This window comes from Agrobacterium sp. CCNWLW32 (genome assembly GCF_037083425.1).
GTDB lineage: Bacteria > Pseudomonadota > Alphaproteobacteria > Rhizobiales > Rhizobiaceae > Agrobacterium > Agrobacterium radiobacter.
Window position 1 is genome coordinate 113804 of the sequence record NZ_JBAOJM010000007.1, and the last position, 56903, is coordinate 170706.

Here is a 56903-nt window from a genome sequence, read left to right on the forward strand (position 1 = left end):
GGCGGAAGAGCAGCTTCGGCAATTGAACGAAAGCCTTGAAGCCCGTGTCGAGGCGGAAATGGCGGAGCGCCGCCAGACCGAAAAGGCCCTGCAGCAGGCGCAGAAGATGGAATCCATCGGCCAGCTGACCGGCGGCGTCGCGCATGATTTCAACAATCTTCTGCAGGTGATTGCTGGCAATCTGCAATTGCTCTCCAAGGATGTGATCGGCAACGAGCGCGCCGAAAGGCGGCTGGAAAATGCGCTGGCCGGCGTCCATCGCGGCGCAAAGCTGGCTAACCAGCTGCTGGCCTTCGGCCGTCGCCAGGCGCTGGAACCGCGCGTCATCAATATTTCCCGTTTCGTGACCGGCATGGACGATCTGCTTCGCCGTTCGCTCGGTGAGGCGATCGAGGTGGAGGTCATCACCTCGGGCGGTCTCTGGAACACCTATGCCGATCCCAACCAGGTGGAGAACGCGCTTCTCAATCTCGCCATAAATGCGCGCGACGCCATGGAAGGGCACGGCAAGCTGACCATTGAAGTGGGCAATGCGGTGCTCGACCGCGATTATGCCCGCAAGCATTCGGAGGTTTCGGCGGGGCAATATGTCATGCTCGCCGTCACCGATACCGGGTCGGGCATGTCGCCGGAGATCCTCGAAAAAGTCTTCGAGCCGTTCTTTTCGACCAAACCGGAGGGCAAAGGCACCGGTCTCGGCCTTTCGATGGTCTATGGTTTTGCAAAACAGTCCAGCGGCCACGTCAACATCTATAGCGAGGTGGGGCAGGGCACGACGGTGAAGATGTATCTGCCGCGCTCCGCCGCCGATGAGGACCGGGAAGTAGTGATGCCGACCGGCCCCGTGGAGGGCGGAACGGAAACCATTCTTGTGGTGGAAGATGACGAGGAAGTGCGCAACACCGTCGTCGAGACGCTGAGCGATCTCGGTTACCGGGTGCTCACCGCCCGTGATGCGCAGGCCGGTTTGACGGTGGTGGAAAGCGGCATTCCGATCGATGTCATCTTCACCGACGTGGTAATGCCCGGGCCTTTGAAAAGCCGGGAAATGGCGCGCCGCGCGCAGGAAAGGCTGCCCAACCTCGCCGTTCTCTTCACCTCGGGTTACACCGAAAACTCCATCGTGCATGGCGGCAAGCTGGATGCCGGGGTGGAGCTTCTCTCCAAGCCCTATACGCGCGAAGCGCTGGCACGGCGCATCCGCCATGTGATTGCCAACCGCAAGCAGGTTTCTTTGGCGAGAGCGCGGCCGGCAGTTGCGCCGGGTTATTCCAAGCCTTCCGAACCGGTGAGGACGGTCGAAAACGAAAACCGGTCCATACGCGTCCTTCTGGTCGAAGATGACGAGCTGATCCGGATGAATTCGACGGAGATGCTGGCGGAGAGCGGCTTTGCCGTCGTCGAGGCCGGAAATGCGGCTCAGGCGCTGAAGGTGATCGAGGCAGACCGCATAGATGTTCTCGTCACCGATCTCGGTCTGCCCGACATGAAGGGCGGCGAGCTGGCGGTGGAGGCTCTGCGCCGCAAGCCGGGGCTTGCCATCGTGTTTGCGACGGGCGACAGCCATTTGCCGGAAGGGGCGCCCGAAAGCGCGGTGCTGCTCACCAAGCCCTATGACGAACAGCAGATCGTTTCGGCGGTCGAACAGGCCCATACGGCAAAGAGCGCGGTGGCGGAATAGTCCGCCCGCCGCTTTGTTGCCGGCTCAGTAACCTCTGATCATGTCAACCGTTTCCGGCAGCCTGCCGGTCTCGCGCCATGCGCGGACATTGCCCGCGACGATCCGGGCCGAACTTTCGCGGCTTGTCGGGGCGGAAATATGCGGCAGGACCGTGACTTGCGGGTGCTGCCAGAATGGCGAAGCCGTGGGCAGCGGCTCCTGTTCGAAGACATCGAGAACGGCATGCGAAAGGCGGCCGTCATCGAGCGTCGCGATCAGGTCGTCGGCGACGATGACCGCGCCACGGGCGAAGTTGATCAGCGCCGCCCCCTGTTTCATTGCGGCGAGACGGCCGGCATCGAGAAGGCCACGCGTCGCGTCGGTGAGCGGGACGAGGCAGACGAGAATGTCGCTTTTTTCCAGCAGAGCTTGCAGCCCGGCATCGCCGGTCAGCGTTTCCACGCCTTCTATCACCTTGGCCGAGCGGCTCCAGCCGACGACGTTGAAGCCCGCATGGGTGAGGCGTTCGGCTGCAGCGGTGCCAAGCGCTCCAAGGCCAAGGAGACCGATGGTCATCTCGCCGGGATGGCGGTAGTCCAGCTCCTGCCAAAGGGCCTTTTGCTGGTTTTCACGATAGGCCGGCATGTCGCGCTGCAGATAGTAGGTCCATGCCAGAACGGCTTCGGCCATCACGCGGGAAAGCTCCGGGTCCTTCAGCCGGACGATGGGGGGAGCCTTGTCGCCCAGCTCCAGCACCAGCCGCTCGACGCCCGCCCACAGGCTGTGAATCCATGTGAGGCCCGGAAGCGCGGCGATATCGGCGGGATCGGGATTAGCGACGATGGCAAAGTCCACTGCCCGTCGCTGTTCGTCCGTCAATTCGGAGAAGGAGAGGATGTCCTCCTGCGGCATGGCGGCGCGTAGCGCCTGTTTCCAGACGGCTTCCGTTTCCGCATTCATCCGTGAAACAAAGGCGATGGGTGATGGCATGGGACTGATCCTGCTTGCGATTTTAGCTTTACGCCATCAATGCGCAATTTCGGGGGGCAATACCATGGGTTTATCGTTCGAATCTTCCACAGAATAAAACGGCCCGGTTTTCACCGGGCCGTTTCACGATTACGCCTCTTCCTTCACCGGCGGCTTCGCATCGCCGTAATAGGCCGAGAATTTCTCGTGATAGTGCTCCGAACCACCGGGGCCGGCATAACGCTGCAGTTCCGTCATGTCGGTCTTGTTCAGCACGATGCCGAGCGTCTTGTTGGCGATCTGCGGCTCGTTGGCCATCAGGTTCTGCACCATCTGGATCGGCGTCTTGCCCCATTCGGTGACGAAGACGAAACCGTCCACCTGCGGTGCAAAGGCCTTGGCATCGATGACGGGGACGACAGGCGCCAGGTCGACGATGATGTAATCGCAGGCCTCGCGCGCCGAGTCGATGAATTTGCGCATGCCGGAGGAGGACAACAACTCGCTCGAATGGGCGAACTGGTTGCTGGTCGAAACCGGCAGGATGCCCATTTTCGTGCGCGTATCGACCTTTACCGCCTGCGTCCACGGAATTTCATCGAGCACAACTTCCACCAGGCCGGCGGATTGCCGCGTCGTCAGCATGCGGCTGAGGCCGGGATTGCGGATATCCGCATCGACGACGAGGGTGCGCTTGCCGGTGGAGGCGATCAGACCGGCGAGATTGAGCGCCACGACCGACTTGCCCTCGTTCGGCAGGCAGGAAATGACGCCGATGACCCGGCATTGACGTTCCTGAATGACGACATCCGCGGTCAGCTTCACGTTGCGCAACGTTTCCGCGAAACTGGAGCGCGGGCTATCGACGGCAAGGCGCAGCATTTTCTGGAACGAGACCTGCCCGCTTTCGTCAAGCGTGGCATGTTCGCCGCCGGGGGTGGCGGCGCTGGTGCCGGCCTTGGCGTTTTCCACGCCTCTTTCCCCGATGAAGGGGAGGTAGCCGAGAAAGCGCATGCGCAGATTGTCGCGCACGTCATTGCCGGTGTGGAAGAAGCGGTCCCGGAACTCGAGAAGCGCCGCGATACCCCCGCCCAGCATCAGGCCGAGAACGACCGAAAGCGCCATGGTCATGGTCTTTTTCGGACTGGAAGGCGATGTCGGCAGGCCCGCTTCGGAGATGATGCGTGCCTTGGCGATCGGCAGTGACTGCTTTTGCGAGGCTTCCTCGAAGCGGCCGAGATAGGACTGATAGAGGGTGCGCAGCGCCGTGGACCGCTGTTCGAGTTCACGCAGCTGCACCATGGTGATGTTGGCTTGAGAATTGCGACCAGCTACCTTGTCGATACTGTCACGCAACGACTGCACGCGCGAATTGGCAACGTCGACCTCGTTCTTGAAGCTGCCGGTCAGCTGCTGCAATTCCTGGAAGATTTGCTGCGAAATCTCTTTTTTCTCGGCGTCGAGCGCGGCCGCCTGCGGATGGTCGGCGCCGAATTGCTGGACGATGCCGCGCTGCCTGTCGGAAATGGTGATGTAGCGCTTGCGCAAATCCTGAATGACCGAGTTGTCGGTATCACGGGCCGACACGACGGCATTGTCGACAGCTGTCTCCGGCCCGCGGTCGATAATCGACTTGTACTGGCTGTAGCGGGCAGAGGCAGTAGCTGCATCCGCCTGTGCGGAAATCAGTTGGCCATTAAGATCGGCAAGCTGGCTTTCCGACATAAGCTCACCGCGTGAGGATACGATATTGTTGTCAGACCTGTATTTCTGAACTGCAAGCTCGGCGGCCTGGGCGCGCTGGTTGAGGTCGGTCATGCGTTCCTGCAACCATACAGAAGCGCGCTCGCTGGCGTCGAAATTGGCGTTCAGCTGTTCGGTGAGGTAAGCCTGCGCATAGGTCTTGGCGATCTGCGCTGCCAGCTGACGGTCGGTCGAGCGGGTGGAAATGGCGATGACGGAGCTGCGGCCGACACGTTCCACCGTCAAGGACTGCTGCAGCACGGCGGCGGCCTTTTCGCGGCGTCCGGCGCGGATTGCGGCTTCGGAGACGGGCGGATCGCCCGGCAGGACGAGATCAAGGATACCACGCACGGAGGTTTTGACGAGTTCGACCGGCGACATCGGCGGATTGACGATGATGTCATTCTCGTCGAACTTGGCCTTGTCGACCACTGTCAGCGCCATTTCCTTGGATTTCAAAATTTCCACGGCGCTGGCGATGCGGTTGTCGACGATCTGGGCGGCGGGCACCGGCGATTCCTCTTCCGCATAACGGGAAAGGCTTTCATCCAGCAGCACCTGCGTCATCGCGGTGTAAACGGGGGTCGCAAGCACCAGATAAAGGCCGGCCAGAACCACGGCGGCAATGACGGAGGCGGCAATGACATTAGCACGACGCACCACGGCGGCCCACAGGCGGTCGAGGTCGATGAACGTGTCGGAATCCTTGCCGGACTCCGGAAAACCGATATTGGATTTAAAGGTCTTGTGGTGCATGGACCTACCTTGTGAATTAAAAATGGTACGCGGGAAGCCGAATAAACTCGCCTTCCCGCCCCCCGTTATTGGTGCGCCGGCCGCCTCCCCCGGCGGCGCGATTAAAGTCAGGCCGCCTGGACGCGGCTTTCGTGGTTCGCCACCAGTTCCTTCACCGAAGCGAGAACCTGGGCTTCCATGTCGGCGCGCAGCAGCGAGAAGGCGACGTTTGCGGCAATGAAGCCCTGCTTGCTGCCGCAGTCGAAGGTGCGACCGCTATATTTCTGCGCATGGAAAGACTGCTTTTCCGCAAGCCGCCTCATGCCGTCGGTCAACTGGATTTCATTGCCCGCGCCGCGCTCCTGCTTGGCGAGAATATCGAAGATTTCCGGCTGCAGGATGTAACGGCCATTCAGGTAATAATTCGAAGGCGCCTTGGATGGTTCCGGCTTTTCGACCATTTCGGTGACCGCAAAGCCGTGATTGACCTTCTGGCCGACGCCGACGACGCCATAGGACGAGACTTCTTCCGGCAGGCATTCCTCGACGCCGAGAATATTGCCGCCGACTTCGTCATAAAGCTCCATCAGCCCGGCAATGCAGCCGCGTGCGCCATAGGACACCATGTCAGGCAGAAGCAGCGCGAAAGGCTCCTTGCCCACCAGTTCGCGTGCACACCAGACGGCGTGGCCGAGACCGAGCGGCACCTGCTGGCGCGTATAGCTGACGGTGCCGGCAACCGGCAGCATCTTTTCCAGCTGCAGTACCTGCACGGTCTTGCCGGAACGGGTGAGGGTATTGATGAGTTCAGGCGCGCTGTCGAAATAGTCTTCGATGGCGGTCTTGTTGCGGCTCGTGACGAAAATGATGTGTTCGATACCGGCCTGCATGGCCTCGTCGACGGCATATTGCACGACCGGTCGATCGACGATCGTCAGCATTTCCTTTGGCATCGCCTTGGTGGCGGGCAAAAACCGCGTGCCGTTGCCGGCTACCGGAATGACGGCTTTTCTGACAGTTTTGTTCAGGTCCATCGCGTTCTCCTTCATCAAGGTTTGATCTGTCCCCAGTCCCCGCGCAGATTTCGTCTACGCGTAAATTTCACGAAATCTGTCTTTTCACCCCTGTATTCGCTCCGGGCGCAAACATGGCGTCCCGCAGCCTCCTCAGCCGCACTGCAATCGGCATTCTTAAGTGCCCCAGCACGGCAGGATCTCGGATTGTGGTCTTCAAGGCGCCCAGTACCGAGCGGCTCTTGATGTTTTCCACCAATGTCAAAAAATTATGCGCCAGCCGCAGGCTGCGGGCTCTCGCCTGCTGCGCATCCATGGCGGCGGGCAGCAGAGTGTAATGGCTCAGGAATTCCTGATCCGCCCGCATCATCGCTTCGACGTGATGAAGTTCAAGCACGCGCGAAATCGAGCCTTCGCGGATATTGTAAATGTAACCCGGCTTCGGTTCGATGACGCAGAGGCCGCCGGCGGCGAGCGCCGAGGCGAGCAGGATATAATCCTCGCCGATGCGGATATCCTCGCGGAAGCGCAGTGCCTCGCTATTGAGGAAATCGCGCCGGAACATCGGTTTCATGTAGCCGAAATTGAAGGTGGAGCGGAACAGGATGTTGGAGGAAATAAAGTCCTCAAGCGTGAGGGCGGATCGTTCCTCCAGAAACTCTTCCGGAAACATCGTCTCCATCGGCCTGCCGTCGGTATAGACCACATCGAGATTATCGACAGCGATGTCAGCATTCGCGGCCTCCGCCCGGCACATCATGCAGGCAGAACGCTCCGGGCGGATGACGTCGTCGGAATCGAGCACGGCGATCCAGCGTCCCGTCGCGGCCTCGATGCCGGCATTGCGTGCACCACCCGGACCGCGGTTTTCTTCGAGCGCAAGCAGGCGGATGCGGGGATCGATGGCGGCAATCGCCTCAACGAAGGGGATGGTATCGTCGGCGGAACGGTCGTCGACGACGATAACCTCCAGCGTCACACCCTGCTGGTCGAGCGCGCTTTGAACGGCGGCTTCGATCGTATCGGCGGCATTATAGGCGGCGATGACGAAGCTGATATCGGGCGGGGAGGTGAGATTTTCCATCAGGTCGCCTCCACCGCGCCATACTGGCGGATTTCGCGCACGCCGAAAGCGCCGCTCATCGAGCCCATATGCAGCGCGCCGCGCAGCGCATAACGGTTGCGGCGCACGGCGTTGAAGCCGTTCAAGGCGGCGAATACGCCACAATACAGCATTTTCGAACCTGCCTTCAGCACCTGAACCACACGGCGTGCACCGGGTTTCTTTTCAGCCAGCACGCGGCCGTGGGTCTGGCCGGAGCGGAAGCGGCGTTTGGCAAGCCACATGAAGCTTGCCCGATTTTCCGGAACCGGCTCCGACAAGACGGCGTCTTCCGCAAAGACGATACGGCCGCCTGCGGCGTGAAGATGCGAGAAGAAATGGGTGTCCTCGCCGCCGCTCTGGCCGAGCGCCAGCGCGAAGCGCCGGCCCTTGACCGAGGGCGCATCCATCTTGAGCAGCGTGTTGCAGGTATAGCCGGTGATGATCTCGCCATTCACCCACACCGGAACTGTCGAGTGGAAATCGCCGCGTTTCATCCAGCCCGGCGCATTGTCCCGGTAAACCGCCGTCACGGGGCCGAGGACGGTTTCCGCACCGGTCTCGTCGGCTTTTTCCAGAAGGGCGGCCAGCCAGTGCGGCGGGGCGGTCTCGTCATCATCGATAAAGGCGAGATAATCCGCGCTGCATTCCGACAGGCAGGCATTGCGGGCAATCGAAATATTCGATTTCGGGCAATGAACATAGGTGATCTCGAAGGGTGCGGTTTCACGCAGGCGATCGACGCTTGCCTTGGCGCTCGGCTCCTCGTCATTATCGGCCACAATCAGGCGAACTTTCACGCCTTCCGGCACGTCCAGCTCGAAGAGTGACAGAAGTGTGGCGACGAGTGCCGGGCGTCTGTAGGTGCAGATGCCGATATCGACGGTCTTGAGATTTTGCGTGCCGGTGACGGTGTTGTCGGTCATGAGACAGCCTTTCTTCCCCGGAATTTCAGGAGTTCCAGCCAGAAGCCGGTGGACCAGGCCAGATGCATCACCATCGCCGAAAAGGCGGCGAGCGGGCCGTATGGGTTTTGCTGACCTATTGCCATCCACAAGCCATAACCCACACATGCGGCGATCCAGAGGCCGAGCGGAATAAGTGCGGCCCAATGCACGAGCGACAGTAGCGCGAGGATGAAAACCGGCAGGACGGCGAGCGGAATCATCTGGCGGATTTTCGGGATCGAGCGATGTTTCAAGAGGTTCTTTGCCCGGCCACGGCCATAGGCGAGATATTGCCTGAACAGCGGCATGACGCTTGCGCGCGGATAATAGGTCATGCGGGTCTTGTCGGTCATCCAGAGGCGGAAACCGGATTTGCGTAGCCGGAAATCCAGTTCGGCATCCTCGTTATGGCTGAAGCTCTCGTCATAACCACCCACCGCATCGAAAGCGGCGATCCGCATCAGCGCGTGGTGGCCATGGTCTATCCAGTGGCCTTTGGCGCCTTCGCGGTGCTTGGAGCCGCCATTGCCGAGCTTGGAATTCTGGGCGATGGCCGTCGCCTTTTGGAACAGGCCGTGGCCGACCGTATCCATGGCGACGACGACGGAATCCGCGCCGGTGCGCTCGGCGTCCTCGATCAGCCTCTGGCAATAATCATCGGGATAATCGCCATGGGCGTCGATGCGGATGAGGTAATCAAAATCCTCGCCGAAGGTGGCGACGGCAAGATTGATGCCGGCGCTCTGGATGCGCTTCGGATTGGCGAGAAGCGTGACGCGATCGTCCTTTGCGGCAAAGGCGGAAACGATATCGCGGGTTCCATCCGTGCTGCCGCCATCTGCGACCACGATGCGGAAGAGACGCCCTTGCATCGCATCGGTAAATTTGACAAGCAGCCCCTCGATCGTCTTCGCCTCATTGAGGCAGGGTATGACGATCAGCGTTCTGATGCCGGAATGACCAAGACCTTCCATGATTTGCCCCCTACGCACTACACGGGTGAAAACTGCGCTTCGCGGGCGTGGCCGGAGGCGGATTTGGCGAGAGAGGACAAGTGCTGGACCAGCTGACGGCAATCGTCGCGGTCGGTCAGCCATTGTTTCCTGTCTGTTGTCGAGAGGGTGTTGAAGGCGTCCGCATAGATTTGCGGGGTCATCTCCGCAAACAGGGCGGCAAGATCGTCAGCGTCGGCATTCTGCAGGACAAAGCCGATACCGCGCTTTTCGATGAAACGCGCAGTTTCCGTGCCGGCAAGTGCAATCGGCAGGGTGCCATAAAGGCAACCCTCATAAAGCCGGTTGGGCAGAAGCCAGCTCGAATTCTGGCCTTCCTCGAAAAAGTCGATAGCCCAGGTGAACTGCACCTCGTTATAGATGGCGGCGAGGTCTTCGGGGTTCTTGTAAGGTCCGTGGAAATGCACATGCGGGGCGGCGGCTACGAAACCGTCGAAATCTGAAAACTCCGAATAGGCCGGCCGGCCGCGCAGGATGATTTCGACCCTGCCTTGCATGCGTCCGGCAAATTCGGCGAGGATCTCAAGTGATTTGCGGCAGCGAAGCGCGCCGAACCAGCCGATTTTCCACGGCTCGCCGGGGGCGGGCGGGCGCGGTTGCGGGGCGGCGGCAACGGCGGTGTCGAGCGCCAGCACCTTGTTTTCCTGCAGCAGGACGGGAAGGTCGAGGCCCGACACGGGCTTGAAATAATGCTCCACGAAGGCCGGAGAACTGGTGATCAGCAGTTTCGCGTCGCGGGCGAAATAACGCTGGGCGGCGTTCAGCATCTGCCCGGGCTTGCCCTTGTTGAGAAGCAGGCGGTGAATGTCGAGACATTCATAAACCAGTGCCGGCTGCCCGGCATAGATCGACATGGCCCGCTTTGCCAAAGCCAGCATTTCCAGGTTTCTGGCAAGAATGACATCGGGCGCGGGGATGTCGTTCAGGGTCTTGCCCAGCGAGAGGCTGGCTTTCGCCACCGCCGCCATGCGCTGCAGAAACTGCCCGTCGGCGGTTTCCCCGAGCACAACGGGCACGACGCCTTCAATCTCCGCCAGCCGGTTCTGCCCGCGCCGGAAACCGGCCAGCGTGACCCGTGCCCCGCCCGCAAGCAAGGTCAGTACCCGCCGACGAATGGCGGGGTCCGACAGATCATGCGCGAGATAAAGAACATGGGTCATGCAGGGTTCCGGTTGGTTTCATGCGTCAGAGACGCCGCAGCTTAGGTTTTGGTGCAAAAAAATCGGAGCGGTTCAAAAATGCGGTCAATTAAGGGCGCAGGCGATGGACTCTGGAAACTGGCATTTGTCACCGAGCGCCGTGAAGGCAAACCGGTCAACGATCATTTGTGATGGTCCCGCATAGGAGAACCGGCCCATCCAGTCCTTCAGCGTGTCGGTGCCCCACAGGCTGAAGAAAATCTTCTGGGCGTTCTGGGGGATTTTCGTCTCGTCCGTCACTTCATGGACGAGCTTGCCGTTGACGTAATAACGCAGGCGCTGCGGCTCCCAGACGAAAGCGTAGTCGTTGAAGCCGGCATCGGCGCCGCCTTCCACAGGCACCAGCTTCTCATTACCGCCCTTGGCGGAAATATACTGGTTCAGCTGCACCTTGCCCGTGTTCTTGCCGAGAACCTCGAAGTCGATTTCATCGTGCGGCTTCTTGTCGGTCGGGCCGATATAGGTGAAGAAGGCGGAGTTCAGGCCGGAGCCGGTGGCGGCCTTCATCCGTGCTTCATAGGTGCCGTAGCGATAACGCCCCTTGGTCTGGATTTCACCGCAGGCGAAGTTGCGATCACCGGCCTTGGCTTCCTCGAAACCGAGTGTGAGCTGGCCGTTTTCCACCGTTGCCAGCTTCTTCGACCAGGTGCAGTTCTGATGCGCGCCGTTGTTCCAGCCGTCGGAAACGTACCAGAAAGATCGGTCCATGGAATCGAAGTTCTCGATGAAGGACGTGCCGTTGCCTTCCTGCGCGTGGATCGGCGTTGCAAAAGCTGCGGCCGAAAGGGCCGTGGCAAGAAGAATGCGTGTCTGAACGCGGGTGACAAATGTTGTCATTGGTTCACCTCTGTCGTTGCGAATAAAGCGTTTCGGATGTGGGCGGGCCGATCATGGAGGCCCGTTTGGTCGCAAAATCGGTCATCGTCTTGCGTTTGCCGTTGCGGCTTCCGGTGAGCACGGAATAGACGGCCGGTAGATATTTCCGCGTCTGTGCGTTGCTGATGATCAGAATGACAAAGGCGGAAAGTGTCGCGGTGATATAGAAGGCGGGATAGAAGTCCGGCCCGCCCTTGTTCCAGACCATCCACATGATGACGAGCAGGGGATAGTGGGCGCAGAATATCCAGAAGCTCAGGCTGCCGGTTTCGGCAAGCCGCTGGCCAAGCCGGCTGCGGATCAACAGCGCGGAGGATGCCCAGAAGCCGAGCGCGCCGAAGACGGCAAGCAGATTGCGCGACATGTTGAGCCAGAAGGTGAATTCCGGCCCGGTGAGATAAAGTCCCGTCGCCAACATGGCCGAGGCGACAAAGGTCAGCGCCATGATCGGCACGGCGTAGGGGTCGAGCGCCTTGACGTCGATACGGTGGAGGGCAAGCGCGATGCCGAGCGAGAAGCTGAAGAGAATGGATTTCTTCTGGACGATGAAGATCGTCAGGTCAGGCATGGCGGTGATGAAGAGCAGGATGGCGAGGGTCGGCAGGGCGAAGCGGCGCATCAGAAAGGCGAGCACCGGCGACAGCAGAATGCAGACGAACAGGTCGCGCAGGAAATAAAGCGGCACATTTACCGGCAGCTCTTCGAGCGCGGTTCCATGGCTGATGATTTCACGCGGGCTGGCATTCCACAGATCGGGGAAATACCCGATGCCGACATCAAAGAGCTGGATCAGCAATACGGCCGCAAACAGCGCGCCATTCCACAGAAGGAAAGGCAGCAGCACGGTTTTTGACTTGGAGCGGATCGTCGCCGGATAATCGAACCCGCTCATGCCGCGGCGAAACAGCAGATAGCCGGAAATGGCGCTGAGACAGGGAACGCCGATGCGAAACAGCGCATCGCCCAGAAAAACCCGCAGCCAGTCGAAGAAGCCGTAAAGGCCAAGAAACGGGCTGGTCTCGGCATCGTGCGGCACATGGACGAACACGATTCCTGATATCAGCAATATGCGCATCAAGTTGATACGGGAGGATAGGTTCTGATCGACAGTCACATCAGTCACCCCTATTGGGCGGCGTCCACCCACGCCGCGTTGCAACCAGAGCGAACGTAAGCCCGCACTGGAAAGTCTGGTTTCGACTTTGGGATAAAATGTGGCGACGCGGGAAAAACACAAGATTAGATTTTGCGGGTGAATGTCTGGCGTCAGCGCCATTTCTTCGCTGAATGGAAGTCAAATAATTGAAATAACTGAAATTTTTACAAACTCACACATCGTTAAAAATCGCTGAAGCGTGTGAATTTGTCATTTGCCGTGATGTTGCGCTGCAAAAAGACGGCTGACTTGACCTCGCCGCGGTGAATGAAAACCTCGCGGCGAGGGCGCTTAACGGCGGAAATGAGGCGCATTTTTCCGCTATATTTCTAACCTTGGGTTGCAGTGTCCCGCATACGCCGCGATTTGACCATGCCTAAGATTTTCCCAAGCAGCGCGCGTTCGGTGAGCAGGATCAGCACCCCGTAGATGACGCCGCCCACGGCTGCGCCGATGAGAACCTGAAGGGTGGCACTGGGAATGCGCTCAGCCAGAACGTGAAGCAGATAACGCACCGCAACGGCCATCACGAGTGCCGCGATCATCGGCCTGCTGCTGACATAAAGGCCGCGGAAGAACGGTGTGTCGCTCGCCTTGAACACCGCCCAGGAATATGCGACCAGCGTTACCGCATTGACGATGCAGAGCCAGACCATGGCGTCGATCAGCGTGCCGTAAAGTGCTGCGAGCCACACTGCCACCGTGGTGACGATGGCGCGGATCGTCGCCGACCAGAACAATACGCGGCCGTAACCTGCACCCTTCAGGTAGGGGATGAAGGTGCTGCATGGTGTCAGAATGGCCTTCGATAGCGCCAGCAGGCCGAGAACCGGCCAGGCATAGGCCCAGTTCTGCCCGAAGATGACAAGCATGGCGGGCTCGGCCACGGCCCAGAGGCCGAACATCATCGGCGCCAAGAGCACGGTCAGAACCTGCGTGCTGAACATCAGTGCATCACGACGGCGCTGCGGATCGTCCATCATGCGGCTGAAGGCGGGAAACAGAACGCCCATGACGGCGGACAGAACCACCTGATTGGGAATGCTGGCGAAACGATTGGAGGCGGAATAGGCGCCGGCATCCGCCAGACCCAGGTGTCGGGCAATGACCACCATCGGTGACTGGAAGGTGACGAAATTGGCGATTTCCGATCCCATCAGCCCCGAACTGAAGCCGAGAAGCGGCACGAGACGGCGCGGTTTCATGACGAAACGCGGGCAATAGCGCGAAACGGCATACAGCCCGACAAGCCGGATGAGGGCGGCGGCGAAAAGCTGGATGATGAGCGCCCAGACGCCGAAGCCGAGAAGGGCGAGCACCACGGCGACAACCGCGGCGATGCTTTCCGACGCCATGCTCCAAAGCGCGTCCTTGCTGAAATTCATGCGCCGGGCGAGCAGCGAATAGGCAACATCGCCAGCAAGCTGCAGCGGAATGAGGAAGGCCATGATGCGCAGCAGATAGGCGCTTTCCACTGCACCTAGCAGCCCGCCGAAAAACTCCGCCCAGATGTAGAGGACGGCAGCCATGGTGCAGGAGATCGCCAGATTGGCCCAGAAGACGGTATGGATCGTTTCCATATCCTCTTCCTTTTCGACGATGAGGGCAGAGGTGAGCCCCGCGCCGGCGATCATGGTCAGAAACTGTACAACCGTTAGTCCTACCGCCACCACCCCGAATTCCTCTGGGGAAAGCAACCGTGCAAGAATGGGGACCGTGACAAATTTAAGCCCGAATGTCCCTGTTTTTGATAAAACGCTCCAGCCGACATTCGTGGTGATGGTCTTTACATTTGGCGCTGGGGGCATACAAGCATCCTGTTTCTGGAGGCCGGCGGGAGGAAGCCGGTTGGGAGTTGCCGATACCATCGGGGCCGCTTTTAGGATCGGGCCCGACACTTCTTGATCAACGCAAGGGGCGAAACAATGGCAAGATTTACTGTCGTCATTCCCTACTACCAAAAGCAGCACGGTATCTTGGGACGTGCACTCGCATCGGTTTTTGCGCAGACTTACCAGGACTTCGATCTTGTCATCGTCGATGACGAATCGCCATACCCGATCGATCAGGAACTTGCGGAAATTTCGCAGGAACAGAAAGACCGGATTATCGTCATTAAACAGTCCAACGGCGGACCGGGCGGCGCCCGCAATACCGGTCTGGACAATATCCCTGATGGCACCGACTATGTCGCCTTTCTGGATTCCGACGATATCTGGACACCTGATCATCTGCGCAATGCTGCCTTCGCGCTTCAGACCTATGGCGGCGAGTGCTACTGGGCCTCAATGCAGGCAAGTGACGAATTTTATTATCATTTCGCCATTTCCGAGCTGGAAAAAAATGAGGGTGCGGCAAGGCTTTCCGAGAAGCCGCTGGTGATCGAACTGCCGGATCTGGCAAGTGTCATGCTGCGCAACTGGAGCTTCCTGCATCTCTCCTGCATGGTGATCGGCCGTCCTCTTTTCGAGAAGATCCGCTTCGACCCGGCGCTGCGTCTGGCGGCGGAAGACGTGCTGTTTTTCTGTGATTCCATCCTCGCATCGAAGCGGACGCTTCTGTGTGATGATGCCGGCGCGATGCGTGGCATGGGCGTCAATATCTTCCACAGCATCGACAATACCTCTCCGGAATTCCTGCGCCAGCAGTTCAATACCTGGGTGGCGCTCGATACGCTGGAGGGCCGTTTTTCACGCCGGCCGGACGATGTCGCCTCCATCGCTTCCTATAAAAACACGGCGCGCAAACAGGCGCTGTGGAGTCAGGCGGGCAATCTGAAACGGCGCAAGGCGCCCGAATTCGGACTGCTTCTGAAATGGGCGATGCGCGATCCCGCACTGCTGCGTGCTGCTTTCGAACTCGGTGCCGGAAAAATCGTCCGCTCGAGATGAGCGAATTCTCGCCCACAAGAATTTATATGTTTTTCACCCAGGAGTGACCTCATGAAACCTTACCACTGGGAATCTCATCACGGCAATTTCGGTGACGATCTCAACCTGTGGCTGTGGGACTTTCTGCTTCCGGGCCTGCGCGATGTGCATGACGATGTCATGCTGGTCGGCGTCGGCACCGTGCTGAACGATGTTCTTTTGCCCGCAAAGCAGCGCAAGCTGGTGATCGGCAGCGGCTATGGTTATGGCGCAGTGCCGGATACCAGCACCGAGTTCTGGGATATTCGCTGTGTGCGCGGCGACAAAACCGCCGCCAAGCTCGGGCTCGCCCCTGAAAAGGGCATTGTCGACCCGGCTGTCATGGTCACCGAGATGCCTGACTTCAAAGGCCTGCCGAAGCTCTACAAGAAGACCTTCGTTCCCCATTGGGAATCGGCGGAATTCGGCATGTGGGAAACGGTCTGCGAACCGGCCGGGCTGACCTATCTCGACCCGCGCGGCGAGGCGAAGGCTGTCATCCGCGCCATCGCGCAGTCGGAATTCATCGTCGCCGAATCCATGCATGGCGCAATCCTTGCCGATGCCTTCCGCGTGCCGTGGGTCGCGGTCAGCACCTCGCCGTCGATCAACAGCTTCAAATGGAGCGACTGGGCCGGCAGCGTGGGTGTCGAATATCAGCCGCGCTACGTGCCGGTTTCAACCCGCGCCGAGGCGGCGAAAAAGGGCTCGCGCTTCTGGGGCATGAGTTTCCCGCCGCCGCCAGGCCCGGTCATTGCCGAAACCGGTTCCGTCTCGGCGCATGGGGGCCCGGCGCATGAGGGCGATGTGCTGGTGCGGCCGCAGGAGAATCAGTCCCGATCGCTGCGCAAACTGGCCAAGCAGGTGCTGGCCGCGCCTTCCACGCTGGCGCTCTGGCAGGCAAGCCGTGCGGAGCCACGCCTCAGCCCGGACGGCCGGCTGGAGGAGCGCAAGGAGCGTTTCGCCGCCGTTCTGGAAACGGTGAAGCGGGACTATCTCTGAGGGTCTAAGATAGTCGGCGGCGGTGCTTCCGCTCGCGCCACGGATAAAGTGCAGCGGCACCTATGCGTTTGGCAAAGCGGAGCATCCGCAGGCCGTCACCCCGGGCTTGATCCGGGGTCCAGCGCGATCAAGTCATTGATCGCGAAAGACTCTTTCACGCGCAGGCGTGCCGTGGCTGGATGCCGGATCAAGTCCGACATGACGGAGGAGGGAACGGCGGACTTGTCGTCGTTCTTGCGCCAGTGGGTTCTACCCTCACGAAACCGGCGTGCCATCCAGCAGATAACGAACATCCCGCACCGGCGGCGGTTTGCGGAAGCGCGCGGTCTTGTCGGTCCAGATGCCGCGCGTGATGGCGGGCAGGGCGGGCAGCCGCGTCAGGGCGTGGCTCAGCGCACCGCCCATGCCCTTCTGATTTTTCGCATCGAGAAAATGACGGAGCTCGAATTTGGCGCGGATATGTTTTTCATGTTCGCGCAGGATCGCCGTTTCCTCTGCCGAGAGCCGGCAACCGGCGAGAATGGCCTTGTCCGCCTCATATAGGCGGCGAAGATCTTCGGTGCGGTGACGGCCGCTCAGCGAGTTGCCGCGCACGATCGCGCCGTAACCGCAATGGCGGATGACCTTGTAACGTGCACCGGCGGCAAGCGCCCGCACGTAAAGTTCGTAGTCTTCGCCAAGCCGCAGGCCGTCGTCATAACGCAATGCATGTTTGTCGAGAAATGCGCGGCGTATCACCGGTTTCAGAAAGCCGGTCTCCCCGCGCTCCACACCGGGCCTGGAAATATTGCCTTCCACAAATTCCGTGAGCGACAGAAACCGGGCCTGCGGTTCGAAACGGACCGGCTGTATGGAGGATGCGCCGGGGACCGATTGCTGGATGAAGGCAATATTGTCGGCCACGAGATCCCAGTCGTCATCGGCCAGCATGGCTGCGAAACGACCCCGGAAAAAGAAGTCGTCCGCATCGAGAATGCTGATCAACGGCGCGGATGAAATCGAGATGGCGTGGTTGCGCGCGGCCGAAGGGCCGCGATTGACATCGAATCGTACGACCCGCAGACGGCCCGTGCCATCATCCGCCGCATGCGCCACATCGCTCGTCGTATCGGTGGAACCGTCGTCGATAACCACGACTTCCCCGACCTCCGGCTCCACAAGGGCGGAGCGGATGGCTATATCGATCGTTTCGGATGCATTTTTCGCAGCGATGATGACGCAAATGGGCTGTGAACCACTCACCATGTGTTGTCCTTCTGCTTTGACCAACCGTCAGGATTTGGCCAGCAGAAAGTGTCAGGCGTGTGGATGCAAGCGATTTTTTTGCGGCGCAATAAAAGAAGCTGCGTAAAAACTCACATATCGGTCAGTTTGGCGCCATGCGGCGGCGGGCTTTTTACGGCGTCCGCCGGTATTGCCTCGGTGCCACGGTCCCCCGCGAAGGTTTCCCGCATGCGCCGTTTTTCCCGGGCGACCAGAACAAGAATCCCAATAAAATAACCGACTTGCAGAATGACCGCACAGATGAGGGTCTGGATGAATGCCGTATAGAAGGAGCCGTGGATGAAATATGTCGCAACCGCAAAGGCAAGCAATGCACCGATCATGCTGAAAAAAACACGAGGTGCATACATGGTGCTCTCCTCCCGAGAACGATTTCTCCATTTTTGACTGCGCTGCGGCATTTTTTTTCTTTGCAAGAAATATACGATGAGACCGGTGCTGTTTCAACACACATATACTTCTTCTAACGGTTGCGGCATGAAATTTCGGTAATCTTGATTGGTAAATTCCTCGGTAATTGCTGACTTCCCCCGATCGGGGCTGCCTTACCATGCGATTCCATGCTTTTGAGAGGCATAAAAGCCTTCTCTTGCGGCCATTGCTCGCTGTCTTACATCCTCTGCAGACTTCGTTAACCATCTCGCCTTTAAAAAGTCGGTATTGATTCCTCAGCAAGAGCAAGGTGCCCGCGTGACAACGAGTTCAGAAGTAATCGCCTTTCCGGCAAAGAACCGTATTGCCGACGTTAAACGATGTGCAACCATGCTCGACCGGCTACATGGTGTGGAGGCGAATGATTTCTGGCGCAGGGAGTGCCGTGAACTGGCCGCCTATCTGACGGAACTCGGTTATGAGGACGCTGCCATGCGGCGTGAAGTCATGGAGTTTCAAAATGCGGTGCAGGCGGAATTGTGGGCGGGTGACGCCACGCCGGAAGCACGCCGCGACAGCCATTGAGGCCTCATCGGTTTCCATAAAAAAGCCGGCGGGTGACAGACCCGCCGGCTTTTTTGTTCGTGCCCGTTTGATCAGGAGGCGCCGGCGCCGCGTGTGCGGGCAACGCCGTCAAGTGCCGGCTTATATTTCGGGTCGAGCCGGGCCGCATGCCCATAGGACTTGGCGGCCTTGGCCATCTCGCCGCGCCGCTCATAGACGAGCGCCTGGTTGGCCCAGGATTCTGCCACATTACCGTCAAGCGAAATGGCGTGGTTGAAATCCGCGAAGGCGTTTTCGTCGTCATTGAGTGCGACGTAAGAAAGACCGCGGCCATTATAGGGCTCCGGCGATGTCGACGACAGCGAGATCGCCTTGGAGAAGTCTTCGATGGCCTGGGCATGCTGGTTGCGCAGCTGGTAGATCAGGCCGCGATTGTGCCAGGCGCGTCCGTCGGTGGTTTCAAGCTCGATGGCGCGGGAGAAATCGTTGAAAGCCTCGTTCACGCGTCCGGACTGGCGGTAAAGATTGCCACGGCCGATCAGCGCCACGTCATAGCTCGGATTGATCTGCAGGGCGGCGTTGTAGTCCTGCAAGGCCTGCTGCTGCTGTCCGCTATTGCGGTAAACCAGCGCGCGGTTGGCATAGGCCTGGTAAAAGCGCGGGTTGAGCTGCAGCGCCTTGTTGAAATCTTCGATGGCGCGGCGCGAATCACCGGCGCGGCCGTAAGCCGAACCACGGACGTTATAGCCTTCGGGATCCTGCGGATTGGCGTTGATGACCGAGGTAAGCGAGGCGATATTTTCCTGCGAACCCTGGGCGCGGTCGATCCTGAACACATCTTCCGTCTGGTTGGAAGTCGCGCAGCCGGAAAGACCGGCAAGGACGGTACAGACGACCAGAGAAGCGCGGAACCCTCTGTTGTTTTTCAATGGCACCCGGCGCGTGGAGGCATCGGAGTTTTTCACAACACAGGCGTCGACAGCGATCATTCGGTGTGGGTTCCCTCGCAGGCCGGTCTCACGATCGTTCTCAAGAACATTCTCCGGCCACAAACACAAAGAGCGGCGGCGAATTGATCGCCCCCGCCCAACAAGCATTCAAAAACGTCCAAAAGACGGCCTATTAACGGCCTGCGCGGGGGCCTGCAACCAGACCTTCGCGCTGTGCACGCTTGCGTGCCAGCTTGCGAACGCGGCGAACGGCTTCAGCCTTTTCGCGGGCGCGCTTCTGGGAGGGCTTTTCGTAATAATCGCGCATTTTCATTTCACGGAAAATGCCTTCGCGCTGCATCTTTTTCTTCAGGGCGCGGAGCGCCTGATCAACGTTATTGTCGCGGACTAGTACCTGCACGTTAAACCCGTTCCTTTAGTTTGGTTATCTTGCTGTGTGAATAAAGGCATTCACACGCAAACAAAAAATGGTTCGTCCGGCTGTCGAGCTGGGCGATTGGTGACGTGCAATAACAGATCATTTGCAGCAAGTCCAGCCGCTAGCGCATAATCAACCAGCAAAATGCGGCCTGCCCGGAATTCCGCCTGCGATGTCGAAACAAAATCATTGCGACGTCGCAAAATGAATATTGCCTCCCATCCCGATTTGCCATGTGTATGATACGGGCCGGAACTATGTTTACGGCCTCTGGCCGGTTCTTGAGGAGCAGACTGCGAATGCGCAAATATTCCGTTTTTGCCGTGGCGCGTGAGGCGTTGCGGGGTCATAAAGGGTGGGATGCGCAATGGGCTTCACCCGAGCCGCGCAAGGATTATGATGTCGTCATCATCGGCGGCGGCGGGCATGGGCTCGGAGCGGCCTATTACCTTGCCAAGGAACACGGCATTACCAATGTCGCAGTTCTGGAAAAAGGCTGGCTCGGCGGCGGCAATACCGGCCGCAACACCACCATCATCCGCTCCAATTATCTCTATGAAGAGAGCATGGATATTTACGAGCATTCCCTGAAACTGTGGGAAGGCTTGAGCCAGGATCTCAATTACAACGTCATGTATTCGGCGCGCGGCGTGATGATGCTGTCGCACAATATCCATGATCGGCAATCCTTCAGCCGCCATATCAATGCCAACCGTCTTTATGGCATCGACAATGAGTGGCTGACGCCGGAGCAGGCGAAAGCCTATTGCCCACCACTCGATATATCCGGCAATGCGCGTTACCCGATCAATGGTGCAGCCCTTCAGCGCCGCGGCGGCACGGCCCGCCACGATGCGGTGGCCTGGGGTTATGCGCGCGCGGCTTCAGACCGTGGCGTGCACATCATCCAGAATTGTGAGGTCACGGGCATTCGCCGCGGGCCTGATGGCGCGGTGACGGGCGTGGAGACCAATCGCGGTTTCATTGGCGCGAAAAAAATCGGCGTTTCCGCCGCCGGTCATTCCTCGGTCATCATGAAGATGGCGGACGTGCGTGTTCCTCTGCATTCCAACCCGCTGCAGGCGCTGGTGTCGGAACCGCTGAAGCCGATCTTCCCCTGTGTCGTCATGTCCAACACGGTGCATGCCTATATTTCGCAGTCCGACAAGGGCGAGCTGGTTATCGGCGCTGGCACGGACCAATATAACTCCTATTCGCAGACCGGCGGCCTGCAGATCATCACCCACACGCTCGACGCCATCTGCGAGCTGTTCCCGATCTTCCGCCGCGTCAAGATGATGCGGCAATGGGGCGGGATCACCGACAACACGCCTGATCGTTCCGCTATCCAGAGCGTGACGCCGGTGCAGAACCTCTTCGTCAATTGCGGCTGGGGCACGGGCGGTTTCAAGGCGACGCCGGGTTCGGCCAATCTCTTCGCGCATCTCATCGCCCGTGGCGAACCGCATCGCCTGGCGGCCGGTTTGACGCTTGACCGCTTCCGCACCGGCCGTCTTATCGACGAGGCTGCCGCTGCCGCGGTGGCGCATTGATGCTGGCGGCGGCGGCTATGCTTGCGCTCAATATATCTGGCGCGGCTGCAGCCGTGCCCGCCGGCAGCGTCATTCCCGAGGCTAAGGATTTCCGCAGCCAGAAGATTGCGAAAATGCAGGGTGAGAAAGACTGGCCCTTCGTGGCGGAAAAGGGCCTGCTTCTCTGCGCGCCGAGCCTTACGACGAAGATGGTTTATTTCGTCGGCGAGCAGGACGACGGTAAGCAGGACTACCCCTTCGCGATCGACACCGACATGATGGCGGTTGCCATCGTCAATATGGGCCGGGCCTCGGCGCTGAGGCCATTCGATAATTTCGAGCAACTTTTAAAGCGGCTTTCTCCGTTCGTTTCGATGGGCAGACGGCTGTGTGACCAACCCGCCGGAACAGCGCTTCCGGAAAATTCTCTCTAGGTGGAGCGACGATGCTTCTGATCCATTGCCCCTATTGCGGGGAAGACCGTTCCGAACTGGAATTCCGCTGGGCGGGCGAAGCCCATATTGCCCGGCCGGAAAACATCGCCGATATTTCCGACGAGGCCTTCGCGGAGTATTTCTTCATCCGCGACAATGACAAGGGCCTCGTTTTCGAGCGCTGGCGTCACATTCACGGCTGCGGCCGCTTCTTCAACGCCGCCCGCGATTCGGTGAGCGACAAATTCCTGATGACCTACAAGGCGGGTGAACCTAAACCCGATGCTGAAACGGTCCTTTCCGCAGAAAAGGGAGCCGGGAAATGAGCGGCGATTATCGTATCAAGGGCGCTGGCCGTCTGACCCCCGCCAGAACCGCACGCTTCACCTTCGACGGCAAGATCTATCCGGCGCTGGAGGGCGACACGGTCGCGTCAGCGCTTCTGGCAAATGGCGTGCATCTGATCGGCCGCTCGTTCAAATATCACCGGCCACGTGGTTTCCTTTCCGCCGGACCGGAAGAGCCGAATGCGCTGATCGATGTCTCACGCGACAGCCTGCGTAAGCAGCCCAATGTTCGCGCCACGGTGCAGGAGGTTTTCGACGGCGCCATCATCGCCTCGCAGAACCGTTTCCCGTCGCTGTCCTTCGATCTGAACGCCATCAACGACGTTCTGTCTCCGATGTTCGCGGCCGGTTTTTATTATAAGACCTTCATGTGGCCGAAGGCCGCCTGGCACAAGATTTACGAACCGCTGATCCGCCGCGCCGCCGGTCTCGGCAAGGCGCCGAGCGAACCGGATGCGGATCACTATTCCGGTCGTTATGCCCATTGCGACGTGCTGGTCGCCGGCGCCGGCGTTGCCGGCCTGACGGCGGCGCTCGCTGCTGCAAAGACCGGGGCCAGCGTCATTCTGGTGGATGAAAATGCCGAAGTTGGCGGCGCGCTGCGTTTCGATACCGGTGCAGTCATCGATGGTCTGCCCGGTTATGAATGGGCGCAGAAGGTTTTCGCCGAACTGAAAGCCCTGCCCAATGTGCGGGTTCTGACGCGCACCACCGCCTTTGGTTATTACAACCACAATTTCGTCGCGCTGGCCGAGCGCGTGACCGACCATCTCGCCACGCCCGCCAGACACCAGCCGCGTGAGCGGCTGTGGCAAGTGCGTGCGAAGAAGATCGTGCTCGCGGCGGGCGCAATCGAGCGCCACATGGTCTTCGCTAACAATGACCGCCCGGGCATCATGCTGGCTGCGGCCGCCCGCACCTACCTCAACCATTATGGTGTGGCCGTCGGCCATAATGTCGGGGTCTACACCGCCCATGATTCGGCCTATGAGACGGCCTTCGATCTCAAGAAGGCGGGGGTGAAGATCGCCGCCATCGTTGATTGCCGGGAGAACCCGGATCAGCGCCTGCTGGACGAAGCACGGGCGCTCGGCATTGAAGTGCTGGCGGGTCACAGTGTTTACAACACCGCCGGCCGCCTGCGCGTCTCCTCGATGACCGTTGGCCGCAATGGTGGCGCCAACAAGCGCAAGATCGCCATCGATGCGCTTGTCGTTTCCGCCGGCTGGACACCCTCGGTGCATCTCTTCTCGCAATCGCGCGGCAAGCTGAAGTTTGACGCGGCTAACCAGCGTTTCCTGCCGGATATCCATGTGCAGAACTGCGTTTCCATCGGCGCCTGCAACGGCACGGATGATCTTTCCGCGATCATTGCCGAAGCGGCAGCTGCCGGTGGCGGTTCGGTGGCGTTTTCCGGCGAGAATGCGCGCGCCTGGACGGGCGGCATGATCGGTGCCGCCGAAGGCGCGGGTGAGGGCACCGGCGTCAAGGCCTTCATCGATTTCCAGCACGATGTCTGCGCCAAGGATATTCGCCTTGCCGTGCGCGAAGGCATGCATTCGGTCGAGCATATCAAGCGCTTCACCACCAACGGCATGGCGTCGGATCAGGGCAAGATGTCCAACATGCATGGTCTCGCCATCGCATCGGAGGCACTTGGGCGGGATTTGCCCAAGGTTGGTCTCACCACCTTCCGCCAGCCCTATACGCCGGTCACCTTCGGCACGCTCATCAACCATTCGCGCGGCGCGCTGTTCGATCCCACCCGCAAGACGCCGATGCACGAGGAAGAGCTTGCGGCCGGCGCGGTTTTCGAGGATGTCGGCAACTGGAAACGCGCCTGGTTCTTCCCGCGGGCGGGCGAGGGCATGCATGAGGCGATCAACCGCGAATGCAAGACGGTGCGTGAGAGCGTCGGGGTGTTCGATGCCTCCACGCTCGGCAAGATCGAGGTGGTCGGCCCGGATGCGGCGAAGTTCCTGAACCTCATCTACACCAATGCCTGGGATACTCTGAAACCCGGCCGCTGCCGTTATGGCATCATGACCCGTGAAGACGGTTTCGTTTACGATGACGGTGTTGTCGGCCGTCTTGCCGAAGACCGGTTCCATGTCACGACGACGACGGGCGGCGCGCCCCGCGTTCTCCAGCACATGGAAGATTATCTCCAGACCGAATTCCCCGATCTCGACGTCTGGCTCACCTCGGCAACCGAACAGTGGGCTGTCATTGCCGTGCAGGGGCCGAAGGCGCGGGAAGTCATCGCGCCCTTCGTTGAGGGTATCGATCTGTCGCCGGAAGCCTTCCCGCATATGGCGGTAGCCGAAGGCAAGTTCTGCGGTGTGCCAACGCGCCTCTTCCGCGTCTCCTTCACCGGCGAACTCGGCTTCGAAATCAATGTGCCGGCCGATTACGGCGCCGCCGTCTGGAGCGCGATCCGCGACAGGGCGGAAGCCGTCGGCGGCTGCCTTTATGGCACCGAAACCATGCATATCCTGCGTGCCGAGAAGGGTTACATCATCGTAGGGCAGGATACGGACGGAACGGTGACACCTGACGATGCCGGGCTTGCCTGGGCCGTTTCGAAAAAGAAGACGGATTTCGTCGGTATCCGCGGGCTGAAACGCCCCGATCTCACGCGCTCCGGCCGTAAGCAGCTTGTTGGCCTGAAGACCAAGGACCGGCTGACCGTTCCGGATGAGGGCGGCCAGATCGTCGTTGATCCGAACCAGCCGAAACCGATGACCATGCTCGGCCATGTCACCTCCGCCTACTGGTCGGAAAATCTCGGCCATTCCATCGCTTTTGCGCTGGTGGCGGATGGCAGGGCGCGCATGGGCGAAACGCTCTATATTCCACTTGCCGATAAAACCATTGCCGTCGAAGTGACCGACATGGTCTTCCTCGACAAGGAAGGAGCCCGTCTCAATGGCTGACATGCTGCACGCAAAACGCAAATCCGTGCTTGAGGATTTTCACGGCGGCTCTCCCTTCGTATCGCTCAAGCCTGCGGCTTCCGCCTCGCGGCTGTCGCTACGCGCACGGGAAAGCGCCGTACCGGCGCTGTCCGAAGCGCTCGGTCTTGCGCTGCCCACCAGCCCGAAGAGTTCCGTCACGTCGGGCCTGCGTTCCGCCCTGTGGATTGGGCCGGATGAATGGCTGGTGATCGATCAGGGCGAAAGCGACCTGATGGCAGCGCTCGCCAATGTTGCGGGCCTGTTTTCGGCAACCGATGTTTCCCACCGCAACACGGCCGTCATCGTCTCCGGCGCTGGCGCGGAAGCAGCGCTCAATGCCGGCTGCCCGCAGGACCTTTCTCACGCAAAATTCCCTGTCGGCGCTTGCTCACGCACCGTCTTCGGCAAGGCGGAAGTGGTGCTGCTGCGCACCGCGGACGATACGTTCCGGGTGGAATGCTGGCGCTCCTTTGCCGAATATGTCGGCGGGCTGCTGCAGGAGGCGGCGGCGGACGTGGCGGTTTAGACTCTTCAAGCGTTTTAAAAAGAGAGCGGCTTATATCTGTCTGAAGACATGGAGTTTTTAAAGCCAAAGTCAGGCAGGGTGTTTAATTTAGAGGGTTTGGACATATGCAACGCCGGCTTCCAGTGCATCTTGGAACTTTAGGCGTTGACGATAACTGGCAAGAAAACCGGCTTTTACGGCATTTCCGCGCTCGTCCGGCGTGCCGTGGTGCCCGGGATTATCAACTGCGTGATCTCCCACGCTGAATTGTGCCTGGGCGATAACCGCTGCCGGGAAATTTGCGTTATCTAGCTTGCGGTTGCCCGCAAAATATCCCGCTAGATAGTCCGCATGTAGCTCTATTCTTTTTACGGTCGGCTGCCCGCGCAATCGGTCGTCTATTCCATATTTATATTGTGCGATATGCCCAAACTCATGAGCGCATACGGCTGCGATGTAAGCGGCGGGATAGGCTGGCTGATTGAGAAATTCCTGTAGAAAACGTAGGCCAAAAAGAACCGTACCGTCCGAGCGCCCCATATAGTTGGCCGAACTGGCATAGGCATTTTTCCCCTTCGCGTCGTCGAGATAAGTGAAGCCGGGCAGGACATCGAAAAGATTACTGAGATAGTTCAGGGTCTGCGCCAGCGCGTAGTCGAAGTCTTTGTCTCCAGACGTGGCGATTGGAGCCTGGCCGTCGACGTAGGAGAACTCCATCGTTTTGTTATCCGTTTCGGATGCAATCTCCGAGGCGGTTAGCGTGCATCCGTTATATGTCTGGCATCGGCATATCCCGGGTAGTGCGAGGCTTGCGCCGCATCCGACAATAAGACTGCGTCTCGTAATCATGGCGTTCACCTCAGGGGCAAAGTTCGGGAAATTTTTGACAGGCCTGATTATCCGAAGGTGGTTTTGGCACCGGATTCGGTGTGGGATTCGGGTTGGGATTGGGATTTGGCGTCGGATTCGGATTCGGAGTCGGGTTTGGATTTGGGTTTCCACCAGGCACCGAATTGAACTGAAAATTCTCAAATCTCTGCGTCATTTGAGAAAATGCAAGCTGCCAATCCGCATATCCATTCTGATGAACGGTCCGGCAAGTCAAAAAACTGCCCAACGGAAGTACATTTTCCCCGCCTATCATAACGTTATGAACAGGTCCAAGTTGTACTAGGGGTAGATAGCGACCTGTTCCACCAGTTTGTTGAAAAATTGCAAATAGTGCATGCTGCCCAAATGCAGATTGCAGTTGTGGCCCTCCCATCTGCAGTAAGGTGGCAATGTTTGCGCACGCATTCATGGCGGCTTGCGATCCCATTTGTTGCTGGGCGAGCGCCGGGGTCGAAATTAACGTCCAAAACATAAGAATATTTATGATTTTTGGGGTTTTGATACGCAATTAGAATCCCCCTCTAGATAAGGTCTCAAGAAGAGGAGCATGGTTGTATTCATTTTACAAGTACTAGTTGGATTTTGGGCAATCTCTTCGTCTAAATTTTTTGCCCTTATTTCCAGCCCCGCCATTGCACCCATCGCCCATGGAAATCGGCGCGGCCAATTTCCTGCTTCTCGCCGGTCGGCCAGATTTGCAGGGTAATGGCGGCACTGCCGGACGTCGTATCCGCCTCCATTTGCAGGCGGGCAAGCGGGGCCTCCAGCGTGGCACGGGTTCCGGCCTCGGCGATCAGTGCCTCGCCTGCCTGTTTCAAGGGATCGGGCAGATATTGCCAGGCGACGGTATGATAGACGACGTGGGCAGTACCCGGATATTGCCTGGCAAGGCGGCGTTTCAGCCAGTCTACGGCGTCGGCCTTTTCGACCTGCAGGCCGTTCTCCACCGCGATCCGCAACGCGGCGGCGATGCGCTCCAGACGGTCGGTCTGGTCGGCCCAGACATAGGACATCAGGCGCAGACGATCCTCGGCCGATGACGGATCGAGCGGGTTGAGATCGCAGCCGGCGCGCTCGATAACCTCGATCCGCCCATGGGGTGGGGTATTGCCGCGCCATTCTGGTGACAGGATAACATCGGATTGTTCGCCCCAGGTGAGTTTGCCGAGGTGATATTGGTAACGGTCGAATTGCAGGTTGAGGCCGGCGCTGGCTCCCACTTCGGAAAGCACCAGCGGTTTGCCGGTCAATTCCGCAATCGAAAGAAAGCCCGGCAGCAGCACGGCGGAACGGCGAACCTCGTTGGTCTGCGGTGGTGATTTCAACCTTTCAAGGATGAAGGCGGAATGAAAACGCAGGGCGCTGGCGCAAGCCTGCCAGAGAGCCTCCTCGTCTTCCGGTGGGATATCGACAAGCGGCGCGATCTTTTCCTTGATGGCAAGCGCATGCAGGGCGCCCGCCAACCGCAGGGGAACGGAATCGCCGGAGGGGCCGACATCGCCGGGCCAGGATAAAATCCGCTCGCCCACCTCCGTCTGGCGGTCGAGCCTTGCTGCCACCGCGCGGCATAGCCGTGCGGTAAAGGGCGAGCCAAGGCTGTCGCAGGCTCTTGCCTGCACGAGGAACGCATTCCTTACGGCTTCGTCATGCATGCGCTCTCTCCCTTGCGGTGGTTTCAGGCGTCTTGCGGCCTGTCCTCCGGGTTGAACTGGCTGATGGTGGTCCAGCGTGCGGTGAGCGCCGGTTTTTTCTCGTTTTCGATTTCCACCGTCACGTCATAAGTCGTCATCAGCATGGCGGCCCCGCGAAAACGCGCTTCCGCCAGCGTGAACCGGCCACGCACCCGCGCGCCGCTTTTGACCGGCGTGACGAAACGGATGGCATCGAAGCCGTAATTGATGCCCATGGTCTGTTCGCGAATGCGGGGCAGGGCATCGTAATTCAGCGCCGAAAGCAGGGAGAGCGTCAGAAATCCATGCGCGATGGTGCCGCCGAAGGGACTTTCCGCTTTGGCGCGTTCCGGGTCGGTGTGGATGAACTGTTCGTCCAGCGTCGCTTTTGCGAAGGCATCAATCATCGTCTGGTCAACGGTGATCCAGTCGGAAACGCCCATTTCCGTACCGACGCGATCCTTCATTTCCGCCAGCGCAATTTCTTTTGTCATGTTACCTCGTCCGCATTGTTTCCCGCGACTTATACGGCTCGTGACGCGAAGGGATCAACTGCGCAGATAAAACACCACCGAACGGGCGGGCAGGAAGGCGGGATTGCCGAAATCCGTACCTATGGCGCGCCAGCCATCACCCGGCAGGGTGAAGGGAACGATCTCGCGGCCGCGATTGATAAGAACGGCAAGCTCGGTATCCTCGCCGGTCTCCCGGTCCGGGGTGGAAAGCAGCATGGCGAAGGCCTGCGCATCCGGTCTTTCCCAATCTGCTGTCGTCATCGGTTCTCCGGCGGGGGCAAGCCATGTCACATCGTCCCTGCCGGAAAAGAAGCCCGTCTCAGAAAACACGCCGAAACGTTTGCGCAATGCGGCAAGAAAGGCCGTGTGGTCGATCAGTTCGGGGACAAGCGATGACCAGTCGACCCAGTTGATCTCATTGTCCTGGCAATAGGCATTGTTGTTGCCCTGCTGGCTGCGGCCGCCCTCGTCGCCCGCCGTCAGCATCAGGGCGCCGCGGCTGACGAAAAGCGTGGAAAGCAGCGCTTTCACATCCGCAAGCCGGGCGGCGACAATGGCGGGATCATCGGTCAGGCCTTCAAAACCATTGTTCCAGGAATGGTTATCATTATGGCCGTCGCGATTGCTTTCGCCGTTCCTTTCATTGTGCTTGCGTTCATGGCTGACAAGATCGAACAGGGTAAAACCGTCATGGGCGGCAAGGAAATTGACGCTGCGGCTTCTCGCGCGGCCATGCCGGGAAAAGATCGGCGATGAGCCGGACAGCGCATTGGCCAGCGCCCCGGTCGTGCCGGCATCACCACGCCAGAAACGGCGCATGTCGTCGCGGGCGCGATCGTTCCACTCGAGGAAGCTTTCAGGGAAATTGCCGAGCTGATATCCGCCGGGACCGATATCCCAGGGTTCGGCGATCAATATCCGGTCGTAAAGCGCCGGGTCCGAATGCATGGCGGCCAGCGTCTCGCTCGCCATGTCGAAGCCGGCGGCCGTTCTTCCGAGCACGGGCGCGAGATCGAAACGGAAGCCGTCCACACCGGCATTCAGAACAAAATGCCTGAGGGAATCGACGATGAGCTGGCGAATATAGGGATGGTCGCAGGCAACCGTGTTGCCGGTGCCGGTATCGTTGACCAGCACGCCCGGTTTTCCCTGTGGGTGACGGAAGGCGGTGAGATTGTCGAGCCCGCGCAACGACAGGATCGAGCCCTCGATATCGCTTTCACCCGTATGGTTGAAGACGAGATCGAGAATGACGCCGATGCCTTCCGCATGCAGCGCCGCAACCGTATCTCGCAATTCCCGCACGCCGCCGGGGCAGAGGCGCGGATCGAGCGCCATGAAGCCGACGGGATTATAACCCCAGGCATTGGAAAGGCCGAGAGGCGGCAGGTGGCGCTCGTCGATCCAAGCGGTGATCGGCATCAATTCCACCGCATCGACGCCGATTTTTTTCAGGTGTGCGAGAATGGCGGGATGGGCAAGTGCTGCGACGGTGCCTCTGATGTCTTTCGGCACCTCGGGATGCAACTGCGTGAAGGATTTGACGGCAAGCTCATAAATCAGCCCGCCTTCGGCAAAAAGCGGCTGATGGCGCTTGACCGGCTCATATTGGGAAAGGACCGCCTTCGGCATGATCTCGCCGGTCTCCGCGCCAAAGGCGTAAAGCGCTGGATCGTGTCGGAAGGGGCGGTCGATCTCCGTGGCATAGGGATCGAGCAGCAGCTTTGCGGGATCGAACCAGAGGCCGTGTTCAGGAGCGTAAATGCCGTGAGCGCGAAAGCCGTATCGCGTGCCGAGGCCGACGTCGGCGACGATCAATCTGTGAATATCGTCTTCGCCGCGCACCATCGGCAGGCGCGCCGTTTCTTTTTCGCCGGTTTTATCGAAAAGGCAGAGATCGATCTGGGAGGCATGCCGGGAATAGACCGTGAATTCCGTTCCGTTTTCCGTCTGGATTGCGCCTTTGGGGAAAACGGAAGTTGTCTGCATGATCAGTCTCTCCGGGGATGGTGTTTCTCTCCCAGAACGGAAAAGGGAGGCAAGGCCGAATGAGGGACGCTTTCAGTGCGTCCCTCATGAGCGGGCGACAAGCCCTTACGTAATAACGCTCGGCGCGTTGCGGCCGGTATGGGCCCTGATGCCGGCGATCGTATCGGCAACGGCAATCAGGTCGGAAAGCGCTTCCTGCGTTTCGATGCCATGACGGGCCGCATCCGCCTCGTAACGCTCGACATAAAGGCGAAGCGTCGCGCCCGCAGTACCGGTGCCGGAAAGGCGCAGCACGATGCGCGAACCGCCTTCGAAGAGGATGCGGATGCCCTGATTTTTGCTGACGGACTGATCGACCGGATCGTGATAGGCAAAATCATCCGCCGCCGCGACCTTCAGATTGCCGTAGCTGGTGCCGGGAAGCGTCGCGAGTTTTTCGCGCAGGGTGGCGACCAGCGTGTTCGCCGCATCCGAATCCACTTCCTCATAGTCGTGGCGCGAATAATAGTTGCGGCCATATTCGGCCCAGTGCCTGGTGACGATGTCTTTCACGCTTTCCTTGCGCGCGGCGACGATGTTCAGCCAGTAGAGCACAGCCCAGAGGCCATCCTTTTCGCGCACATGGTTGGAGCCGGTGCCGAAGCTCTCTTCGCCGCAGATCGTCACCTTGCCGGCATCCATGAGGTTGCCGAAGAATTTCCAGCCGGTCGGCGTCTCATACATGCCAAGGCCGAGTTTTTCGGCGACACGGTCGGCTGCCGCACTTGTCGGCATGGAGCGGGCGATACCGGAAATGCCGGCCGCATAACCGGGGGCGAGTTTGGCATTAGCGGCGATGATGGCCAGACTGTCTGATGGCGTGACGAACATGCCCTTGCCGACGACCATGTTGCGGTCGCCATCGCCATCGGAAGCGGCGCCGAAATCGGGGCCTTCCGGGCTCATGACATCGTCATAAAGCTCCTTGGCGTGGACAAGGTTCGGGTCGGGATGATGGCCGCCGAAATCCGGCAGCGGTGTGGCGTTGCGGACGGAACCCTTCGGTGCGCCGAGGCGCTTTTCGATGATTTCCACGGCATAAGGGCCAGTAACGGCACTCATGGAATCAACCACGACCTTGAAGCCGCCGGCGATAAGCGTGCGGATGGCGTCGAAATCGAACAGCTCTTCCATCAGGGCGGCATAATCGGCGACCGGATCGATCACCTCGACAGTCAGCTCGTCCACCTTGAAGCTGCCGATCTTGTCTAGATCGATATCGGCGGCATCCGAGATTTTGTAGCTGTCGATGACTTTCGAGCGGGCATAGATCGCGTCCGTGATCTTCTCAGGTGCGGGACCACCATTGCCGATATTGTATTTGATGCCGAAATCTTCGGTCGGACCGCCGGGATTATGGCTGGCGGAAAGCACGATGCCGCCGAAGGCCTTGTATTTGCGGATGACGTTGGAGGCGGCGGGTGTGGAGAGAATGCCGCCCTGACCGACCAGAACCTTGCCGAAACCGGCAGCGGCGGCCATCTTGATCGCCTTCTGGATGACTTCGCGGTTGTAATAACGGCCGTCGCCACCAATCACCAGCGTCTGGCCCTCAAAGCCTTCGAGTGCGTCGAAGATCGACTGGATGAAGTTCTCCGCGTAATTTTCCTGGGCGAAGACCGGCACCTTCTTGCGCAGGCCGGATGTGCCCGGCTTCTGGTCCTGATAGGGCGTCGTCTTGATGGTTTTGATCATTGTTTCAATGGCCTTTCGAAATAAGCTGGCTGTAAAGCGCGGCGTAGAGACCGGCGCTCTTTTCCCAGGAAACATCGGATTTCATTCCGAGTTTCTGCATTTGTGTCCACAGTTTCGGGTCGTGATAATAACGGACGGTCCGGCGGATCGCCTGTTTCAGACCATCAAGCGTGACGGGTGAAAATTGCACGCCTGTCGCCGATTTATTGGCGATGGCGGCATGGTTGGCGTCGATCACCGTATCGGCAAGGCCGCCGGTGCGGGCGACGACCGGAATGCAGCCATAACGCAGCGCGTAAAGCTGGGTGAGGCCGCAGGGTTCGAAACGCGAGGGAATGATGATCGCGTCGCAGCCCGCCTGCATGAGATGCGACAGGGGTTCGTTGTAACCGATGGCAACGCCGACGCGGCCATGGTGTCGGGATGCCGCCGCCAGAAGCGCGCCTTCCAGCGCCACATCGCCCGCGCCAAGCACCACGAGACGGCCGCCGAGCGAAACGATCTCATCCACGGCTTCCGCCATGAGGTCGATGCCCTTCTGCCAGGTGAGGCGGGAGATGACGCAGAACAGCGGGCTGTCATCATCATCGATGCGGAAATGTTCGGCGACCGCCTTCTTGTTCAGCGCGCGGTTCTTGAGATTGGCGGCCGAATAATTGTCGTGGATCAGATGGTCCGTTGCCGGGTTCCAGACATCGGCATCGATGCCGTTGACGATGCCGTGCAGCACATGGGCGCGGCTGCCGATGACGCCGTGCAGGCCCATGCCGAATTGCGGGGTGAGGATCTCCTCGGCATAGGACGGGCTGACGGTGCTGAGCGCCGTTGCCGTCTGCAGGCCGCCCTTCAGGAAGCTCACATCATTATAATATTCGATGCCTTCCATGCCGAAGGAATGCGGTGGCAGCGCCAGTTTGCTGAAGATATTGGCGCCGAACTGGCCCTGAAAGGCGATGTTGTGGATGGTGAGAAGGCTCGGAATCTCAGGCGTTTCGGCATAACGCATATAGACCGGCGCCATGGCGGCCTGCCAGTCATGGGCATGCACGATATCCGGCCGCCAGCCGGGAAGCGCGCCGGCGGCAATACGGGCTGCCGCGAGCGACAGTGCCGCGAAGCGCTTCCAATTGTCTGGATAGTCCTTGCCGGTCTGGTCGAGATAGGGGCCGCCGGAGCGCTCGTAATAGGCGGGCGCATCGAGAATGAGGAGATCGAGCCCCTCATGCCGTACTTCGAGCACATCGGCTTTTTCGCCGAGCAGATCGGTAAATTCCAGACATTTGACGGGGTCCGTCACGGCGGCTTTCACCGCCGGATATCCGGGTATCAATGTCCGCGTCCTGACGCCAAGGGCCTCGAGCGCGATGGGGAGCGCGCCGGCAACGTCGGCGAGCCCTCCGGTCTTGATCAGGGGATAGACTTCGGATGAAACCGAAAGGACATTCATGGGCTCTACAGGTCCAGCTTGTCGATCATCGATTGGGTGATAAGGCAAATGCCGTTTTCCGTGCGGCGGAAACGCTTGGCATCCAGTTCGGGGTCTTCTCCTACAATCAGTCCTTCCGGAATGACCACTCCATGGTCGATGACGACGTTGCTGAGCTGGGCATGGCGCCCGATCTTCACACTCGGCAGTACTACGGCATTCTCAAGGCGGGAGTATGAATTGGCGCGCACGCCGGTAAACAGGAGGCTGCGGGTGAGGGCCGCACCGGAAATGATGCAGTCTCCCGAAACAACCGAAGACACGGCCGAACCGCGGCGGTTCTCATCGTCATGCACGAATTTCGCCGGCGGGGTGATTTCCGCATAGGTCCAGATCGGCCAGGACTTGTCGTAGATATCGAGGTCAGGCACCACATCCGTGAGATCGATATTGGCCTGCCAGTAGGCATCGATGGTGCCCACGTCGCGCCAGTAAGGACCATGCTCGAAATCCGAGCGGACGCAGGAGTCTGCGAAGCGGTGGGCGACGGCTTTGCCGTGCTTTACGATATAGGGAATGATATCCTTGCCGAAGTCGCGGCTGGAGGTCGGATCGGCGGCGTCGCGGCGCAGCGCTTCCATCAGGAATTTCGTGTGGAAGACATAAATGCCCATGGAGGCAAGCGCGAAGCCTTCATTGCCGGGAATGCCTGGTGGATCGGCCGGCTTTTCGATGAAATCGATGATCTCGTCTTTTTCATTCACATGCATCACGCCGAAACCGGTCGCATCCATGCGCGGTACTTCAAGGCAGCCGATCGTCACGTCAGCGCCGGAATCGACATGCTGCTGCAGCATGTATTCGTAGTCCATCTTATAGATATGGTCGCCGGCGAGGATGACCATATATTCCGGCGCATAGGGCTCGATGATGTCGATATTCTGGTAAACCGCGTCGGCGGTGCCTTCATACCATTGCGTTTCGGAAACGCGCTGGGAGGCGGGAAGAATGTCGAAGCTCTCGTTCCGTTCAGGGCGGAAGAAGTCCCAGCCGCGCTGCAGGTGGCGAATGAGGGAGTGCGCCTTGTATTGCGTGGCGACGCCGATGCGGCGAATGCCGGAATTGAGCGCGTTGGAAAGCGCAAAATCGATGATACGCGCCTTGCCGCCGAAATAGACGGCGGGTTTTGCCCGGCGGTCCGTCAGCTCCTTCAGGCGGCTGCCTCTGCCGCCTGCGAGGACATAGGCCATTGCATCACGCGCCAAAGGCTGAACTCTTTTTTCCGACATGGTGTCCTCCCTCTCTGTCTGTCAGTTTTCCGGTTCGAGCATGATCGTGGCAAGCGGCGGCAGGACGAGCATCGCCCCGATATCGCCGCCGGCATCGACCGCCTGAACGCGTCCGCCATTTCCCTTGCCGCTGCCGCCATAAATTTCGGCATCGGTGTTGAGAATCTCCCGCCACCGCCCCGCCAGAGGCAGCGGCACATAATAATTTTCCCGATAGACCGGGGTGAGGTTGCAGATGACCGCCACCGGCTTTTCGCCGGGCGCCGTGCGCAGCCAGGCGAAGACGGAATTCTCGTGATCATCGACCACAAGCCAGCGGAAGCCGTCAGGTTCGCAGTCACGGGCGTGCAGGGCAGCTTTGGATCGATAGGTGAGGTTGAGATCGCGCACGAGGCGGCGCATGCCCTCATGCATCGGATATTGGCGCAGGTTCCAGTCGAGCGACCCCTTTTCGCTCCATTCGCTCCACTGTGCGAACTCCTGCCCCATGAACAGCAGCTTCTTGCCGGGATAACCCCACATGAAGCCGTAATAGGAGCGGAGATTGGCGAATTTCTGCCAGTCATCGCCGGACATCTTGGCGATCAGCGATCCCTTGCCGTGCACCACCTCGTCGTGGGAAAGCGGAAGCACGAAATTCTCGGTGAAGGCGTAAAGCAGGCCGAAGGTCAGTTCCTGATGGTGGAACTTGCGATGCACCGGCTCACGCGCGAAATAACTCAGCGTGTCGTGCATGAAGCCCATGTTCCATTTGAAGCCGAAACCGAGACCGCCCTCGTGGACGGGCTGGGACACTTTCGGCCACGAGGTGGATTCCTCCGCGATCGTCATGACGCCGGGATGGGTGCCGTAGACGAGCGAATTCATCTTCTGCAGGAAGCGGACGGATTCGAGATTTTCGCGTCCGCCATATTCATTGGGGATCCACTCGCCTTCCTTGCGGGAATAATCGAGATAGAGCATCGAGGCGACCGCATCGACGCGCAGGCCGTCGAGATGGAATTTCTCGGCCCAATAAAGCGCGTTGTTGATGAGGTAGGACATGACCTCGATACGGCCGAAATTGTAGATCGCCGTGTTCCAGTCGGGGTGAAAACCCTGACGCGGATCGGCGTGCTCGTAAAGCGCGGTGCCGTCGAACCAGCGCAACCCGTGCTCATCGGTCGGAAAATGCGCCGGAACCCAGTCGAGAAGAACGCCGATACCGACCTTGTGCGCGCCATTGACGAAACGGGCAAAGCCCTCGGGATCGCCGAAACGGGCGGATGGCGCATAAAGGCCGGTCGTCTGGTAACCCCAGGAGGGATCATAGGGATGTTCGGTGATGGGCAGGAATTCGATATGGGTGAAGCCCATATCCGTACAATAGGGAATGAGCTGGGCGGCGAGTTCATCCCAGCTGAGGAAGGTGCCGTCCTCGCGGCGCTGCCAGGAGCCGGCATGCACCTCATAGATGCTGATCGGTTGGCGGCGCTGGTCCACCTGCGCCCAATGTTCCCGGTGGGCCTGATCTTCCCATTTCTGCGTCAGTTCCGGCGCGGTGACGGAAGCGTTCTTCGGCCGCAATTCGGCGCGGCGGGCATAAGGGTCGGCCTTCAGGGGCAGAAGCTCGCCATTGGCGCCGAGGACTTCGAACTTGTAGGCGCAGCCGGCATAGACGTCAGGCGCGAAGATTTCCCAGATGCCGGTATCCTTGCGGAAGCGCATCACATGCCGGCGGCCATCCCAATTGTTGAAATCGCCGACGACGGAAACACGCCGCGCATTGGGCGCCCACACGGCGAAGTGAAAACCTTCGACGCCTTCGAGTTTCAGCGGATGCGCGCCCATCCTGTCGAAGAGCCTGAGATGCGATCCTTCACGGACGAAATAATCGTCCATGGGTCCGAGAACAGGGCCGAAGCTGTAGGGGTCGGTCACCGCCCATTCGGCATCGTCGCGGCTGGCGCGGTACCGCACCGGCTGGCGCTTTGAAAGATCGATCCGGCCTTCGAAAAAACCATCAGGATCAAGCCGCTTCAATTCACCTACGAAATTTCCATCCAGCGTGAGGACGGAAACCTCCTCGGCGCCCGGAATGAAACAGCGGGCGGAAAACCCTTCCGGCGTCTCGTGAACGCCGAGAAGGGCAAAGGGATTGGAATGCAAACCGCTCTTGATCGCCTCGATTTCAGCCTTCGTGATTTCGCCAGTCTTTTTCTCTTCGGCCGAATTGAGCGGTTTTTTCATCAGGCTCTCCAGATCTCGGTGGCATACTGGCGGATCGTCCTGTCGGACGAGAACCAGCCCATACGCGCCGTGTTGCGCACTGCTTTGGTGTTCCAGCTATCCTGATCGCTCCAGATCGCGTCCACCTTGCGCTGTGCGTCGGCATAGGCGTCGAAATCGGCGGCGACCATGAACCAGTCGCTGTTGTATATGCCGTCGATGAGGGCAGAAAACCGCGAACGATCATCCGGTGAAAACACACCCGACGCGATGGACGACAGAGCCTGCGACAATTCCGCAGACCCTTCGATGATGGCACGCGGATTGTGGCCCTCGGCGCGAGCTCTGGCCACTTCTTCCGCCGTCATGCCGAAGATGACGATGTTCTCAGGGCCGACATGTTCGAGCATTTCCACATTCGCGCCATCGAGCGTGCCGATGGTCAGCGCGCCGTTCAGCGCGAATTTCATGTTGCCGGTGCCGGAGGCTTCCATGCCGGCCGTCGAAATCTGTTCCGAAAGATCGGCGGCGGGAACCATGATTTCGGCAAGCGAGACGTTATAGTTCGGAACAAACACCACTTTGAGAAGCCCGCGCACGGCCGGATCGTTGTTGATGACCCGGGCAATATCGTTGGCAAGCTTGATGATCAGCTTCGCGTTGTGATAACTCGGCGCCGCCTTGCCTGCGAAGAACTTAACGCGCGGCACCCAATCCAGTTCCGGGTGGGAACGGATCTGGTCGTAAAGGGCGACAGTCTCAACAAGGTTCAGAAGCTGGCGCTTATATTCGTGGATGCGCTTGATCTGGATGTCGAACATGGCCGAGGGATCGACGCGGATGCCCATGCGCTGCGCCACCGTATTGGCAAGCCGCACCTTGTTCAGACGCTTCACCTCGGCAAATTTCTCGCGGAAACCGGCATCGTCGGCGAAACGGTCGAGTGCCGTCAGCTTTTCCGCATCATCGAGGAAATCGTCGCCGATCGCTTCCCTGATCAATCCCGTCAGGCCGGGGTTGCACTGCATCAGCCAGCGGCGCGGCGTAATGCCGTTGGTCTTGTTGTTGATACGATCAGGATAAAGGCTGTGCAGGTCGGCAAAGACAGTTTCCTTCATCAGCTCGGTATGAAGTGCGGAAACGCCGTTGATGGAATGCGAGCCGATGAAGGCGAGGTTGCCCATGCGCACCCGGCGCTCGCCGCCTTCATCGATGAGAGAGATGGAACGGATCTGTTGATCCGCCATCTTCTTTTCCTTGCGGGCGAAGAGCAGCGTATTGGCGTTGATGGCGTAAACGATCTGCATGTGCCGCGGCAAAAGGCGCTCGAGCAACGGCACCGGCCAGCTTTCCAGCGCTTCCGGCAGAAGCGTGTGGTTGGTGTAGGAGAAGGTGCCCTGTGTGATCTTCCAGGCTTCGTCGAATTCAAGGCCATGGACATCGCAGAGCAGGCGCATCATTTCGCAGATGGAAATGGCCGGATGCGTGTCGTTAAGCTGGATCGAAACCTTGTCGGGCAGCGAGGTGAAATCCGGGTACTGCTGCAGATGGCGGCGCAGAATGTCCTGCAGCGAAGCGGAGGAGAAGAAGAACTCCTGCCGCAGGCGCAGTTCCTGACCGGCCGGCGTCGCATCGGCGGGGTAGAGAACCCGCGTCAGGCTTTCCGCCTTGTTGCTTTCGCGCAATGCGCCGATATGGTCGCCGGCATTGAAGGCGGCCAAAAGAATGGGATCTATCGGCTGCGCCGACCACAGGCGAAGCGTGTTGACGCGGGTACCGCGCCAGCCGACGACCGGCGTGTCGTAAGCCATGGCGATGACGCGTTCGGCCGGTTTCCAGACGAAGCGCTGCGGATCTTCATAACCGCCGATCGTCTCCACCGATCCGCCGAAGCCGATTTCATAGGAGCTTTCGCGGCGTTCGAATTCCCAGGGGTTGCCATGCGCCAGCCAGGTTTCCGGCAGTTCCACCTGCCATCCATCCGCCATCTGCTGGCGGAAGAGGCCGTGCACGTAACGGATGCCATAGCCATAGGCGGGAATATCGACGGTCGCCATGGATTCCATGAAACAGGCGGCGAGACGGCCAAGGCCGCCATTGCCAAGGGCTGCATCCGGCTCCAGACCGGCGATGACGTCAAGATCGACGCCGAGCGAGGACAGCGCATCGCGGATTTCGTGCATCAGGCCGATATTGGAGATGGCGTCGCGCATCAGGCGGCCGATCAGGAATTCGAGCGACAGGTAATAAACGCGCTTGGAATTGTTGTGATAGGCCTTGCGGGTGGATTCCATCCATTTGTCGATGATGCGGTCGCGGACGACGAGGATGGTTGCGGTCAGCCAGTCGTGCGGCTTGGCGACCTTGACGTCCTTACCGATGCGGTAGGTGAGGCGTTCGATGATTTCCGACGCCATGATTTCCGGGTTGGAACTGCGCGGGGCGGGGCGGGGAAGATCGGCGGCGTTTAGATTATTGATCATTGGTCGGTCAGCACCTTGGTGGGAGGAGAGGGTCTGATGAGGTCGATCCGTGTTGCCTTTGCTGATGCCAGTTTATGCATCGATATGGAGGTGTGGCAACAGCATTTTTTGCGGAAAGTTGAACGGCTTAGGTTTATGAAAAATAAGAATTTTTCTTCCGCGTCCCAAGGATCGCCGAAGGCATTGCCGGCCCTTTATCCGCCGTTCCTGAAGAGGTTTGCGTGGTGGTCGCGATGCCGGGCATCGTTCAAAAAAGGGAGAGAGGCTGCAACACTTTTAAATGGTTCACCGGTCCTGAAATCTGTTTCGCTCTATTATCTTTACACACCAGACCGAAAACCGCGCATATGTTTCGGTCCGATGCTCTAAATCACACACTAGCCTTCGCGGCCGCAAAAATTCAATGAAAATAAATGGGTCGCCGCCACAGCCATGTTTGTCTCGCGTGGCGGCGGTGTGAAAACGGGGCAACACCGTCGTCGAAGACGATGTTTACGGCAGAAAAAAAGGCTCTGTCGTCATTTCCCCGGCGCGGATCGTCACGCGGGTATTCGGCGGAACGGCGCACCAGGGAGTGCAATCGAAGGAAAAGGGCTCCGAACTCAACGCGATGCCTTCTTCCAGGCCGCGCCAGTAGAGCGTCGGCGGCTTGTCATCGCTCGACCAGCGGAAGGCGTGCACGCAATCGCCGTCCATCAGCACGGCGCTGAAGCGCAGTGCGGAGGAAACGCCCGCCGCGACCATCTTTTCCTGACAGAGACGAAGGGCGGTGGAAATTGCGCGCACGGGATCGGCATCAAGGCCAAGGCCGGCGGCGATGAGGAATATTGCTTCGCTGTCGCCGGTGCCGCGTCGGGATGCATAGATATCATCGGGGATAAGGGAGTCGATGTCGCGCCTGATCTGCTCGTAGCCGCCGATCTGGCCGTTATGCATGAAGAGATATTGGCCATGGGCAAAGGGGTGGCAATTGGCGCGGGATACTTCGCCTGAGGTGGCGGAGCGGACATGGGCCATGAACATGCCCGAGCGAAGCTGGTGGCAGAGTGCAGCGAGGTTGGCATCCGACCAGGCGGGCCTGGTATCACGAAAGACGCCGGGCGTTCCGCGTTCGCCATACCAGCCAAGGCCGCAACCGTCGCCATTGACGACGGTTTTCGCTTCTCTTGCGGCCATGGACTGGCTGACCAGTGATGCTTCTGGCTCGATCAGCAGGCTGTCGAGCCAGACGGGTTTACCGGAATAGGCAAAGAGGCGGCACATTCATGCGGCTCTGTCGAAAGCCTTGTTTCCGAGCGCGAAGCCGACGGCGGCCTTCGCGTGAATGGCGGTCGAATCGTAACCGGGCAGCGGCAGGGCGTCGGGGTCGATCAGCAGCGAAATTTCGGTGCAGCCGAGAATGACGGAATCGACGCCGAGTGCGCGAGCCTTGTCGATGACCGCGAGATAGCGTTCACGCGAGCAGGACTTGATCTCGCCCTGGCAGAGTTCGCCGAATATGATGTCGTGGATCGCAGCCCTGTCTTCCGCATCGGGCACGACCACGTCGACGCCGTGGCGGCGCATGCGGTCGGTGTAGAAGCCGTGCTCCATCGTGTAACGGGTGGCGAGCAGAAGCGGCTTGCGGCGTCCATCCGCCTTCAGGGCTGCTGCGGTTTCATCGATGATGTCGATCAGCGCCACGCCGGACATTTTCGCTACGGTGTCAGCGACAAGATGCATGGTGTTGGTGCAGATCAGCACGCAATCGGCACCCGCATTGGCAAGGCGCGCACCGGCAGCGCCCAGAAGAGCGCCTGCCTCATCCCAGCGATCGGCCTTCTGGAGGGCGACGACCTCGGAAAAATCGAGCGAATGCATGACGATATCGGCCGAGACCAGGCCGCCGCGGCTGTCGCGCACGGCCTCATTGATCATGCGGTAATAGGTTGCGGTAGATTCCCAGCTCATGCCGCCGATCAGGCCGATCCGTTTCATAAGAGTTCCCTTATCAAGTTTGATTGAAGACAAGAATGCCATCACCGAAACGAAAACGGCATGCGTTTTTTGGAGGATTGCGCGGCAAGTATGCAAATGTAACGCGCCATATTAGATAATATCGCAAATTTCTTGCGCTGTTGCGTTAACCGGTGCATTCTTAACGGATGATTGACGACCGTGACCGCCGAATCCTTGCGATTCTCCAGGAAAATGCCGAGACCCCACTCGCGGATATCGCAGAGGAGGTTTCCCTGTCGCTATCGGCCTGTTCGCGCCGCATCACGCGGCTGCGAACGGAAGGTTATGTGACGGGCACGATGGCGCTGCTGGACCGACGGAAGATCAACCTGCCGACCACGGTTTTTCTGCTGGTGAGAACGGGCCTGCATGCGGAGGACTGGCTGGACCGGTTCCATGCCGCCGTCAGCACCATACCTGAGATTGTCGAGGTTCACCGGCTGACCGGCAATTTCGACTATATTCTGAAGCTGGTGCTGCCGAATGTCGAATATTACGACACGGTCTATAAACAGATCCTGCGCCGCGTGCAGCTTTACGACATGTCCGCCTATATCTCCATGGAGACGGTTAAGCTGTCGTCTTCGCTGCCGACGACGCATATCTGAGGGCTTATCGAGCCTTATCAGCGCGCCGCCTTGAAACGGACGCCAAAGCGGAAGCCTCGAGTCTCGCCGGGTTGCAGGGTAATCGCATCCGCGAGTTCCTGGTGGTTGAAGGCGTTGGTTGGTGTTTCCACGGGTTCAAGCGCGATGGAGTGCCGCCTGTCGCGGGCGAGCGTATCGCCGGTGAAGACATGCATGTGCCCACGCTCCTGCCATACCGTCAGGCTCGAACCATCGTGCCGGTTTTCGAGCCTCGTCTCGTAAAGCCCGTTTTCGGATGCGACCAGATCGGTGAAGCAGACATCGAGTACATGGCCGGCCAGCGGCGCATAGAGAAAGCGGGTGTCGTCCCGTTTGACTATCCCGCCCTGTGGGTCGCGAAGGGGGATCAGGTCCTCGTCTGTTTCAATCGCCGTTCGCGAGGGCAGCGTGAGAAGAAGGTCGTCGATAGACGTCGTGCCGGGCAGGCGGAAATAGGGATGCCAGCCGGCGGCGAAAGGCAGGGGCCGGTCGTCGCGATTGATGCCGCGTATGTCGATGGTGACCTCATGGCCGGCGAAGCGATATTCCACCTCGATGGCGAGACGGTAGGGATAACCCTTGAAATCCGCAGGCAATATTTCAGTGCGGAAGATAAGGATGCGAGCGCCGTTTTCCTCAAGAGATTGCGCGAGGGCGAAGGGCAGGGCTCTGGCAAATCCGTGGAAGACGAGAGTTTCATGGGCAAGCACCGGTTCAATGCGGTGCGCCTGCCCGCCAAAACTGAATTGGCCATCCGGAATGCGATTGGTGAAGGGTGCGAGAATGCCGTTTCTCACGCCGTTCTGCGATTGCAGTTCGGCAGGCGTCGAATATCCGTCGACAAGATCTTCGCCTTCTCCGCCATCGGCAGAGATCGGCCGCCAGCTCAGAAGCGTCGCGCCCTCAAAAGCGATTTCGGCAATGAAACCGTCTCCGGAAACGGTCAGACCGGCAATCCCCGTGCCTGTCGTGGAGGTAGTCATCGGGAAATTGTCCTTTGCATGCATGCGTCTGCGATGATCGGGGCAATTGCCATGCCGATTCGCCCGATCATCTTCGCTGAAGGACAATTTCGCAATGGCCCGTGGGGGCTGTATCAACAGGCTCCTGCCATTTCATGCCCATCGGGCAATCAGTCCGGAAAGGTGCGTTTCGCGCCGCTGAAAAACTCCATCAGTGCGGCCTGATCCTCTCCACCCAGCCCTGCCGCCGTCAGCATGCGGTGCACTTCGGCGCAAAGTGCCGTCAGTGGCATGGCCGTGTTGGTGCGCCGGGCGAGATCCTGCGCGCCGTTGAGGTCTTTCACCATATTGTCGATACGGCCGGTGCGGCGGTAATCCTTTGCCACGTAACGCGGCATATATTCCTGCAGGATGGCGCTATCGGCGCGGCCGCCCTTCAGCGCCTGCGGGATTTTGGTGGCATTGACGCCGGCATCCAGCGCAAGCTGTGTTGCTTCCGCCACCGCAAGGAAATTCAGCCCGCAGAGAACCTGATTGATGAGTTTCGTCGTCTGTCCCGCGCCGCAGGGTCCCATGTGGGTATAGTTGCTGGCCACATGCCGCAGCACGCGATGCGCATCGGCGACATCCTTTTCGCTGCCGCCGGCCATCAGCGTCAACTGGCCGACAAGCGCCTTGGGCGCACCGCCCGAAAGCGGGCTGTCCACCCAGCGCAGGCCCTTTTCCGCAGCATCGGCCGCCAGCTCCTTGGTCGCTTCCGGATCGATGGAGGACATGTCGATAATGAGTGTGCCGGGCTTTGCCCCCGCCGCCACGCCATCCTTGCCGAAGACGGCGATGCGAACGATTTTCGGGGAATTGAGGCTGAGGATCACCACATCGGAAACTGAAGCCGCTTCCGCCGCCGTGCCGGCGCTCTGCGCGCCGAGGCTCGTCAACGCCGCCACCTTTTCCGCATCCAGATCGAAAACCGTCAGCTGATTGCCGGTCTCGATGAGCCGTGTGCCGATCGCGCCGCCCATGGCGCCGGCGCCGATCAGCGCGACTTTGTTCTTCTCGGTCATGGTGTTCACGGCCTCCTCCCAAAGTGTCGTGGTGTCATCGGTTCAAAACCGGATGGCGGCCGCAGCCGGCCATCCGGTTTTGGTGTTTGTTAAAGCGAAGCGGTGATGCCGCCATCGACGTAAAGAATATGCCCGTTCACGAAGGACGAGGCATCGGATGACAGGAAGATGCAGGCGCCGACGAGCTCTTCGACCTTGCCCCAGCGACCGGCCGGCGTGCGCTTTTCAAGCCATGCCGAAAAGGTGGGATCGGCAACCAGAGCCGCATTGAGCGGCGTATCGAAATAGCCGGGCGCGATGGCGTTGCATTGCAGGCCGTATTTGGCCCAGTCCGTCGCCATGCCTTTCGTCAGATTGCCGACGGCGCCCTTGGTGGCGGTGTAGGGCGCGATGCCGGGGCGGGCAAGGGCGGTCTGAACGCTGGCGATGTTGATGATCTTGCCACGGCCACGGCTGATCATATGGCGCGCCGCGGCCTGTCCGGCGTGGAACACCGAGGCGATGTTGGTCTGCAGCAGGCGCTCGAAGGCATCCGCCGGAAAATCCTCAAGCGGCGTGCGGTGCTGCATGCCGGCATTGTTGACGAGAATATCGATGGGGCCGACCTCCGCTTCGAAACGGTCGATGGCCTCGCGCACCGCGCCATGATCGGTAGCGTCGAAGGCAAGTGTTTTCGCACCCTTGATGCCAGCGGCGGCGGCCTTCAGCTTCGCTTCATCGCGCCCGTTCAGCACCACTTCCGCTCCGGCTTCCGCCAGCCCCTGCGCCAGCGCGAAGCCGATGCCCTGGGACGAACCCGTGATCAGGGCGCGGCGGCCGGAAAGATCGAACAAATTAAGGCCCACTGTTTCCTCCAGTCTCTCGACATTGCATTCATACCGGTTTATGTTATCGATAACATTCATCCCTTTCAGACGTGGATGTCAAGGCTTAAACGCCCGGTTTCGGTACGGATCGGGCGGGCGGGGAGGCTGCACGGCGTGCAAATGCACGGCAGGCGGCGGTGACAGGGATGCGGATTATTTGTCGTGCTGCTCAGGCGCGATGTCGAACGGGAGATATTTATGAGAGCGATTGTTGCCCATGGGGCCAAGGATGTGCGCATCGAGGAACGGCCCGAGGAAGCGCCGGGAGCGGGAGAAGTACGGCTTCGTCTGGTCCGGGGCGGAATTTGCGGCAGCGATCTGCATTATTACAATCACGGAGGCTTCGGCGCGGTGCGGCTTCGTGAGCCGATGGTGCTGGGCCATGAGGTCTCGGCCGTCATCGAAGAACTGGGCGAGGGCGTCGAAGGGCTGAAGGTCGGCGGTCTGGTGGCCGTTTCGCCGTCCCGCCCCTGCAGAACCTGCCGCTTCTGCCAGGAAGGCCTGCACAACCAGTGCCTCAACATGCGCTTTTATGGCAGCGCCATGCCTTTCCCGCATATTCAGGGTGCGTTCCGTGAGGTTCTGGTGGCGGACGCCCTGCAATGCGTGCCGGCGGATGGCCTGAGCGCCGGCGAGGCCGCCATGGCCGAGCCGCTCGCGGTGACGCTGCATGCCACCCGCCGCGCCGGTGATTTGCTGGGAAAACGTGTGCTTGTCACGGGTTGTGGCCCGATCGGAATCCTCTCCATTCTGGCCGCGCGCCGTGCCGGCGCGGCTGAAATCGTCGCCACCGATCTTTCCGATTTCACGCTCGCCAAGGCGCGTGAGGCGGGTGCGGACCGTGTTATCAACAGCAAGGATGAGCCCGACGCGCTTGCCGCCTATGGGGCAAACAAGGGAACTTTCGATGTTCTCTATGAATGCTCGGGTGCCGCCGTGGCGCTTGCCGGTGGTATTACGGCGCTTCGTCCGCGCGGCATCATCGTCCAGCTCGGTCTTGGTGGCGATATGAACCTGCCGATGATGGCGATCACCGCCAAGGAACTGGATCTGCGCGGCTCTTTCCGCTTCCATGAGGAATTCGCCACCGGTGTGGAATTGATGCGCAAGGGCCTGATCGACGTCAAGCCGTTCATCACCCAGACCGTCGATCTCGACGACGCCATCTCGGCCTTCGAATTCGCCTCCGACCGCAGTCGCGCCATGAAGGTGCAGATCGCTTTTTCGTAAGCGCTTTTGCCGCACGGGGAATGTGCGGACGTTTCGATCGGCGGCGGATCTTTCCGCCGCCGATTTTTTAGGGGTGGATTTTTGCCTGCGGCGGCCTGCAGCTATGTTATCGATATCATAAACTGCTTTGGAGTGCGTTATTCCAGCTCAAGGCCGGAATGACGGAGAGAGGGTGACGAACCCGAGCAAACGCCCAGCCTGTCATAAAGCCCCAACACGACTGCCGCATATTTTGCCCTGGCTGCACCCACGAGCATCTTCACCGATGTCGTCTCTGCCCATTTGCACATTTTGACGCAGGTCAAAAAGGTGATTTGCCGCCTGTCTTTTTTTGCGTTATCGAAATTTCAGAAATTACTGAAAATTCAGGAAACAAAGAAATGCCAACCAATCTCTCCCCGCTCGTTCAGTCCTTTGTGCTGCATTTCGGTGAGATGGGCAGCCGCTGGGGCATTAACCGCACCGTTGGCCAAGTCTATGCTTTGCTTTACATTTCGCCGCAGCCGTTGTGTGCGGACGATATTGTGGAGGCGCTTGGCATTTCCCGTTCCAACGTGTCGATGAGCCTGAAGGAGCTGCAGGCGTGGAACCTTGCAATTCTCAAGCATTTTCCCGGCGACCGGCGCGATTTTTTCACGACGCCTGATGATGTCTGGCAAATTCTCCGCACCCTTGCCGAAGAGCGCAAGAAGCGCGAGATCGATCCGACGCTCAGCGTGCTGCGTGAAATTCTGATGGAGACGCCGGAAAACGAAGATGAGCGGCATGCGCAAAAGCGCATCGACGAGATGAAGACGCTGATCGAGCAGCTCACCGGCTGGTATGACGATGTGAAGCGGCTGGAGACGGAAAGGCTGGCGTCGCTTCTCGCGCTCGGTTCGAAGGTCACGAAGCTGCTGGAGGCCAAGGACAAGATCGTCTCCCTCGCCAGACCCCGTGGCGCGAAGAAGGACGGGTGAGGAGAGCGGCCGTGAGCATGTCAGTGGAAATCCGCCAGGGGGCCGACGGTGACGGCGCAGTCTGTCCCGCGCCGGCTGCAGTCTCGCCCGATGCGATGGGTCGGCGTAACGCCAACCGCAGAACCTCTCGCGACAGAGCCGATGGGCGGGCGAAAATGACACGCGCGCCGGTGGTGGGGAGATCCCTTGCCCTGCTGCATGTGCTGGCGGCTTTACTGTGGCTGCCGCAGGCGGGTTTGCTTGCCTTTTCCGTCGGAAGAATTGCCGATGGCGCGCCGATGATGGCGATCGTGCCGGCCGCCGCTGCGGTTCTCATCCTCGGCCTCGTCAAGGCGTGGCTGGAAAAGATGGCGGCGCGGCTGTCGTTTCGTGCCGCCCGCGCGGTGCTGTCGCAACGGCGGCTGGAAGCGCTGCAGGCTGTGGCGAAGGTTTCCCCGCTCGATCTGTCGCGCACCGCCTCGGGTGAGGCGGCGGGCGTCGTGGCTGAGGCGGCGGAAGCGCTGGTGCCCTATCTTTCCCGTTTCCAGCCGGCGCGGATGAAGGCCACCATCATTCCCCTGGTTTTCGTGCTGGCGATCTTGCCATTTACCTGGATCGCGGCGCTGGTGCTGTTGCTCGCCATGCCAACCATCCCTCTTTTCATGGCGCTCATCGGCTGGCAGGCGAAGGCCGCCAGTGAAAAGCAGCTTGCCGAGACGGGCAATATGAATGCCTTCCTGCTTGATCGCCTGCGCGGGCTGGAAACGATCCGCACGCTCGAAGCCGTCGATCTGACGGCGGAGCGTCTCAGCGCCGATGCGCAGAACCTCAAGAAGCGGACGATGGCGGTGCTCAGGATCGCCTTTCTCTCCTCGGCGGTGCTGGAGCTTTTCGCAGCGCTCGGCGTTGCCATGACCGCCGTCTATATCGGTTTTCATCTGCTCGGTTTTCTGGATTTCGGCGCCTGGGGCCACAAGCTGACGCTAGCCGAAGGCCTCTTCATCCTGCTTCTGGCGCCGGCGTTTTTCGAACCGCTGCGGGAACTCTCCGCCGTCTGGCACGACCGCGCGGCCGGCGAAGCGGCGCTTGATGCGCTCGGCAAACTGACGGCGGGCGGTGCGACCATCGCGGGAGAGGGTGCGGATGTGGCGTCTGTCCCATCCCCGACGCCCGGCCTCTTGGAGATCGACAATCTTTCCTTTGCTTATCCGAACGCCCGGTCTGTCATCCAAAATCTCAACCTGACGGTTCAACAGGGTGAGCGAGTTGCGATTCTCGGGCCTTCCGGTTGTGGCAAATCCACTGTACTCTCCTTGATTGCCGGGTTGGCCGAGGCTGGAGAGGGTTCGATCAGGATCGGCGGCGTAAAGCTCGACAATGCGACGGCCGATGGGCTGCGCAGGACGATCGGCTGGGTCAGCCAGAAGCCGTTCTTTTTTGCCGGTTCGCTGAAGGCGAATATTCGTTTCGGTCGTTCCGGTGTCAGTGATGGCATGGTGGAAGAGACGCTGCGCCGCACCGGGCTCGATGAACTGACGCATGCGCGCCGGCATCTGCAGATCGGCGATGGCGGATATGGAATCTCGGGCGGGGAGGCGGTGCGGCTTGCCATTGCGCGTGCTTTCGCAGACCCCGCAACGCAGCTTGTTCTGGCCGATGAGCCGACAGCCCATCTTGACCGGGAAACGGCTGCTCTCGTCACGGATAACCTGCTGCAACTGGCAAATGGCAGGACATTGATCGTCGCGACCCATGATCCGGTGCTTGCGGCGCGCATGGACAGGATCGTGGATATGACGGCGATCCATTCGAGGGGGCAGCCATGATCGCGCGTTTTGCGATATTGAGACCCGTTATCGCCCTGTTCTGGTCGGCGCGGCGCGGCATGCTGCTGGCGGGCGCGGTTCTGGCGGTAACGACGGTGCTGGCGGGCATTGGCCTTCTCGGCGTTTCCGGTTGGTTCATCACCGCAACGGCGATTGCCGGTCTTCTGCCCGCAACGGCCTATGCTTTCGATGTCTTTGCCCCTTCGGCCGCCATTCGTCTTCTGGCGCTGGCGCGCACCGCCGCCCGCTATGGCGAGCGCATGACCACCCATGAAGCCACGCTTTCCGTGCTTGCAGCCCTTCGGGAAAAACTGTTTCGCGGTTTTGCCGCGCCGCAGGCCGCGAAATCCCTGGAGGCAAGGCCTGCCCGCCTGCTGAACCGGTTGACGGCGGATATAGACGCGCTTGATTCGCTTTATCTGCGCGTGCTGGTTCCCGCCGCCGTGGCGATCCTCGCCGCGATTGCAACAGGCTTCGGGCTTGCTTTTCTCCATCCGATGGCCGGCATTCTGGCGGCAGCTTTCCTGATCGTGGCGGGGCTTGGAATTTCGGCGCGCTCCGCCCTGCGCGCGGAAACATTCTCGCGCCGCCGGGCAATCGGGCTTGAAGCGCTTCGGGCCAGCACGGCCGACCTCGTGAGCGGACAGACGGAGCTCTTGACCACCGGCCGCCTTTTCGCGCAGGTCGCGGCGGTGAAACGGGCGGATGATTACCTCTCTGCCTGCGACGATAACCTGAACCGTATCGAGACCAATGCCGGTTTTTCCTTCGGAGTTGCAGCGGCCGTTCTTTTGAGCGCAGCCCTTCTCGGCATGGCCTGGCTTGCGGAACAGGGGGCGGTGAGCGCGCCTGCTGCGGCGCTCGGGCTGCTCGTCTGTTTTGCTGCGCTGGAGCCTTTCACGGCGCTGCGTCGTGGGGCGATGGAACTTGGGCGTACGCTATTCTCCGCACGGCGCATCGCGCCGCGTCTCTCGGCAACGGTTGAGGGTCGCTGTCCCGTCTTGCCGGTCAGCGGGATGGCGGCAAAACTCGAAGATGTGCGTCTGGAGCGGGAGGGGAACGACAATCCGGTCCTGACGAATATCAACCTTGCAATCGCTGCCGGGGAGAGGGTTGCGATCGTCGGCCCGAGCGGCGCGGGCAAGACGAGCCTCATCCAGCTTCTGGCGGGTGAATTGCGGCCGGCTGCGGGCACGGTTAGCGCGCTGCCGTCCACTCTTATGACGCAACGCAGCCAGCTTTTTCGCGACAGCATCGCCGACAATCTGCGGCTGGCGAAACCCGCCGCAACCGCGGATGAATTGTGGGATGCGCTGACGGCGGCAGGCCTTGCCGAACATGTCAAATCCCTGGCCGCCGGGCTGGAGACAAGGCTTGGCGAGGCGGGCCAGGGGCTTTCCGGCGGCCAGTCGCGCCGGCTGGCGCTCGCCCGTTTCCTGCTCGCCGACCGGCCGCTCTGGCTTCTCGACGAGGTGACGGAGGGGCTCGACGGTGAGACTGCCCGCGACGTCCTCACCCGGCTGTTTGCCAGGGCGCAGGGAAAGACTGTCGTGATGATCACCCATAATCGCCGCGAGGCGGAATTTGCCGAGCGCATCATCGTGCTGAAAGAGGGGCGTCAATTTGATGAATGTCAAAGCGGCGCCCCGGAATACGGCGTAGTGCTGAATACACTGCGCCCGGACTGAGATTTTTTGAGAGCCGGCGTCGTCTTTGAAATGGAAGGCCGGCCTTCCGGAAAAGGTGGGTAAGACTATGGAACTCGACATAGTGGCGCTGTCGCGCCTGCAATTTGCAGTGACGGCCTTGTATCACTTTCTGTTCGTTCCCCTGACGATCGGACTGTCGGTGGTGATCGCCATCATGGAAACGGTCTATGTCATGACCGGCCGCACGATCTGGCGGCAGATGACGAAATTCTGGGGCACGTTGTTCGGCATCAACTTCGTGCTTGGCGTTTCCACCGGCATCGTCATGGAATTCCAGTTCGGCATGAACTGGAGCTACTACAGCCACTATGTCGGCGATATTTTCGGTGCGCCGCTGGCGATCGAGGGCATGATGGCCTTCTTCCTGGAAGCCACCTTCGTCGGGCTGTTCTTTTTCGGCTGGGATAAATTGTCGAAACTCGGCCATCTCGTCGCGACATGGTGCGTGGCGCTCGGCTCGAATTTTTCGGCGCTATGGATATTGATCGCCAATGGCTGGATGCAGAACCCCACGGGCTCTGCCTTCAATCCCCAGACCATGCGCATGGAAGTGACGGACTTCTTCGAGGTCCTGTTCAACCCGGTGGCGCAGGCGAAGTTCGTTCACACGGTTTCCGCCGGTTACGTGACGGCCTCCATCTTCGTGCTCGGCGTTTCGGCCTGGTATGTGCTGAAAGGCCGCCATGTCGATTTGGCCAAGCGTTCGATGACGGTCGCCGCTTCCTTCGGTCTCGCATCGGCGCTGTCGGTCGTCGTGCTGGGTGACGAAAGCGGTTATCTCTCGACCGAACACCAGAAGATGAAGCTCGCCTCCATCGAGGCCATGTGGGAAACCGAGCCGGCCCCGGCACCCTTCACGGTCATCGGTTTTCCCGATCAGGAAGCGCGCGAGACGCATTTCGCGGTGAAGATCCCGTGGGTGATGGGTCTTATCGGCACCCGCTCGCTCGATACGCAAATTCCGGGCATCAACGATCTGGTGGAGCAAGCCAAGACCCGCATCCGCGACGGCATCAAGGCCTATGACGCGCTGATGCAGATACGCGCCACCGGTAAAGGCGCGCAACTGCCCGAAGAGGTGCGCGGCACCTTTGCGGAACTCGGCCACGAGCTTGGTTATGCCCTGCTGCTGAAACGATATGTCGATGATCCGCGCCAGGCGAGCGAAGAGCAGATTGCGAAAGCTGCGGCGGATACCATTCCGCATGTGCCGACGCTGTTCTGGGCGTTCCGCATCATGGTCGGCCTTGGCATGTTCTTCATCCTTCTGACGGCGACGTTCTTTTATCTTTCGGCCCGCCGCCGGCTGGATCACTATCCGTTGCTGCTGAAAGTGGCGGTCTTCGCCATTCCGCTGCCGTGGATCGCGGCGGAAATGGGCTGGGTCGTGGCCGAATTCGGCCGCCAGCCATGGATCATCGAGGGTGTGCTGCCCACTGCCGCTGCCGTCTCCAGCCTCAGCGCCTCGACGGTTCTGATTACGCTTCTGTGCTTCATCGCCATCTACACGGTGCTGTTCATCGTCGAGATGGGGCTGATGCTGAAGGCGATCCGCAAGGGGCCTGATCCGGACCATGAGCCGGAAGCGCCGCTCGTTCCTGAAAAACTCGTCGCTGCGGAGTAAACGATCATGATATTGCACCAACTCATCGACTACGAAATCCTCCGCGTCATCTGGTGGCTGCTGCTCGGCGTGGTGCTGATCGGTTTCGCCGTTACCGGCGGTTTCGATCTCGGCACCGGCGCGCTGCTGCCCTTCGTGGCGAAAACGGATATCGAGCGGCGTGTCGTCATCAATTCCATCGGCCCGGTCTGGGAAGGCAATCAGGTCTGGCTCATCCTTGGCGGCGGCGCGATCTTCGCCGCCTGGCCGCCGCTTTATGCGGTGTCGTTTTCAGGTTTTTACCTGGCGATGTTCGCCACCCTGTTTGCGCTGATCCTGCGGCCGGTCGGTTTCAAATATCGCTCCAAGCGTGAAAGCACCGCATGGCGCACCGGCTGGGACTGGGCGCTCTTTATCGGCGGCTTCGTTCCCGCGCTGATCTTCGGCGTGGCGATCGGCAATGTGCTGCAGGGCGTTCCCTTCCACCTCAATGACGACCTCAGGATTTTCTACGACGGCACGACGCTGTTCGAACTTCTGAACCCCTACGCCATCCTCTGCGGCCTCGTATCCGTCGCCATGCTCATCATGCATGGTGCGGCATGGCTGGTGCTGAAGACGGATGGTCCGGTGGCGGCCCGCGCCCGCGCTTTTGGCAGCATCGCGGCCCTTGCCACGTCAGTTCTGTTTGCGCTCGGCGGCGTCTTTCTGTGGCTCGGTATCGATGGATATCGCTTCACCTCTGACATCGTGACCGACGGTCCGTCCAATCCGCTGTCGAAGACGGTCGAGGTCGCAAGCGGCGTCTGGTTTTCCAACTATGCGGCGCATCCATGGATGATGCTGGCGCCGGCGCTCGGTCTTGTCTTCCCGCTCGTGGCCTTCATCTTGTTCAGGGCCCGCAAGGAGGTGCTGGCGCTGCTTTCCAGCTCGCTCGCCATTTTCGGCATCATCTCAACGGTAGGGCTAGCGATGTTTCCCTTCATCCTGCCGTCCTCGGTTGATCCGAAATCGAGCCTGACGGTATGGGATGCATCGTCCAGCCATATGACGCTGTTCATCATGCTGGTCGTCGCCCTCATCTTCATCCCGATCATCGTCGCCTATACATCATGGGTCTATCGCGTGCTGTGGGGCAAGGTGGACGAAAAGGCGATCCGCGACGACAGCGGTCACGCTTATTGATCAAGAAAGAAGGAGATCGAACATGTGGTATTTCGCCTGGCTGCTCGGCCTGCCTCTCGCCGCCATCTTCGCCGTCATGAACGCGATGTGGTATGAGCTGATGGAAGAAAACGCGAAAAAGGTCGAAGCGAAGCTGGATAAATAAAGCTTTGGCGAAAACCTCTCCTCCGTCATGCCGGACTAGATCCGGCATCCAGCCACGGCGCGTCTGCGCCGTGAGAAGAGTCTTTTTGCGATCAAGGACTTGATCGCGCTAGACCCCGGATCTGGTCCGGGGTGACGGAATGCGGATGATGCAACTCTGCCAAATATACAAGGGCGGCATCCGGTTAGGATGCCGCCCTTTTGTTACAACCGCCGTGCCTGCGATGCGCGGCTTCAGTGGATCGCGATGCCGCGCTTGTCCGCTTCTTCCTTGATGATGTCTTCGACGATGGCTCTGTTGAGATTTGGATTTCCCAGAAGATAGTCGTCGGCGATCTCGAAGATCGACTTCGGATGCTCGGTCCTGTGCAGGGTGTCGAGGTCCTGGCCGATCTGCTCTCGAAGGCTGGAATAGTCGTCCATCGCGGCTCTCCCGTTTATCGGTTCAATCCAGAAGGTCGGCCGGAACCTTGCCACCGTTCTCGGACAGTTTCTTGATGACGGCCTTGTGCAGCCAGATGTTCATGGTCGCCGAATCCGAGGTGTCGCCGGTATAACCGAGCTCGCCGGCGAGTTCCTTTCTGGCCGTCAGGCTGCTGTCGAGGTCGAGAGCCTTGAGAAGATCGACGATGGAGCGTTTCCAGTCGAGCTTCTGGCCGTTCTTCTTGACAGCCGCATCCAGAATCGAAGCGACGTCCACATTGCCGGCGGGTGCCGGAGCCGCCGCTGTCGGAGCGGGCGCGGCCGGGCTTGCTGTGGTCGGGCTGGCGGTGGTCGACGGTGTTCCGGCCGGAGCCGAAGTCTGCGGCGCGGCCTCGGCCTTGCCGAAAATAGCGTTCTTGATCTTGTCGAAAAAGCTCATGGTGTCCTCCCCTTAGCGGCGAAATGCCCGCCCGATGGCGATGAGAATGCAGGCGCCGATGAAACCGGCGATGAGATAACCAATCCAGCCTCCGAGCGAAATGCCCACGAGCCCCAGAAGGAAATTGGCGACGATGGCGCCGATAATGCCGAGAATAATGTTCATGAAAACACCCATATTGCTTTTCATGAACTGTTCCGCGAGCCATCCGGCTACGCCACCGATGATGATTGCTGCAATCCAGCCAACTTGTGCGTCTTCCATAACAGGCCTTTCCTTTCTAAAGAGGTCAGAAGGCACTGGACCCGCATTTTTTGCGCACGTCCCCCCGCCTTGAATTGACCCCAGGCGGGATACTAACGATGACGCGGAACTTTTGTTCCGTGCGGCGTGCACGCTATCGCAAACTCAACCCTGGTTCTCAAAATCCAGCCCGATATCGAGAACCGGTGCGCTATGGGTCAGCCAGCCGACAGAAATGAGGTCGATGCCGGTTGTGGCGATGGCCGCGGCCGTTTGCGGATTGATGCGGCCGGACGCTTCGGTCATGGCGCGACCGGCGACGATCCCTACGGCCTCGCGAAGCTGTTCGGGTGTCATATTGTCGAGGAGAACCGCATCGACGCCCTCGTCCATGACGTCACGCAGCTGCGCAAGCGTATCGACTTCCACCTCGATCTTGACCAGATGCCCCACGCCCTGCCGGGCGCGGCGGATGGCGTCGCGCACGCTGCCGGCCACGGCGATATGGTTGTCCTTGATGAGAACAGCGTCATAGAGCGCAAAACGATGGTTCATGCCGCCGCCGGCGCGCACGGCATATTTTTCCAGTGCTCTCAGCCCCGGCGTCGTCTTGCGGGTGCAGGCGACCGAGGCTTTGCTGCCGGCAATGGCGGCAACGATTTTTGCGGTGACGGAGGCGATGCCCGACAGGTGGCCAAGGAAATTCAGCGCCGTGCGCTCCGCCGTCAGAAGGCCGCGCGAGGGGCCTTCGATCGTCGCGATGATATCGCCGGGGGCCACGCTTGCCCCATCCTGCACATGCCGTTTCATCACGATGGCCGGGTCTACCAGCTGGAAAGCAAGGTCCGCCGCATCGAGACCGGCAATAACGCCCGGTTCGCGCGCAGCCATGACGACGACCGAGCGATGATCGGCGGGAATGACGGCGGCGGAGGTGATATCGCCCGCCAGCCCGAGGTCTTCCAGGAGGGCGTTGCGCACGAGCGGTTCGATGATGAGGCGTGGCAGGGGAGAAAGGATCATGTCAGGCGCTCCGCGCAAGGCTGGCCGAAGAATGGCTGGAAGAGGAAAATTCGTGGGCGATGGTAATCACGTCGCTAAGGCTCAGCCTGCGCCTTGTCGCCGCTGCGTCCTTTTCAGGAAAATCGTCGCGGAAATGCGCGCCGCGCGATTCCGTGCGTTGCGCCGCGAAGACGGCGACGGCCAGCGCAACAAGGGCGGGATCGGATGCCGGGCCGTTCCGCTCAGTCAATGGCAGAAGATCACGGATCGCGCCCGTCAGTCCTTCAGCATGTCTCACGATACCGAGATGGCGGGAAACGATGGGCCGGACGGGAGAGAGGTCGACTGCCGGGAAGTCAGGCACGGGGAGGGTTGCGATATCAGCTGGCTGTTTTCCAGCATATGTCGGCCTGCTGGCAATGTCTTCCGCTGCGCGCATGCCCATGGCGGCCGCTTCCAGCAGGGAATTGCTGGCAAGCCTGTTTGCGCCATGCAGCCCCGTGCAGGCGGTTTCGCCGGCAACCCAAAGGCCCGGCAACGAGCTTCGGCCTCTGCCATCGGTGGCGACGCCGCCCATATGGTAATGCACCGCCGGGCGGACCGGCACGAGTTCGCGGGCGGGGTCTATCCCTGCCTCCCGGCAGAGCAGGTCGATCGAGGGGAAACGGGTGGAAAAGCCCGAGCCGAGCGCCTTGCGGGCATCGAGAAAGACCCTGCCGCCGCGCAACATTTCGCGGTCGATGGCGCGGGCGA

At 60.0% G+C, this 56903-nt stretch carries 52 protein-coding genes (2 of these 52 running past the window's edge); 18 read left to right on the forward strand and 34 right to left on the reverse strand.

All coding sequences use genetic code 11. The features are described 5' to 3' along the window. Positions 1-1681 carry the 3' portion of a PAS domain-containing protein gene (locus V6R85_RS16310; RefSeq protein ID WP_060723804.1) on the forward strand. 1295 nt of this gene lie to the left of the window's left edge, so only the last 1681 of its 2976 coding nucleotides appear in the window; its start codon lies beyond the left edge, outside the window; it ends in the stop codon at positions 1679-1681. A 24-nt stretch (positions 1682-1705) separates the two neighbouring features. Here V6R85_RS16310 and V6R85_RS16315 read toward each other — a convergent pair whose 3' ends face one another. The 10 genes from V6R85_RS16315 to V6R85_RS16360 all read right to left on the reverse strand — a co-directional run bounded on the left by V6R85_RS16315 (position 1706) and on the right by V6R85_RS16360 (position 14221). After that, complete coding sequence (locus V6R85_RS16315) at positions 1706-2650, reverse strand: 2-hydroxyacid dehydrogenase (RefSeq protein WP_112295861.1); 945 nt, start codon at positions 2648-2650, stop codon at positions 1706-1708. A 129-nt stretch (positions 2651-2779) separates the two neighbouring features. After that, entirely contained in the window at positions 2780-5128 is a 2349-nt protein-coding gene (locus V6R85_RS16320; RefSeq protein ID WP_003508505.1) for a polysaccharide biosynthesis tyrosine autokinase, read from the reverse strand. A 107-nt stretch (positions 5129-5235) separates the two neighbouring features. After that, complete coding sequence (locus tag V6R85_RS16325; RefSeq protein ID WP_003508507.1) at positions 5236-6141, reverse strand: UTP--glucose-1-phosphate uridylyltransferase; 906 nt, start codon at positions 6139-6141, stop codon at positions 5236-5238. Positions 6142-6208: 67 nt separating this feature from the next. Beyond that, a complete protein-coding gene (locus V6R85_RS16330; protein WP_060723806.1) occupies positions 6209-7204 on the reverse strand; it encodes a glycosyltransferase family 2 protein in 996 nt (331 codons plus the stop codon). Next, positions 7204-8148, reverse strand: a complete 945-nt coding sequence (locus V6R85_RS16335; protein ID WP_080867077.1) for a glycosyltransferase — start codon at positions 8146-8148, stop codon at positions 7204-7206. Before V6R85_RS16335 ends, V6R85_RS16330 begins: the two co-directional genes overlap by 1 nt. Further along, the gene (locus V6R85_RS16340) at positions 8145-9143 is read right to left on the reverse strand and encodes a glycosyltransferase family 2 protein (RefSeq protein ID WP_060723808.1); all 999 of its coding nucleotides are present in this window, start codon (positions 9141-9143) and stop codon (positions 8145-8147) included. The genes V6R85_RS16335 and V6R85_RS16340 overlap by 4 nt, the downstream gene beginning before the upstream one ends. 17 nt (positions 9144-9160) lie before the next feature. Next, entirely contained in the window at positions 9161-10342 is a 1182-nt protein-coding gene (locus V6R85_RS16345) for a hypothetical protein (RefSeq protein WP_003508515.1), read from the reverse strand. Positions 10343-10426: 84 nt separating this feature from the next. Continuing rightward, the gene (locus V6R85_RS16350; protein WP_112295403.1) at positions 10427-11218 is read right to left on the reverse strand and encodes a glycoside hydrolase family 16 protein; all 792 of its coding nucleotides are present in this window, start codon (positions 11216-11218) and stop codon (positions 10427-10429) included. 4 nt (positions 11219-11222) lie between these two features. Beyond that, positions 11223-12371: an acyltransferase family protein gene (locus V6R85_RS16355; RefSeq protein ID WP_077998598.1), complete on the reverse strand. Its 1149-nt coding sequence runs from the start codon at positions 12369-12371 to the stop codon at positions 11223-11225. Positions 12372-12742: 371 nt separating this feature from the next. Beyond that, the gene (locus V6R85_RS16360; RefSeq protein ID WP_060723448.1) at positions 12743-14221 is read right to left on the reverse strand and encodes a lipopolysaccharide biosynthesis protein; all 1479 of its coding nucleotides are present in this window, start codon (positions 14219-14221) and stop codon (positions 12743-12745) included. 117 nt (positions 14222-14338) lie between these two features. On the opposite strand from V6R85_RS16360, the gene V6R85_RS16365 reads away from it, so the two are divergent. Together V6R85_RS16365 and V6R85_RS16370 are read left to right on the forward strand one after the other, a co-directional pair. Next, on the forward strand, positions 14339-15304 hold the full coding sequence (locus V6R85_RS16365; RefSeq protein WP_107677763.1) for a glycosyltransferase family A protein: 966 nt from the start codon (positions 14339-14341) through the stop codon (positions 15302-15304). 51 nt (positions 15305-15355) lie between these two features. Next, positions 15356-16324, forward strand: coding sequence for a polysaccharide pyruvyl transferase family protein (locus V6R85_RS16370; protein ID WP_080867078.1), 969 nt, complete (start codon positions 15356-15358; stop codon positions 16322-16324). A 255-nt stretch (positions 16325-16579) separates the two neighbouring features. Here V6R85_RS16370 and V6R85_RS16375 read toward each other — a convergent pair whose 3' ends face one another. Both V6R85_RS16375 and V6R85_RS16380 read right to left on the reverse strand, forming a co-directional pair. Then, on the reverse strand, positions 16580-17569 hold the full coding sequence (locus V6R85_RS16375; RefSeq protein ID WP_111834585.1) for a glycosyltransferase family 2 protein: 990 nt from the start codon (positions 17567-17569) through the stop codon (positions 16580-16582). A 110-nt stretch (positions 17570-17679) separates the two neighbouring features. Beyond that, complete coding sequence (locus V6R85_RS16380) at positions 17680-17958, reverse strand: exopolysaccharide production repressor protein (RefSeq protein ID WP_336377087.1); 279 nt, start codon at positions 17956-17958, stop codon at positions 17680-17682. 340 nt (positions 17959-18298) lie between these two features. Here V6R85_RS16380 and V6R85_RS16385 point away from each other — a divergent pair, with 340 nt between their 5' ends. After that, entirely contained in the window at positions 18299-18565 is a 267-nt protein-coding gene (locus V6R85_RS16385; RefSeq protein ID WP_020812422.1) for a DUF6074 family protein, read from the forward strand. 71 nt (positions 18566-18636) lie between these two features. Here V6R85_RS16385 and V6R85_RS16390 read toward each other — a convergent pair whose 3' ends face one another. Together V6R85_RS16390 and rpsU are read right to left on the reverse strand one after the other, a co-directional pair. Next, positions 18637-19533, reverse strand: coding sequence for a tetratricopeptide repeat protein (locus V6R85_RS16390; RefSeq protein WP_003508539.1), 897 nt, complete (start codon positions 19531-19533; stop codon positions 18637-18639). A 133-nt stretch (positions 19534-19666) separates the two neighbouring features. Continuing rightward, positions 19667-19894, reverse strand: a complete 228-nt coding sequence (gene rpsU, locus V6R85_RS16395; RefSeq protein WP_003508541.1) for a 30S ribosomal protein S21 — start codon at positions 19892-19894, stop codon at positions 19667-19669. Positions 19895-20211: 317 nt separating this feature from the next. Here rpsU and V6R85_RS16400 point away from each other — a divergent pair, with 317 nt between their 5' ends. The 5 genes from V6R85_RS16400 to V6R85_RS16420 are packed head-to-tail and all read left to right on the forward strand — an operon-like array spanning position 20212 to position 25708. Further along, positions 20212-21465, forward strand: coding sequence for a sarcosine oxidase subunit beta family protein (locus V6R85_RS16400; RefSeq protein WP_003508543.1), 1254 nt, complete (start codon positions 20212-20214; stop codon positions 21463-21465). Between the two features lie 2 nt (positions 21466-21467). Further along, on the forward strand, positions 21468-21878 hold the full coding sequence (locus V6R85_RS16405) for a hypothetical protein (protein WP_035213317.1): 411 nt from the start codon (positions 21468-21470) through the stop codon (positions 21876-21878). 11 nt (positions 21879-21889) lie between these two features. Further along, entirely contained in the window at positions 21890-22204 is a 315-nt protein-coding gene (locus V6R85_RS16410) for a sarcosine oxidase subunit delta (RefSeq protein ID WP_020809520.1), read from the forward strand. Beyond that, positions 22201-25161, forward strand: a complete 2961-nt coding sequence (locus V6R85_RS16415; protein ID WP_112295399.1) for a sarcosine oxidase subunit alpha — start codon at positions 22201-22203, stop codon at positions 25159-25161. Before V6R85_RS16410 ends, V6R85_RS16415 begins: the two co-directional genes overlap by 4 nt. Further along, positions 25154-25708, forward strand: coding sequence for a sarcosine oxidase subunit gamma (locus tag V6R85_RS16420; RefSeq protein WP_020809522.1), 555 nt, complete (start codon positions 25154-25156; stop codon positions 25706-25708). Before V6R85_RS16415 ends, V6R85_RS16420 begins: the two co-directional genes overlap by 8 nt. An 87-nt stretch (positions 25709-25795) precedes the next feature. On the opposite strand, the gene V6R85_RS16425 is transcribed toward V6R85_RS16420, so the two are convergent. The 10 genes from V6R85_RS16425 to V6R85_RS16470 form a co-directional block, all read right to left on the reverse strand. Further along, entirely contained in the window at positions 25796-26404 is a 609-nt protein-coding gene (locus V6R85_RS16425) for a metalloprotease (protein WP_112295398.1), read from the reverse strand. 142 nt (positions 26405-26546) lie between these two features. Then, positions 26547-27086: a hypothetical protein gene (locus V6R85_RS16430; RefSeq protein ID WP_153463805.1), complete on the reverse strand. Its 540-nt coding sequence runs from the start codon at positions 27084-27086 to the stop codon at positions 26547-26549. A gap of 106 nt (positions 27087-27192) precedes the next feature. Then, entirely contained in the window at positions 27193-28230 is a 1038-nt protein-coding gene (locus V6R85_RS16435; protein WP_003508560.1) for a DUF2332 domain-containing protein, read from the reverse strand. A 23-nt stretch (positions 28231-28253) separates the two neighbouring features. After that, positions 28254-28742, reverse strand: coding sequence for a MaoC family dehydratase (locus V6R85_RS16440; RefSeq protein WP_020010027.1), 489 nt, complete (start codon positions 28740-28742; stop codon positions 28254-28256). 54 nt (positions 28743-28796) lie between these two features. Further along, a complete protein-coding gene (gene glgX / locus V6R85_RS16445; RefSeq protein ID WP_112295397.1) occupies positions 28797-30752 on the reverse strand; it encodes a glycogen debranching protein GlgX in 1956 nt (651 codons plus the stop codon). Positions 30753-30857: 105 nt separating this feature from the next. Then, positions 30858-32486: an alpha-D-glucose phosphate-specific phosphoglucomutase gene (locus V6R85_RS16450; protein ID WP_003508565.1), complete on the reverse strand. Its 1629-nt coding sequence runs from the start codon at positions 32484-32486 to the stop codon at positions 30858-30860. Positions 32487-32490: 4 nt separating this feature from the next. After that, positions 32491-33933: a glycogen synthase GlgA gene (glgA, locus tag V6R85_RS16455; RefSeq protein WP_060723437.1), complete on the reverse strand. Its 1443-nt coding sequence runs from the start codon at positions 33931-33933 to the stop codon at positions 32491-32493. Positions 33934-33938: 5 nt separating this feature from the next. Next, positions 33939-35201 carry a glucose-1-phosphate adenylyltransferase gene (glgC, locus tag V6R85_RS16460; RefSeq protein ID WP_003508574.1) on the reverse strand — a complete coding sequence of 421 codons (1263 nt, stop codon included), beginning with the start codon at positions 35199-35201 and terminating at the stop codon, positions 33939-33941. A gap of 21 nt (positions 35202-35222) precedes the next feature. Next, the gene (gene glgB / locus V6R85_RS16465) at positions 35223-37430 is read right to left on the reverse strand and encodes a 1,4-alpha-glucan branching protein GlgB (RefSeq protein WP_003508576.1); all 2208 of its coding nucleotides are present in this window, start codon (positions 37428-37430) and stop codon (positions 35223-35225) included. After that, positions 37430-39892, reverse strand: coding sequence for a glycogen/starch/alpha-glucan phosphorylase (locus tag V6R85_RS16470; RefSeq protein WP_336377085.1), 2463 nt, complete (start codon positions 39890-39892; stop codon positions 37430-37432). Before V6R85_RS16470 ends, glgB begins: the two co-directional genes overlap by 1 nt. A gap of 36 nt (positions 39893-39928) precedes the next feature. Between V6R85_RS16470 and V6R85_RS16475 the strand changes: the two genes are divergently transcribed. Beyond that, complete coding sequence (locus tag V6R85_RS16475; protein WP_223564973.1) at positions 39929-40261, forward strand: hypothetical protein; 333 nt, start codon at positions 39929-39931, stop codon at positions 40259-40261. Between the two features lie 123 nt (positions 40262-40384). On the opposite strand, the gene V6R85_RS16480 is transcribed toward V6R85_RS16475, so the two are convergent. Then, positions 40385-41155 (reverse strand): class II glutamine amidotransferase, encoded by a 771-nt coding sequence (locus V6R85_RS16480; protein ID WP_112278394.1) that lies wholly within the window; start codon positions 41153-41155, stop codon positions 40385-40387. After that, positions 41156-41869, reverse strand: a complete 714-nt coding sequence (locus tag V6R85_RS16485; protein WP_003508582.1) for an aspartate/glutamate racemase family protein — start codon at positions 41867-41869, stop codon at positions 41156-41158. A gap of 167 nt (positions 41870-42036) precedes the next feature. On the opposite strand from V6R85_RS16485, the gene V6R85_RS16490 reads away from it, so the two are divergent. After that, positions 42037-42498, forward strand: a complete 462-nt coding sequence (locus V6R85_RS16490) for an Lrp/AsnC family transcriptional regulator (RefSeq protein ID WP_003508584.1) — start codon at positions 42037-42039, stop codon at positions 42496-42498. Between the two features lie 17 nt (positions 42499-42515). On the opposite strand, the gene V6R85_RS16495 is transcribed toward V6R85_RS16490, so the two are convergent. The 3 genes from V6R85_RS16495 to V6R85_RS16505 form a co-directional block, all read right to left on the reverse strand. Further along, positions 42516-43499 (reverse strand): aldose 1-epimerase, encoded by a 984-nt coding sequence (locus tag V6R85_RS16495; protein WP_112346914.1) that lies wholly within the window; start codon positions 43497-43499, stop codon positions 42516-42518. A gap of 149 nt (positions 43500-43648) precedes the next feature. Beyond that, complete coding sequence (locus V6R85_RS16500; protein ID WP_112346900.1) at positions 43649-44542, reverse strand: NAD(P)-dependent oxidoreductase; 894 nt, start codon at positions 44540-44542, stop codon at positions 43649-43651. Positions 44543-44631: 89 nt separating this feature from the next. Next, positions 44632-45387, reverse strand: a complete 756-nt coding sequence (locus V6R85_RS16505) for an SDR family oxidoreductase (RefSeq protein ID WP_107677826.1) — start codon at positions 45385-45387, stop codon at positions 44632-44634. A gap of 219 nt (positions 45388-45606) precedes the next feature. Between V6R85_RS16505 and V6R85_RS16510 the strand changes: the two genes are divergently transcribed. The 7 genes from V6R85_RS16510 to cydX all read left to right on the forward strand — a co-directional run bounded on the left by V6R85_RS16510 (position 45607) and on the right by cydX (position 54044). Further along, positions 45607-46638, forward strand: a complete 1032-nt coding sequence (locus V6R85_RS16510; protein WP_003508592.1) for an L-idonate 5-dehydrogenase — start codon at positions 45607-45609, stop codon at positions 46636-46638. Between the two features lie 380 nt (positions 46639-47018). Then, positions 47019-47597, forward strand: coding sequence for a GbsR/MarR family transcriptional regulator (locus V6R85_RS16515; protein WP_003508593.1), 579 nt, complete (start codon positions 47019-47021; stop codon positions 47595-47597). Positions 47598-47614: 17 nt separating this feature from the next. Then, on the forward strand, positions 47615-49402 hold the full coding sequence (cydD, locus tag V6R85_RS16520) for a thiol reductant ABC exporter subunit CydD (protein ID WP_112357031.1): 1788 nt from the start codon (positions 47615-47617) through the stop codon (positions 49400-49402). After that, positions 49399-51090, forward strand: a complete 1692-nt coding sequence (gene cydC, locus V6R85_RS16525; protein ID WP_112346903.1) for a thiol reductant ABC exporter subunit CydC — start codon at positions 49399-49401, stop codon at positions 51088-51090. Before cydD ends, cydC begins: the two co-directional genes overlap by 4 nt. Positions 51091-51157: 67 nt before the next feature. Continuing rightward, positions 51158-52735, forward strand: a complete 1578-nt coding sequence (locus V6R85_RS16530; RefSeq protein WP_111820660.1) for a cytochrome ubiquinol oxidase subunit I — start codon at positions 51158-51160, stop codon at positions 52733-52735. Between the two features lie 6 nt (positions 52736-52741). Further along, the gene (cydB, locus tag V6R85_RS16535; RefSeq protein ID WP_060723432.1) at positions 52742-53899 is read left to right on the forward strand and encodes a cytochrome d ubiquinol oxidase subunit II; all 1158 of its coding nucleotides are present in this window, start codon (positions 52742-52744) and stop codon (positions 53897-53899) included. Between the two features lie 22 nt (positions 53900-53921). Then, positions 53922-54044 (forward strand): cytochrome bd-I oxidase subunit CydX, encoded by a 123-nt coding sequence (cydX, locus tag V6R85_RS16540; protein ID WP_107677753.1) that lies wholly within the window; start codon positions 53922-53924, stop codon positions 54042-54044. Between the two features lie 233 nt (positions 54045-54277). Here cydX and V6R85_RS16545 read toward each other — a convergent pair whose 3' ends face one another. From V6R85_RS16545 to V6R85_RS16565, 5 genes are all read right to left on the reverse strand, one after another. Next, entirely contained in the window at positions 54278-54466 is a 189-nt protein-coding gene (locus V6R85_RS16545) for a hypothetical protein (protein WP_080864605.1), read from the reverse strand. Between the two features lie 22 nt (positions 54467-54488). After that, the gene (locus V6R85_RS16550; RefSeq protein ID WP_080867088.1) at positions 54489-54905 is read right to left on the reverse strand and encodes a DUF3597 domain-containing protein; all 417 of its coding nucleotides are present in this window, start codon (positions 54903-54905) and stop codon (positions 54489-54491) included. 12 nt (positions 54906-54917) lie between these two features. After that, positions 54918-55169: a GlsB/YeaQ/YmgE family stress response membrane protein gene (locus V6R85_RS16555; RefSeq protein ID WP_003508605.1), complete on the reverse strand. Its 252-nt coding sequence runs from the start codon at positions 55167-55169 to the stop codon at positions 54918-54920. A 144-nt stretch (positions 55170-55313) separates the two neighbouring features. Further along, positions 55314-56171 (reverse strand): carboxylating nicotinate-nucleotide diphosphorylase, encoded by an 858-nt coding sequence (gene nadC, locus V6R85_RS16560; RefSeq protein WP_112278391.1) that lies wholly within the window; start codon positions 56169-56171, stop codon positions 55314-55316. A gap of 1 nt (position 56172) precedes the next feature. Further along, positions 56173-56903, reverse strand: the end of a protein-coding gene (locus V6R85_RS16565) for an L-aspartate oxidase (protein ID WP_112278390.1). The gene runs 841 nt beyond the window's last position; only the last 731 of its 1572 coding nucleotides appear in the window; the start codon falls outside the window, past its right edge; it ends in the stop codon at positions 56173-56175.

What these genes read in the sequence shown, in the direction of transcription:
- V6R85_RS16475 (WP_223564973.1), top strand. Translation starts at nt 39,929, where the DNA reads ATGAGGTCGATCCGTGTTGCCTTTGCTGATGCCAGTTTATGCATCGAT.
- V6R85_RS16530 (WP_111820660.1), top strand. Translation starts at nt 51,158, where the DNA reads ATGGAACTCGACATAGTGGCGCTGTCGCGCCTGCAATTTGCAGTGACG.
- glgX (WP_112295397.1), bottom strand. Translation starts at nt 30,752, where the DNA reads ATGCAGACAACTTCCGTTTTCCCCAAAGGCGCAATCCAGACGGAAAAC.
- V6R85_RS16340 (WP_060723808.1), bottom strand. Translation starts at nt 9,143, where the DNA reads ATGGAAGGTCTTGGTCATTCCGGCATCAGAACGCTGATCGTCATACCC.
- V6R85_RS16400 (WP_003508543.1), top strand. Translation starts at nt 20,212, where the DNA reads ATGCGCAAATATTCCGTTTTTGCCGTGGCGCGTGAGGCGTTGCGGGGT.
- V6R85_RS16490 (WP_003508584.1), top strand. Translation starts at nt 42,037, where the DNA reads ATGATTGACGACCGTGACCGCCGAATCCTTGCGATTCTCCAGGAAAAT.
- V6R85_RS16450 (WP_003508565.1), bottom strand. Translation starts at nt 32,486, where the DNA reads ATGATCAAAACCATCAAGACGACGCCCTATCAGGACCAGAAGCCGGGC.
- V6R85_RS16375 (WP_111834585.1), bottom strand. Translation starts at nt 17,569, where the DNA reads ATGGTGAGTGGTTCACAGCCCATTTGCGTCATCATCGCTGCGAAAAAT.
- cydD (WP_112357031.1), top strand. Translation starts at nt 47,615, where the DNA reads ATGTCAGTGGAAATCCGCCAGGGGGCCGACGGTGACGGCGCAGTCTGT.
- V6R85_RS16315 (WP_112295861.1), bottom strand. Translation starts at nt 2,650, where the DNA reads ATGCCATCACCCATCGCCTTTGTTTCACGGATGAATGCGGAAACGGAA.
- cydC (WP_112346903.1), top strand. Translation starts at nt 49,399, where the DNA reads ATGATCGCGCGTTTTGCGATATTGAGACCCGTTATCGCCCTGTTCTGG.
- V6R85_RS16330 (WP_060723806.1), bottom strand. Translation starts at nt 7,204, where the DNA reads ATGGAAAATCTCACCTCCCCGCCCGATATCAGCTTCGTCATCGCCGCC.
- V6R85_RS16360 (WP_060723448.1), bottom strand. Translation starts at nt 14,221, where the DNA reads ATGCCCCCAGCGCCAAATGTAAAGACCATCACCACGAATGTCGGCTGG.
- V6R85_RS16415 (WP_112295399.1), top strand. Translation starts at nt 22,201, where the DNA reads ATGAGCGGCGATTATCGTATCAAGGGCGCTGGCCGTCTGACCCCCGCC.
- cydB (WP_060723432.1), top strand. Translation starts at nt 52,742, where the DNA reads ATGATATTGCACCAACTCATCGACTACGAAATCCTCCGCGTCATCTGG.
- glgC (WP_003508574.1), bottom strand. Translation starts at nt 35,201, where the DNA reads ATGTCGGAAAAAAGAGTTCAGCCTTTGGCGCGTGATGCAATGGCCTAT.
- V6R85_RS16320 (WP_003508505.1), bottom strand. Translation starts at nt 5,128, where the DNA reads ATGCACCACAAGACCTTTAAATCCAATATCGGTTTTCCGGAGTCCGGC.
- V6R85_RS16380 (WP_336377087.1), bottom strand. Translation starts at nt 17,958, where the DNA reads ATGTATGCACCTCGTGTTTTTTTCAGCATGATCGGTGCATTGCTTGCC.
- V6R85_RS16410 (WP_020809520.1), top strand. Translation starts at nt 21,890, where the DNA reads ATGCTTCTGATCCATTGCCCCTATTGCGGGGAAGACCGTTCCGAACTG.
- V6R85_RS16550 (WP_080867088.1), bottom strand. Translation starts at nt 54,905, where the DNA reads ATGAGCTTTTTCGACAAGATCAAGAACGCTATTTTCGGCAAGGCCGAG.
- V6R85_RS16325 (WP_003508507.1), bottom strand. Translation starts at nt 6,141, where the DNA reads ATGGACCTGAACAAAACTGTCAGAAAAGCCGTCATTCCGGTAGCCGGC.
- V6R85_RS16545 (WP_080864605.1), bottom strand. Translation starts at nt 54,466, where the DNA reads ATGGACGACTATTCCAGCCTTCGAGAGCAGATCGGCCAGGACCTCGAC.
- V6R85_RS16335 (WP_080867077.1), bottom strand. Translation starts at nt 8,148, where the DNA reads ATGACCGACAACACCGTCACCGGCACGCAAAATCTCAAGACCGTCGAT.
- V6R85_RS16485 (WP_003508582.1), bottom strand. Translation starts at nt 41,869, where the DNA reads ATGAAACGGATCGGCCTGATCGGCGGCATGAGCTGGGAATCTACCGCA.
- V6R85_RS16435 (WP_003508560.1), bottom strand. Translation starts at nt 28,230, where the DNA reads ATGCATGACGAAGCCGTAAGGAATGCGTTCCTCGTGCAGGCAAGAGCC.
- nadC (WP_112278391.1), bottom strand. Translation starts at nt 56,171, where the DNA reads ATGATCCTTTCTCCCCTGCCACGCCTCATCATCGAACCGCTCGTGCGC.
- V6R85_RS16510 (WP_003508592.1), top strand. Translation starts at nt 45,607, where the DNA reads ATGAGAGCGATTGTTGCCCATGGGGCCAAGGATGTGCGCATCGAGGAA.
- V6R85_RS16500 (WP_112346900.1), bottom strand. Translation starts at nt 44,542, where the DNA reads ATGACCGAGAAGAACAAAGTCGCGCTGATCGGCGCCGGCGCCATGGGC.
- V6R85_RS16480 (WP_112278394.1), bottom strand. Translation starts at nt 41,155, where the DNA reads ATGTGCCGCCTCTTTGCCTATTCCGGTAAACCCGTCTGGCTCGACAGC.
- V6R85_RS16345 (WP_003508515.1), bottom strand. Translation starts at nt 10,342, where the DNA reads ATGACCCATGTTCTTTATCTCGCGCATGATCTGTCGGACCCCGCCATT.
- V6R85_RS16365 (WP_107677763.1), top strand. Translation starts at nt 14,339, where the DNA reads ATGGCAAGATTTACTGTCGTCATTCCCTACTACCAAAAGCAGCACGGT.
- V6R85_RS16425 (WP_112295398.1), bottom strand. Translation starts at nt 26,404, where the DNA reads ATGGAGTTCTCCTACGTCGACGGCCAGGCTCCAATCGCCACGTCTGGA.
- V6R85_RS16420 (WP_020809522.1), top strand. Translation starts at nt 25,154, where the DNA reads ATGGCTGACATGCTGCACGCAAAACGCAAATCCGTGCTTGAGGATTTT.
- V6R85_RS16440 (WP_020010027.1), bottom strand. Translation starts at nt 28,742, where the DNA reads ATGACAAAAGAAATTGCGCTGGCGGAAATGAAGGATCGCGTCGGTACG.
- cydX (WP_107677753.1), top strand. Translation starts at nt 53,922, where the DNA reads ATGTGGTATTTCGCCTGGCTGCTCGGCCTGCCTCTCGCCGCCATCTTC.
- V6R85_RS16495 (WP_112346914.1), bottom strand. Translation starts at nt 43,499, where the DNA reads ATGACTACCTCCACGACAGGCACGGGGATTGCCGGTCTGACCGTTTCC.
- V6R85_RS16350 (WP_112295403.1), bottom strand. Translation starts at nt 11,218, where the DNA reads ATGACAACATTTGTCACCCGCGTTCAGACACGCATTCTTCTTGCCACG.
- V6R85_RS16370 (WP_080867078.1), top strand. Translation starts at nt 15,356, where the DNA reads ATGAAACCTTACCACTGGGAATCTCATCACGGCAATTTCGGTGACGAT.
- V6R85_RS16555 (WP_003508605.1), bottom strand. Translation starts at nt 55,169, where the DNA reads ATGGAAGACGCACAAGTTGGCTGGATTGCAGCAATCATCATCGGTGGC.
- V6R85_RS16470 (WP_336377085.1), bottom strand. Translation starts at nt 39,892, where the DNA reads ATGATCAATAATCTAAACGCCGCCGATCTTCCCCGCCCCGCCCCGCGC.
- V6R85_RS16390 (WP_003508539.1), bottom strand. Translation starts at nt 19,533, where the DNA reads ATGATCGCTGTCGACGCCTGTGTTGTGAAAAACTCCGATGCCTCCACG.
- V6R85_RS16515 (WP_003508593.1), top strand. Translation starts at nt 47,019, where the DNA reads ATGCCAACCAATCTCTCCCCGCTCGTTCAGTCCTTTGTGCTGCATTTC.
- glgB (WP_003508576.1), bottom strand. Translation starts at nt 37,430, where the DNA reads ATGAAAAAACCGCTCAATTCGGCCGAAGAGAAAAAGACTGGCGAAATC.
- glgA (WP_060723437.1), bottom strand. Translation starts at nt 33,933, where the DNA reads ATGAATGTCCTTTCGGTTTCATCCGAAGTCTATCCCCTGATCAAGACC.